The organism is Peribacillus sp. 05N428, from assembly GCF_056397085.1.
This window is the reverse complement of sequence record NZ_JBFTMS010000022.1, coordinates 1-57,671: the sequence shown is the minus strand read 5'-3', so window position 1 is coordinate 57,671 and position 57,671 is coordinate 1. Positions and strand designations below refer to the sequence as shown.

The 57,671-nt window shown below is 41.3% G+C and carries 55 protein-coding genes and 2 pseudogenes (1 of these 57 running past the window's edge); 25 read left to right on the top strand and 32 right to left on the bottom strand.

Annotation, left to right across the window (positions count from 1 at the left end; all coding sequences use genetic code 11):
- A protein-coding gene (locus AC1DIV_RS19020; RefSeq protein WP_477577189.1) for a Crp/Fnr family transcriptional regulator crosses the window boundary here: on the top strand, positions 1–301 show its 3' end. Its footprint begins 389 nt before the window's first position; 301 of the gene's 690 nt are visible here — the last part of the coding sequence; the start codon falls outside the window, past its left edge; its stop codon occupies positions 299–301.
- A 240-nt stretch (positions 302–541) separates the two neighbouring features.
- Here AC1DIV_RS19020 and moaA read toward each other — a convergent pair whose 3' ends face one another.
- The 3 genes from moaA to AC1DIV_RS19005 all read right to left on the bottom strand — a co-directional run bounded on the left by moaA (position 542) and on the right by AC1DIV_RS19005 (position 2,848).
- Positions 542–1,555 (bottom strand): GTP 3',8-cyclase MoaA, encoded by a 1,014-nt coding sequence (moaA, locus tag AC1DIV_RS19015; protein ID WP_063596475.1) that lies wholly within the window; start codon positions 1,553–1,555, stop codon positions 542–544.
- A 107-nt stretch (positions 1,556–1,662) separates the two neighbouring features.
- Complete coding sequence (locus AC1DIV_RS19010; RefSeq protein WP_034314562.1) at positions 1,663–1,971, bottom strand: metal-sulfur cluster assembly factor; 309 nt, start codon at positions 1,969–1,971, stop codon at positions 1,663–1,665.
- An 88-nt stretch (positions 1,972–2,059) separates the two neighbouring features.
- Positions 2,060–2,848, bottom strand: coding sequence for an alpha/beta fold hydrolase (locus tag AC1DIV_RS19005; RefSeq protein ID WP_340875254.1), 789 nt, complete (start codon positions 2,846–2,848; stop codon positions 2,060–2,062).
- A 215-nt stretch (positions 2,849–3,063) separates the two neighbouring features.
- On the opposite strand from AC1DIV_RS19005, the gene AC1DIV_RS19000 reads away from it, so the two are divergent.
- From AC1DIV_RS19000 to AC1DIV_RS18990, 3 genes are all read left to right on the top strand, one after another.
- Positions 3,064–3,879 (top strand): Cof-type HAD-IIB family hydrolase, encoded by an 816-nt coding sequence (locus tag AC1DIV_RS19000; RefSeq protein ID WP_323597948.1) that lies wholly within the window; start codon positions 3,064–3,066, stop codon positions 3,877–3,879.
- A gap of 103 nt (positions 3,880–3,982) precedes the next feature.
- On the top strand, positions 3,983–4,135 hold the full coding sequence (locus AC1DIV_RS18995; protein ID WP_164468789.1) for a hypothetical protein: 153 nt from the start codon (positions 3,983–3,985) through the stop codon (positions 4,133–4,135).
- Entirely contained in the window at positions 4,135–4,326 is a 192-nt protein-coding gene (locus AC1DIV_RS18990) for a DUF3813 domain-containing protein (RefSeq protein ID WP_034314570.1), read from the top strand. The genes AC1DIV_RS18995 and AC1DIV_RS18990 overlap by 1 nt, the downstream gene beginning before the upstream one ends.
- Positions 4,327–4,375: 49 nt before the next feature.
- Here AC1DIV_RS18990 and AC1DIV_RS18985 read toward each other — a convergent pair.
- A pseudogene (locus AC1DIV_RS18985) lies at positions 4,376–4,624 on the bottom strand (KGG domain-containing protein); the annotation flags it as partial.
- 135 nt (positions 4,625–4,759) lie between these two features.
- Positions 4,760–5,602 (bottom strand): YitT family protein, encoded by an 843-nt coding sequence (locus tag AC1DIV_RS18980; RefSeq protein ID WP_048686881.1) that lies wholly within the window; start codon positions 5,600–5,602, stop codon positions 4,760–4,762.
- A gap of 156 nt (positions 5,603–5,758) precedes the next feature.
- Here AC1DIV_RS18980 and AC1DIV_RS18975 point away from each other — a divergent pair, with 156 nt between their 5' ends.
- The 5 genes from AC1DIV_RS18975 (at position 5,759) to AC1DIV_RS18955 (ending at position 9,443) form a co-directional block, all read left to right on the top strand.
- Positions 5,759–6,625 carry a DegV family protein gene (locus AC1DIV_RS18975; protein WP_340875251.1) on the top strand — a complete coding sequence of 289 codons (867 nt, stop codon included), beginning with the start codon at positions 5,759–5,761 and terminating at the stop codon, positions 6,623–6,625.
- A gap of 68 nt (positions 6,626–6,693) precedes the next feature.
- A complete protein-coding gene (locus AC1DIV_RS18970; RefSeq protein WP_072272565.1) occupies positions 6,694–6,825 on the top strand; it encodes a DUF3941 domain-containing protein in 132 nt (43 codons plus the stop codon).
- 103 nt (positions 6,826–6,928) lie between these two features.
- Complete coding sequence (locus AC1DIV_RS18965) at positions 6,929–7,420, top strand: YajQ family cyclic di-GMP-binding protein (protein WP_057275837.1); 492 nt, start codon at positions 6,929–6,931, stop codon at positions 7,418–7,420.
- 237 nt (positions 7,421–7,657) lie between these two features.
- Positions 7,658–8,533 (top strand): SDR family oxidoreductase, encoded by an 876-nt coding sequence (locus AC1DIV_RS18960; protein WP_048686877.1) that lies wholly within the window; start codon positions 7,658–7,660, stop codon positions 8,531–8,533.
- A 130-nt stretch (positions 8,534–8,663) separates the two neighbouring features.
- Positions 8,664–9,443: an MBL fold metallo-hydrolase gene (locus AC1DIV_RS18955; protein ID WP_340878466.1), complete on the top strand. Its 780-nt coding sequence runs from the start codon at positions 8,664–8,666 to the stop codon at positions 9,441–9,443.
- Positions 9,444–9,480: 37 nt separating this feature from the next.
- On the opposite strand, the gene AC1DIV_RS18950 is transcribed toward AC1DIV_RS18955, so the two are convergent.
- The 4 genes from AC1DIV_RS18950 to AC1DIV_RS18935 form a co-directional block, all read right to left on the bottom strand.
- On the bottom strand, positions 9,481–10,524 hold the full coding sequence (locus AC1DIV_RS18950) for a LacI family DNA-binding transcriptional regulator (RefSeq protein WP_034314582.1): 1,044 nt from the start codon (positions 10,522–10,524) through the stop codon (positions 9,481–9,483).
- Positions 10,525–10,853: 329 nt separating this feature from the next.
- Positions 10,854–12,503 carry a glycoside hydrolase family 13 protein gene (locus tag AC1DIV_RS18945; protein ID WP_127777117.1) on the bottom strand — a complete coding sequence of 550 codons (1,650 nt, stop codon included), beginning with the start codon at positions 12,501–12,503 and terminating at the stop codon, positions 10,854–10,856.
- Positions 12,504–12,582: 79 nt separating this feature from the next.
- A complete protein-coding gene (locus AC1DIV_RS18940) occupies positions 12,583–14,118 on the bottom strand; it encodes an alpha-amylase family glycosyl hydrolase (RefSeq protein WP_477577187.1) in 1,536 nt (511 codons plus the stop codon).
- A 150-nt stretch (positions 14,119–14,268) separates the two neighbouring features.
- Positions 14,269–15,528, bottom strand: coding sequence for an extracellular solute-binding protein (locus tag AC1DIV_RS18935; RefSeq protein ID WP_477577185.1), 1,260 nt, complete (start codon positions 15,526–15,528; stop codon positions 14,269–14,271).
- A 355-nt stretch (positions 15,529–15,883) separates the two neighbouring features.
- On the opposite strand from AC1DIV_RS18935, the gene AC1DIV_RS18930 reads away from it, so the two are divergent.
- A complete protein-coding gene (locus AC1DIV_RS18930; RefSeq protein WP_340875240.1) occupies positions 15,884–17,635 on the top strand; it encodes a glycoside hydrolase family 13 protein in 1,752 nt (583 codons plus the stop codon).
- A gap of 44 nt (positions 17,636–17,679) precedes the next feature.
- Here AC1DIV_RS18930 and asnB read toward each other — a convergent pair whose 3' ends face one another.
- A complete protein-coding gene (gene asnB, locus AC1DIV_RS18925; protein WP_477577183.1) occupies positions 17,680–19,527 on the bottom strand; it encodes an asparagine synthase (glutamine-hydrolyzing) in 1,848 nt (615 codons plus the stop codon).
- 282 nt (positions 19,528–19,809) lie between these two features.
- On the opposite strand from asnB, the gene AC1DIV_RS18920 reads away from it, so the two are divergent.
- A complete protein-coding gene (locus AC1DIV_RS18920) occupies positions 19,810–20,376 on the top strand; it encodes a DUF2777 domain-containing protein (RefSeq protein ID WP_020018810.1) in 567 nt (188 codons plus the stop codon).
- A gap of 57 nt (positions 20,377–20,433) precedes the next feature.
- On the opposite strand, the gene AC1DIV_RS18915 is transcribed toward AC1DIV_RS18920, so the two are convergent.
- From AC1DIV_RS18915 to AC1DIV_RS18900, 4 genes are all read right to left on the bottom strand, one after another.
- Positions 20,434–20,775 (bottom strand): YisL family protein, encoded by a 342-nt coding sequence (locus AC1DIV_RS18915; RefSeq protein WP_048686864.1) that lies wholly within the window; start codon positions 20,773–20,775, stop codon positions 20,434–20,436.
- A gap of 133 nt (positions 20,776–20,908) precedes the next feature.
- Positions 20,909–22,090, bottom strand: a complete 1,182-nt coding sequence (locus AC1DIV_RS18910) for a DUF418 domain-containing protein (protein ID WP_340875236.1) — start codon at positions 22,088–22,090, stop codon at positions 20,909–20,911.
- Positions 22,091–22,130: 40 nt separating this feature from the next.
- Positions 22,131–23,405, bottom strand: coding sequence for an MFS transporter (locus AC1DIV_RS18905; RefSeq protein WP_340875235.1), 1,275 nt, complete (start codon positions 23,403–23,405; stop codon positions 22,131–22,133).
- 279 nt (positions 23,406–23,684) lie between these two features.
- A complete protein-coding gene (locus AC1DIV_RS18900; protein ID WP_323597940.1) occupies positions 23,685–25,277 on the bottom strand; it encodes a long-chain-fatty-acid--CoA ligase in 1,593 nt (530 codons plus the stop codon).
- 222 nt (positions 25,278–25,499) lie between these two features.
- Here AC1DIV_RS18900 and AC1DIV_RS18895 point away from each other — a divergent pair, with 222 nt between their 5' ends.
- From AC1DIV_RS18895 to AC1DIV_RS18870, 6 genes are all read left to right on the top strand, one after another.
- Positions 25,500–25,721, top strand: coding sequence for a spore germination protein (locus AC1DIV_RS18895; RefSeq protein WP_034315507.1), 222 nt, complete (start codon positions 25,500–25,502; stop codon positions 25,719–25,721).
- Positions 25,722–25,742: 21 nt separating this feature from the next.
- Positions 25,743–25,949 (top strand): spore germination protein GerPB, encoded by a 207-nt coding sequence (locus tag AC1DIV_RS18890; protein ID WP_034314608.1) that lies wholly within the window; start codon positions 25,743–25,745, stop codon positions 25,947–25,949.
- A gap of 82 nt (positions 25,950–26,031) precedes the next feature.
- Positions 26,032–26,643, top strand: coding sequence for a spore germination protein GerPC (gerPC, locus tag AC1DIV_RS18885; RefSeq protein ID WP_048686854.1), 612 nt, complete (start codon positions 26,032–26,034; stop codon positions 26,641–26,643).
- Complete coding sequence (locus AC1DIV_RS18880) at positions 26,633–26,812, top strand: hypothetical protein (protein ID WP_034314611.1); 180 nt, start codon at positions 26,633–26,635, stop codon at positions 26,810–26,812. The genes gerPC and AC1DIV_RS18880 overlap by 11 nt, the downstream gene beginning before the upstream one ends.
- A gap of 5 nt (positions 26,813–26,817) precedes the next feature.
- Positions 26,818–27,225, top strand: a complete 408-nt coding sequence (locus tag AC1DIV_RS18875; RefSeq protein WP_072272561.1) for a spore germination protein GerPE — start codon at positions 26,818–26,820, stop codon at positions 27,223–27,225.
- Positions 27,226–27,246: 21 nt separating this feature from the next.
- Positions 27,247–27,465, top strand: a complete 219-nt coding sequence (locus AC1DIV_RS18870) for a spore germination protein (RefSeq protein WP_063596493.1) — start codon at positions 27,247–27,249, stop codon at positions 27,463–27,465.
- A gap of 45 nt (positions 27,466–27,510) precedes the next feature.
- Here the strand turns inward: AC1DIV_RS18870 and trpB are convergent, their stop codons facing one another.
- The 5 genes from trpB to AC1DIV_RS18845 all read right to left on the bottom strand — a co-directional run bounded on the left by trpB (position 27,511) and on the right by AC1DIV_RS18845 (position 37,427).
- Entirely contained in the window at positions 27,511–28,674 is a 1,164-nt protein-coding gene (trpB, locus tag AC1DIV_RS18865; protein ID WP_048680038.1) for a tryptophan synthase subunit beta, read from the bottom strand.
- Between the two features lie 129 nt (positions 28,675–28,803).
- On the bottom strand, positions 28,804–32,538 hold the full coding sequence (gene addA, locus AC1DIV_RS18860; protein WP_477577181.1) for a helicase-exonuclease AddAB subunit AddA: 3,735 nt from the start codon (positions 32,536–32,538) through the stop codon (positions 28,804–28,806).
- On the bottom strand, positions 32,531–36,028 hold the full coding sequence (addB, locus tag AC1DIV_RS18855) for a helicase-exonuclease AddAB subunit AddB (protein ID WP_340875223.1): 3,498 nt from the start codon (positions 36,026–36,028) through the stop codon (positions 32,531–32,533). The genes addA and addB overlap by 8 nt, the downstream gene beginning before the upstream one ends.
- Before the next feature lie 187 nt (positions 36,029–36,215).
- On the bottom strand, positions 36,216–36,779 hold the full coding sequence (gene lepB / locus AC1DIV_RS18850; RefSeq protein WP_034314624.1) for a signal peptidase I: 564 nt from the start codon (positions 36,777–36,779) through the stop codon (positions 36,216–36,218).
- Positions 36,780–36,812: 33 nt separating this feature from the next.
- Positions 36,813–37,427, bottom strand: coding sequence for a TVP38/TMEM64 family protein (locus AC1DIV_RS18845; RefSeq protein WP_048680052.1), 615 nt, complete (start codon positions 37,425–37,427; stop codon positions 36,813–36,815).
- A 288-nt stretch (positions 37,428–37,715) separates the two neighbouring features.
- On the opposite strand from AC1DIV_RS18845, the gene AC1DIV_RS18840 reads away from it, so the two are divergent.
- From AC1DIV_RS18840 to AC1DIV_RS18830, 3 genes are all read left to right on the top strand, one after another.
- Positions 37,716–38,084: a YhjD family protein gene (locus tag AC1DIV_RS18840; RefSeq protein WP_034314629.1), complete on the top strand. Its 369-nt coding sequence runs from the start codon at positions 37,716–37,718 to the stop codon at positions 38,082–38,084.
- A gap of 1,692 nt (positions 38,085–39,776) precedes the next feature.
- Entirely contained in the window at positions 39,777–40,616 is an 840-nt protein-coding gene (locus tag AC1DIV_RS18835; RefSeq protein ID WP_477577179.1) for a ComEC/Rec2 family competence protein, read from the top strand.
- Positions 40,617–40,835, top strand: a complete 219-nt coding sequence (locus AC1DIV_RS18830; RefSeq protein WP_057275817.1) for a DUF3006 domain-containing protein — start codon at positions 40,617–40,619, stop codon at positions 40,833–40,835. It abuts the gene before it with no gap.
- Positions 40,836–40,925: 90 nt separating this feature from the next.
- Here AC1DIV_RS18830 and AC1DIV_RS18825 read toward each other — a convergent pair whose 3' ends face one another.
- Positions 40,926–41,489, bottom strand: coding sequence for a competence protein ComK (locus AC1DIV_RS18825; RefSeq protein ID WP_323597936.1), 564 nt, complete (start codon positions 41,487–41,489; stop codon positions 40,926–40,928).
- Positions 41,490–41,804: 315 nt separating this feature from the next.
- Between AC1DIV_RS18825 and AC1DIV_RS18820 the strand changes: the two genes are divergently transcribed.
- The gene (locus tag AC1DIV_RS18820; protein ID WP_323597935.1) at positions 41,805–42,041 is read left to right on the top strand and encodes an IDEAL domain-containing protein; all 237 of its coding nucleotides are present in this window, start codon (positions 41,805–41,807) and stop codon (positions 42,039–42,041) included.
- Between the two features lie 53 nt (positions 42,042–42,094).
- Here the strand turns inward: AC1DIV_RS18820 and AC1DIV_RS18815 are convergent, their stop codons facing one another.
- From AC1DIV_RS18815 to AC1DIV_RS18785, 7 genes are all read right to left on the bottom strand, one after another.
- Positions 42,095–42,904: a YitT family protein gene (locus tag AC1DIV_RS18815; protein ID WP_048677994.1), complete on the bottom strand. Its 810-nt coding sequence runs from the start codon at positions 42,902–42,904 to the stop codon at positions 42,095–42,097.
- A 142-nt stretch (positions 42,905–43,046) separates the two neighbouring features.
- Positions 43,047–44,312: a M48 family metallopeptidase gene (locus tag AC1DIV_RS18810; protein ID WP_340875215.1), complete on the bottom strand. Its 1,266-nt coding sequence runs from the start codon at positions 44,310–44,312 to the stop codon at positions 43,047–43,049.
- A 366-nt stretch (positions 44,313–44,678) separates the two neighbouring features.
- Positions 44,679–45,344 (bottom strand): LuxR C-terminal-related transcriptional regulator, encoded by a 666-nt coding sequence (locus tag AC1DIV_RS18805; RefSeq protein ID WP_340875213.1) that lies wholly within the window; start codon positions 45,342–45,344, stop codon positions 44,679–44,681.
- Positions 45,345–45,531: 187 nt separating this feature from the next.
- Entirely contained in the window at positions 45,532–46,059 is a 528-nt protein-coding gene (locus tag AC1DIV_RS18800; protein ID WP_048677997.1) for an HD domain-containing protein, read from the bottom strand.
- 176 nt (positions 46,060–46,235) lie between these two features.
- Positions 46,236–47,780: a fatty acid--CoA ligase family protein gene (locus AC1DIV_RS18795; RefSeq protein ID WP_340875210.1), complete on the bottom strand. Its 1,545-nt coding sequence runs from the start codon at positions 47,778–47,780 to the stop codon at positions 46,236–46,238.
- Between the two features lie 178 nt (positions 47,781–47,958).
- On the bottom strand, positions 47,959–48,948 hold the full coding sequence (locus tag AC1DIV_RS18790; RefSeq protein ID WP_340875208.1) for a lipoate--protein ligase: 990 nt from the start codon (positions 48,946–48,948) through the stop codon (positions 47,959–47,961).
- A gap of 41 nt (positions 48,949–48,989) precedes the next feature.
- Positions 48,990–49,724, bottom strand: a complete 735-nt coding sequence (locus tag AC1DIV_RS18785) for an MBL fold metallo-hydrolase (protein ID WP_048678000.1) — start codon at positions 49,722–49,724, stop codon at positions 48,990–48,992.
- A gap of 173 nt (positions 49,725–49,897) precedes the next feature.
- On the opposite strand from AC1DIV_RS18785, the gene yhfH reads away from it, so the two are divergent.
- Positions 49,898–50,026 (top strand): protein YhfH, encoded by a 129-nt coding sequence (gene yhfH / locus AC1DIV_RS18780; protein WP_065310849.1) that lies wholly within the window; start codon positions 49,898–49,900, stop codon positions 50,024–50,026.
- Positions 50,027–50,186: 160 nt separating this feature from the next.
- Here the strand turns inward: yhfH and AC1DIV_RS18775 are convergent, their stop codons facing one another.
- The 3 genes from AC1DIV_RS18775 to hemE all read right to left on the bottom strand — a co-directional run bounded on the left by AC1DIV_RS18775 (position 50,187) and on the right by hemE (position 53,092).
- Positions 50,187–50,762 (bottom strand): TetR/AcrR family transcriptional regulator, encoded by a 576-nt coding sequence (locus AC1DIV_RS18775; RefSeq protein ID WP_048678001.1) that lies wholly within the window; start codon positions 50,760–50,762, stop codon positions 50,187–50,189.
- Positions 50,763–51,034: 272 nt separating this feature from the next.
- Entirely contained in the window at positions 51,035–51,970 is a 936-nt protein-coding gene (gene hemH, locus AC1DIV_RS18770) for a ferrochelatase (protein ID WP_340875202.1), read from the bottom strand.
- 78 nt (positions 51,971–52,048) lie between these two features.
- Positions 52,049–53,092, bottom strand: coding sequence for a uroporphyrinogen decarboxylase (hemE, locus tag AC1DIV_RS18765; protein ID WP_048678002.1), 1,044 nt, complete (start codon positions 53,090–53,092; stop codon positions 52,049–52,051).
- 252 nt (positions 53,093–53,344) lie between these two features.
- Here hemE and AC1DIV_RS18760 point away from each other — a divergent pair, with 252 nt between their 5' ends.
- Both AC1DIV_RS18760 and AC1DIV_RS18755 read left to right on the top strand, forming a co-directional pair.
- Entirely contained in the window at positions 53,345–53,860 is a 516-nt protein-coding gene (locus AC1DIV_RS18760) for an antibiotic biosynthesis monooxygenase family protein (protein ID WP_340875200.1), read from the top strand.
- 317 nt (positions 53,861–54,177) lie between these two features.
- Positions 54,178–54,299 (top strand): annotated as a pseudogene (locus AC1DIV_RS18755) (transposase); the annotation flags it as partial.
- Between the two features lie 89 nt (positions 54,300–54,388).
- Here the strand turns inward: AC1DIV_RS18755 and AC1DIV_RS18750 are convergent.
- On the bottom strand, positions 54,389–55,012 hold the full coding sequence (locus AC1DIV_RS18750) for a phosphatase PAP2 family protein (protein WP_340875199.1): 624 nt from the start codon (positions 55,010–55,012) through the stop codon (positions 54,389–54,391).
- A gap of 94 nt (positions 55,013–55,106) precedes the next feature.
- On the opposite strand from AC1DIV_RS18750, the gene AC1DIV_RS18745 reads away from it, so the two are divergent.
- On the top strand, positions 55,107–56,318 hold the full coding sequence (locus tag AC1DIV_RS18745) for a M20 family metallopeptidase (protein ID WP_477577177.1): 1,212 nt from the start codon (positions 55,107–55,109) through the stop codon (positions 56,316–56,318).
- 28 nt (positions 56,319–56,346) lie between these two features.
- Here AC1DIV_RS18745 and AC1DIV_RS18740 read toward each other — a convergent pair whose 3' ends face one another.
- Entirely contained in the window at positions 56,347–57,054 is a 708-nt protein-coding gene (locus tag AC1DIV_RS18740) for an EcsC family protein (RefSeq protein ID WP_340875195.1), read from the bottom strand.
- Positions 57,055–57,671 lie beyond the last annotated feature (617 nt).

Genomic DNA, 57,671 nt, shown 5'->3' with positions numbered 1-57,671 from the left:
ATTCCGCGATATGCTCCTGCACGGTAAGAAAGGTGCATTTTACTCCACCCTCATCCGTTTATCAAATAGCTATGGCACTGAAGCGGAAGACGGCAAAGTTATCAATCTTCCCTTTACAAACCAAGAACTCGCCAATTTTTGCGGCACATCCCGCGAAGTAGTCAATCGAATGCTCGCTCAATTAAGGAAAAACAATGTCATCTCCATTAAAAAGGGCCGCATTACGATTCTTGACTTTRACTATTTGAAACAGGAAATCGACTGTGAAAACTGTCCAATAGAAATCTGTACAATCGATTGAATCCTTTCCCATAAAAAGCAGCAATACATAAAGCCTTAATGATCTTAATAATGAATGGAATTTATTTCAGACTAATCCATCCTTAGGACCATTGAATTATTTTCATTACCTTGTATCCTAAATAAAAATGCATAAAAAAAGTATAAACATGGATTTCGCCATTGACCGGCATCATGTCCTGACAACTATACAAAAAAGGGATGGCATAGCTGCCATCCCTTAATTTTTCATTCGGACGGATTATCCGCCAATGAATGACATTTCGATTTTTTCCTGTTTCTTCACCGTTCCCGCTGCCCGCTCATCCGAATAGCGGTCGTCCCTACGGTTCCAAAGTGAAATGATGAACCCTGTCAATTCTTCATCGGTCATGTCGGAACGGAGCAATGACTTCAAGTCATGTCCCTTTCCATTAAACAGGCATGTATATAAACTTCCATTAGCAGAAAGACGTGCACGTGTACAACTTGAACAAAAAGACTCGGAAACCGAGGTAATGAAGCCTACTTCTGCAGTAGTGCCCTTATAGCGGAAGCGTTTTGCGACCTCTCCAAAATAATCTTCTTCAACTGGTTCTAGGTCGAATTCGGTTTGGAGCATTGCAAGCAGTTCTTTTTTCGTAATGACATTCTTTAACTGCCAGCCATTTGTATGCCCGACATCCATGAATTCTATATAGCGTAATTGAAGGCCCTCATCTTTACAAAATCGGGCCATCGGCAGGATTTGAGATTCATTGGTTTCTTTTTTGACTACCATATTCACTTTAACGCCAAGCCCTGCTTCTTTAGCAGCAGCGATGCCTTCAATAACGGGCTTTATGCCGATATCCCTGCCGTTCATCTTCTTGAAAAGATCGTCATCGAGGCTGTCCAAGCTGATATTCACCCTCTGCAAACCAGCTTCCTTCAAATTTACGGCATGTTTTTTCAAGAAGACCCCATTCGTGGTCAGTCCAATATCTTCAATACCTTCAATTTTAACGAGATTTGAAATCAAAGTGGTAAGATCTCTTCGGAGTAATGGTTCCCCGCCAGTCAACCTTAGTTTTTTTACCCCTAAGCCTGCGAAGATTTTAGAAAGCCTTACAATTTCCTCATAAGATAATAGCTCACTTTTAGGCAGGAACTGAAAATTCTCGTGAAAAATTTCAGCAGGCATGCAATACTGGCAGCGAAAGTTACAGCGATCTATGACTGAAATCCTTAAATCCCTTAGTGGCCTGTCCAATGAATCTTTAATTTGACTGTTCAATTAACCACTCCTAGCCGAAAGTATTAGAAAAAAACCAGAGCATAAAAAGTGGCTCCTTGAATGGGTTCACTTTTTTTGACTGGCTTTTCATTTCTATTACAGAGTTATTATTTGATACCTAATGCAATTTTAGCATATCTGGACATTTTGTCTTTCGTCCATGGCGGACTCCAGACTATCTTCACGTCCGTTTCCTTGACCTCGGGGATATCTTCCAGAACCAATTTAACTTGATCGACAATCGTCCCAGCCATCGGACAGCCCATTGCTGTCAATGTCATCGTAACGGTGGTCAGACCTTCCTCATCCATATCCACATCATATACCAAGCCTAAATTAACGATATCTATACCAAGCTCAGGGTCAATGACCTGCTCCAAAGCTCCAAGAATAATGTCTTTTGTATCTTGATCCACTTCAATCACTCCTTTTATGGAAAATCTCTAGTTTGTCGCTTTCATCATTATGTCCATATAAGCATCATAACAGATTTTGAGTGAGTACTTAAGCATTTTGCACAGCAGACAGTAAATGTTTCGCGAACCAGTCCGCTGTCTTAAGCACTCCTTCTCTGCTGACCTTATGCCCAGCCTTAGGGTCAAGGATAAAATCAATTTTTTCATCTGCCTTGTCATACCCTGCTTTGACCCCTTCATAAAAACGGTATGCATGCTGATAAGGTACAACCGGATCTTTGGCACCATGCCAAAAAAGAAGCGGTCGGTCGCAAAGCTTATCCTGATTAAGACTCAAATCAAATGGCTTAAGCTGTTCAATCACCTTCGCAACTTCCTCATCAGTAGCTGGGAAATCAACTTTCCTTTTCTTAATCTCCTCCATTTGGAGCTCTGCATACGCGACATATGATGGGTTCCCCATTAAACTGACTCCGGCGGAAATCCATTCATAAGCAGCAAGGGCCCCATTAGTAACTATTCCCCCCATTGAAGTACCTGCCACGCCAATTCTGTCGGGATCAATCAATTTTCGGGATAATAAATCATCCTTCAGCAAAGATAAATCCTGGATTGTTTGTAAAACCATTTCCCAAAAACGGGGCATCATTTGAGAATCACTTAAACCGGCTCCCCTTTCCCCATGATGAATCACATCGGGTAGAAGCACACGAAACCCCTTTTCAGCCAATAAATAAGCATAGTGCAGATTATGTTCTTTTGCACTTTGAAAACCATGTATAAAAATAATAAGCGGCAATTCCTGATTGAAAGTGGTTTGTTCCCCTAAGTGCAAGACAGGAATTTGTCCAATTCGTTCTTTTTCAATTATTATCAAGTTAACCCCTCCGATAATTTGTTCCGGTCTTTTCAATCCATTATCAAAATGGAATTCATTACCTTTAAATCTGAGCTTCGCTTTAATTATCATAATCCTGGATATAGTAATATCATACAGGAATGCATAAAGAATGAAAAAGATTTACATTTACTTTAAAATAGGCTTAACAATATTTGCATATAATGAAATCAAAAAGAACAGAAGGTGTGTACATGACTGAGAAACATTTAATCGTATTGGATCTTGATGGTACTTTACTTACAGATAACAAAACAATTTCTTCAAGGACTAAAAAAACACTCCTAAAACTTAAAGAAGATGGACACGAGGTTATGATCGCCACCGGGCGCCCCTTTCGCTCAAGTGAACTTTATTACCGGGAACTGGGGCTGACTACACCAATCGTTAATTTCAATGGCGCTTTCGTCCATCACCCATTACATACAAGCTGGGGGGTATACCACTCTCCACTGGATATAAATGTTGCGAAAGAAATTGTCGAAGCGTGTGATGAGTTTACATATCATAACATCATCGCTGAAGTCCGGGATGAAGTTTATGTCCATTATCATGATGAAAAGTTGATGAACATGTTCAATCTAGGAAATCCGATCATGAAGACAGGTGATTTACGCAATTACCTTCAGGATTCCCCAACTTCGATGCTGATTCACACAGATAGTGAATTCGTAGGGCAGATTCGCCAGCATCTATCCGATGTCCATGCAGAATTGGTCGATCACCGCCGCTGGGCAGAGCCTTTTCATATCATCGAAATAATAAAAAGCGGGTTAAGTAAAGCAGTAGGGCTAAAACGCGTATCCAACTATCTGGAAATTCCTCAAAACAGGATAATCGCTTTCGGTGATGAAGATAATGATTTGGAAATGCTCGAATATGCGGGAACCGGGGTGGCCATGGGAAATGCGATCTCACCAGTAAAAACGGTAGCAAATACGACGACATTGACGAATGAAGAAGATGGTATAGCCGTCTTCCTCGAAGAAAAATTCAATATGAAAGCCTAATTCGTCATTTTTTACCTTCATAATATTCAACTTTCAAGCCAAACTAATATGGACAACAGATTTATTCCGTTGTCGACAACGCTCAGAATCGGAGGAGATAAGAATGGGTAAAAGCAGTAAATCTAAACGATTTGTACAGCAGGGCAAAGAAAGTGTTGCCAGGCATGCCGAAAAAATCCCTTATCACACTACGTTTGAAGAGGCAGAAAAAGACAGGTTAAGAATTATGTCTGAACAAAGCTATGGTGGCTTCTAATGGGAAACAAATTATTCCAAAAGGCTAGGGAATTTGTTGAAGAAGCTCTCCACTCTGAGCATGACGGTGACCAGCATAAGACAGAGGAAATCGCTAAAAACGCTCTTTCATCAGCCTTTGCCAATACGAACGAGGCTGAAAAAGAACAATTGCGAGAACTCCAGCAAGAGCTGGAAAATCACTCTAAATAATGTGAAAGCCTCCAGGGATTCCTGGAGGCTTTCGCTTTGTTTTTCATCAATTGTTATTTCGTGCCTTACCGCCTTTTTCACCGATCTCCTTATAAAAATCTTTACCATGGGAATCAGCAGTGGCTTCCCCGCCCTTTTGTCCAATTTCCTGATAGAATTCCTTATCATGATTATCCGAAGTGGCTTCTCCGCCCTTTTGCCCAATTTCCCGGTAAAAATCCTTGTCGTGATTTTTAGAAGTGGCTTCCCCGCCTTTACGGCCTGCTTCCTGCCTGCTCATTTTTTCGTCGTTAGCCATTTTAATCACTCCTTCATAAGATTTTAAATTGGCGCTACAGTATTAGAATTAGCCGTTTTGTACAGGCAATAAACTTAAAACGCCGAAATACCTCCTTTTGTAATAGAAGTGTAATGGCCTTGATTTTTATTAATATCATTCCCTGCGGAAAGTCCCAACAATTCCTGACGTTTCTATGATGTTTGTGAATGCGTGTGGATCAACTTCCTTGATGATCTTTTCAAGGTCATACAGTTCATACCTTGTAATGACAATCAATAACATTTCCTTAGTTTCGTTAGTGAATGCACCTTTTGCGGGAACTCTTGTAATTCCGCGAACTAATTTAGCATGGATTGCCTGTTTAAGCTCTTCGCTTTTCTTTGTAATGATCATGGCCGTAAGCTTTTCATGACGTGTATGTATCGCGTCCACGACACGGGTCGATGTATAAAGGGTAACAAGTGTATACAAAGCTTTTTCCGGTCCATAAACAGCACCTGCCGTTACAATGATCACGCCATTCAGCAGAAATAAATAAGTCCCTACAGGTTTATCCTTCTTCCGTGAAAGAAGCATGGCGATAATATCCATTCCGCCAGTCGATGCTCCGTATTTCAAGGTGATCCCTACACCAACTGCAGCTATGACTCCGCCAAATACCGCATTCAATAATATGTCAGGTGACCAGCGTGTAATCGGGATGATTTCCATAAAAAAGGACATCAAGGCAACGCTGAGGAAACTATAAAAGGTGAAAGACTTTCCTACCTTTCGCCAAGCAATGATCGTTACTGGAATGTTCAATAAAAGCAAGAGAATACCTGTCGATACATTAAAAGGAGCAAAAGATCCAATCATCCTTGATAGAAGCTGGGCCACTCCGGTAAATCCGCTTGCATATACGTTTGCCGGTATTAGAAAAAAGTTCATTGCGATGGCATTAAGCAATGCCCCGACCACAACTATGATAATTTTCTTCATTTCACCACTGTACATCCTAAAAACCTCCATTTCACCCTTATTCTATTATCTTTTTACCCTTAATTATTTATTCTATTTACGTAGAGATTGAATTTTTACCGTTACGTGCTACACTAAAAAGTAGAGTGACCACTCATTTTCTAAAATTTGTAAAAAGAAAGCAGGTGTATTATGGCTATCACAATTTTTGCAGATAGTGCATGTGATTTGCCGTTGTCTTTCTATAAGGAAAACAATGTTTCATTAATCCCTTTACAAGTCCATCTTGACGGGGAAACTTATGAAGATTTACTTACCATTAATTCTCACGAAGTCTATCAGGCGATGCTTGAAGGAAAAGCCCCGAAAACATCGCAAGCTTCTCCAGAATACTTTATAGAACTTTTCACACAGTTTGCCAAGGAGAAAAAACAAGGGATATATATAGCCTTTTCCTCTGAGTTATCAGGAACCTATCAAACGGCAGTCATGATTCTTAATCAGGTGAAGGAAGAGTACCCTGACGTTGACATTGATATCGTCAATACAAAATGCGCTTCCATGGGCGTCGGTTTAATTGTAAAGAAAGCAGCCGATCTGGCAGCAAACGGTGCCACTAAAGAAGAAATCCTGGCTGCCATAGAATTCCAAACCCGGCATATGGAGCATCTATTCACTGTAGACAACCTTGAATATCTGGCCCGTGGCGGCCGCATCTCCAAGACATCTGCCCTTGTTGGCGGTTTATTAAACATTAAACCGTTATTGCATGTTGAAGATGGGAAGCTTGTTCCGCTTGAAAAGATACGCGGCAAAAAGAAATTGATCAAACGTGTAATCGAATTAATGCACGAAAGAGGCAAAAACTTAACTACCCAAACGATTGCCATCAGTCATGGGGACGATGAAGCAACGGCCCTGGAATGGAAGGAAGCCATCCAAAATGAATTCGGGACAACCGACTTCATGATCCATACAATTGGCTCCGTCATCGGTGCGCATGCCGGCCCTGGCACAATTGCCCTCTTCTTCTTAAACGATACCCCTGAGAAATCATAAACATACATACTCCCTTCCATAATTGTGAACAATATATATTGATCAGATAATGGAAGGGAGTTTTCACTATGTCCAAAACAACCGATGACAATAAAAGGCCAAAAGATAACCAAGCGAGAAATGCTGAAAAAAATATCGCATATCAGGAAAACCTTGCTGCAGGTAAGCACTCCTATTCGAAGAAAACGGACCATAAATGAAGCGCGGGGCTTGTCCCCCCGCTTTTTTAATATCGTTTATATAGTTGTCTTCCTATCATACTTTCTCTATAATAAAGGAAATAAACCCTGCTGGAGGTAAGTGATGGCAAAGGAAAATTCATTTGATATTGTTTCGAAAGTAGACTTTTCAGAGGTAACGAATGCTGTTACCATGGCTATGAAGGAAATACAGACACGCTATGATTTTAAAGGGAGCATAAGCAGCATCACCATTGATAAAGAAGACTTGGTTTTAGTATCCGACGATGACTATAAGCTCGAACAGCTGAAGGATGTTCTCATCAGTAAACTCATAAAACGTGACGTACCCGTCAAGAACCTGGATTATGGCAAATTGGAAGGAGCTTCTGGCGGGACCGTTCGCCAACGGGCCAAGTTAATTCAAGGCATCGATAAGGAGCAAGCAAAAAAGATCAATACCATCATTAAAAATAGCGGCCTTAAAGTGAAAAGCCAGATCCAGGATGATCAAATCCGGGTTACAGGTAAGAACCGGGATGATTTACAAGGAATCATTTCCGCGATTCGGGGCGCTGATCTATCCATTGATGTACAATTCTTAAATTACCGCTAAGTATGAAGGCCTCACCTGCTTTGGGTGGGTCTTTTTTCATTTGTTTCAACTGCCTCCATCAGCGCTCATCCTCCTCTTTTTCTTATGAATCGCCTTCATGGAACATGGAAAGACTAGTCATGTTCCCTTCAGTTAAAACATAAACCAAAATCTTTATGGGTATTTTTTCCATGTTTTCTTTTTCCTAAAAGAAGGAATAGAAAAAGCGTAGATAATTAAATGGGAGGCGTTTATATCTTGACTACTCAAAACCAAAATCAGAACAAACAAGGATTTCCACCTCAACATCAGCAGCATCAACCTGGATTGGAAACAAAAATGGAACCGAATCCTGATTCAGTTAAAGCTGCCTACAAAGGAAGCGGCAAATTAAAAGGTAAAACGGCAATCATAACGGGAGGAGACAGCGGAATCGGAAAATCAGTTGCCATTTACTACGCTAAAGAAGGAGCGAATGTGACAGTTGCATACCTGGATGAACACGAGGATGCCAAAGCGACAAAAGAATTGATCGAAAAAGAAGGCCAGAAATGTTTACTCATTTCCGGTGATATCGGTGATGAAGCCTTCTGCCAGGAAGTCGTCAAAAAAACGGTTGATGAATTTGGCGGTTTGGACATCCTAGTCAACAACGCCGGAGAACAGCATGTGCAGACAAGTATCCTGGACATTTCAGCTGAACAATTGGAAAAAACGTTCCGCACGAATATTTTCTCGATGTTCCACTTAACTAAAGCTGCATTGAAGCACCTTAAAAAAGGAAGCAGCATCATTAATACAACCTCTATCACAGCCTATCAGGGCAACCCAAAACTAATCGATTACTCTTCAACAAAAGGTGCAATACTTGCATTTACAAGAGCCCTGTCGAACTCCATTTCAAAAGATGGCATCCGAGTGAACGGTGTGGCTCCAGGCCCGATCTGGACACCGCTGATTCCTGCCTCATTCGGCGAAGAGGATGTTGCCAAATTCGGACAGGATACTCCAATGGGCCGTGCAGGTCAGCCTGAGGAATTGGCACCAGCCTATGTATATTTGGCAAGTGATGATTCATCCTATGTCAGCGGACAAGTCATCCATGTAAACGGCGGAACCGTTGTAAACGGATAAGGCCTTGCCTTTTTTCCAAAAGCAGTGGATTTCACAAATTGAAATCCACTGCTTTTACTCTTTCAGAAAGGATATTTCCGGTTAACGCGGAATATATGAGTGGGAAGGAGTGGAGGCATTTTTGAAAAATATTGTAGATCCATGGTTCACCGTTCAGGGATTGGACACAAAAACGTTTGCAATCAGTGAATATGGTCATTGGGAGAAAGTTCATTCCTTTTTATTACTTGGTGAGACCCGGGCTGCGTTAATCGACACAGGGTTAGGCATCGATTCGATTAAGCGGATTACAGACCAGCTTACCGATCTTCCGATCATCGTCCTGACCACACACGTTCATGCGGATCATATTGGCGGTCACGGTGATTATGAAACGATTTATGTTCATGGTGATGATGCCAATTGGCTGATTAACGGCATTGAAGGTTTGTCCTTGGAACAAATAAGAAAGAACATGGCCCGGGATATCACATTACCCATACCCGAATCATTCAATCCTTCTACATACAAGCCATACCAGGGGTACCCTGATAGGCTCTTATCGGATGGCGATACGATCGATCTCGGGAACCGCCGTTTAAGCATTTATCATACCCCTGGTCATTCACCTGGCCACATTTCAATTTTGGATGATGAAACAGGTTATTTATTTACTGGCGACCTGCTTTATTCAGATACTCCCGTTTATGCATTTTATCCCTCGACAAGTCCTGAAGACCTTGTGAACTCGTTGGAAAAGATCACAAAGATCAAGGCAGTCTCCAAAATCTATGGCGGACACAACCAACTAGGCCTCGAACCAAAGATCCTTGATGAAGTCCTTGCAGCCATTCAATATCTTAAAGAGAATCATTTGGTCAAACACGGAACGGGAGTACATGCATTCAAAAGTTTCAGCGTACATTTCTAGATAAAAAAGGCATTGCTTTTACGCAATGCCCTCTCGTTCAATAAGTCATGGCCATTGCACCTTGCTTGATCGATCTGCAGGAATGCCTTTCCACAAAATGATGTGGAATGATGGTCCCGGCAGGAGCATCTCCAGTCTGCAGCATATGAATGATGCCCTTAGCGGCCTGATATCCCAAATCAAAAATATTAATATCTACGGAGGTCAGGGCTGGTAATGACAGTTCAGAGAAAAGAACGTTATTGAAGCTGACGATTGACATTTCTTCAGGAGTGCGCACGCCCATCTCGCGAAGTGAATGCACGATGCCAAGTGCCATGAGATCATCACTGACCACCAAAGCGGTAGGTGGTTCATCGATGGATAGTAACCTTTTTGCAGCGGCTTGTCCCCCTTCATGTAAAAAATCTTCATGCAGGGTATATTCCATCCTTCGATCGATTCCAGCCCTCTCCAATGCCCGTTCATATCCTGATAAGCGATCAATGGTCATCATAAGGGATTCATCACCTCCGATAAATCCAACCCTTTCATGTCCTAGCTTTATGAGGTAATCCGTTGCCTGTTCGGCAGCCAAGACATTATCGTTATCAACATATGTTATCTCCTCGATGTAATCATAGGGTTTCCCAATGATCACAAATGGAAAATCCCTTTCCCTCAAATAGGTCAGAATGTGATCGTTCATCCTTGAATACATCAGGATTATTCCATCCACCATCCCCCCCTGCACCATATTCACTACTCCTTCGTAGATTTCATCTTCTGTTTTTCCCGTGCTTAACAACAGGGAATAATGGTTTTCCTGAGCTCCCTCACTTAGACCCTGGAGGATCGTAGGAAAAAAGGGATTTTGATAATAATCATTTGACGAACTTGGCATTACCAAGCCAATGATCCTGGTCGATTGATTGGCAAGACTACGTGCAATGAAGTTTGGATGGTATCCTAATTTAGTCATCGCCTTACGTACCCGTACCTTTGTTTTTTCACTTATCCGAGGATTGTTTGCAATCACTCGAGAAACTGTTGAAGGAGCAACATTCGCTAGCTGTGCCACATCTTTTATTGTGATGGCCATGCATTTCCCCTCTCCCTTCTTAGCCTTTATTGACTTCATTTTAAAAAAGGTGAATACCAATAAACACTTCTCTAATATTCGTTTTATATTTATACATTTTGTATGTATTCATAATACACTCAGTTCAATAGTTATATCCATACTTTTTTTAATGTTTATTTAATTTTTCAGAAAATACTCACTTTTCCGTTTTTTTCATCTAAGATTAAAATCCAAAAAGAAGCTGATGGATAATCAGCTTCTTGAAAAACGACAGGTCTATTGGAAATTAAGAAGTCAGACGACTAACTACATAGGTTTTAGGCTAATTTCCAATCAAGTCCATAGAATCAATAACGATAAATCCTCGTTTCATATGGACGTAAATCAATAAGGGGCACCTCAGGACAATCCTCATAATTAGCAAGCAAAAGTTCCATTTTACCCCAATAAGAAAGGTCGATTTGATGGTGATTCATACTAAAGTTACATACTACCATAACTGAATTATCATTCATGTTTCTTGTATAAATATAAAGTTCGGGATGATCTTCCCATAATAACTCATATTCCCCATAAACAAGGACCTGATGTTTTTTTCGAAGTTCAATCATCTTTTTATAAAAATGATAAATGGATGACGGGTCATTTTTCTGCTGTTCTACATTAATGGCGCGATAATTTGGATTAACCCTCATCCAAGGGGTTCCATGAGTGAATCCGCCATTTTCAAGATCATTCCATTGCATCGGTGTTCGTGAATTATCACGGCCGCTATGCCATATAATGTTCATGATCTCATCATGAGGTCGACCTTTCGAGGTCTCTATCCTATAAAAGTTTTTCATTCCGACATCATCATAATCATCAATCGAATCAAATTGGACATTTGTCATGCCAATTTCCTGACCTTGATAAATAAAAGGTGTCCCTTGCATGAAAAAGTAAAGGGCCCCTATCATTTTTGCGCTTTCCAACCAATATTGATGATCATTTCCCCAGGTGGATACACTTCTCGGCTGGTCATGATTTTCAAAAAACAAAGCATTCCATCCTTTGTTTTTCAGCCCCTTTTGCCATTTGGTCATCGTTCGCTTTAGCCCTTGAACATCAACAGCGTGATTCTGTCCCCTATTCCAAAGACCAAGATGTTCAAATTGAAAGATCATATTGAACTTCCCATTCGATTCCCCGACCCATTCTTCCGCCTGCTCTATCCTGACGCCATTGGCCTCACCGACCGTCATGATATCATACTTAGAGAAAGTCTCTTCTTTCAACTCCTGAAGGTAATCCAGAATCCCGTCCTGATTGGTATGCATTTCAAACGCAGGTACATACTGATGCCAATAAGGATTGGGCATATCCGGAAGGCCTTCGCGCTTATGAATATGCGTGATCGCATCAATCCGGAAGCCATCGATTCCCTTATCGAGCCACCAATTGACCATTTCATATAATGCCTTTCGCACATCAGTGTTTTTCCAGTTTAAGTCTGGCTGCTTTTCGGCAAATAGATGTAAATAGTATTGATTGGTCCTTTCATCGAATTTCCAGGCACTTCCGGAAAAGATGCTTTCCCAATTATTAGGCTCACGGCCGTCCTGCCCATCCCTCCAAATATACCAATCCCGTTTCGGATTATCGCGGGAAGAACGTGACTCGACGAACCAAGGGTGCTCATCACTTGTATGATTCAAAACAAGGTCGAGTATCACCTTCATCCCACGCCCGTGAACATCTTTCAATAACAGATCAATATCTTCGATTGAACCGAATTCATCGGAAACTGCTTGATAATCACTAATATCATAGCCATTATCCGCATTGGGCGATTTATAAAAAGGACAAATCCAAATGACATCTATCCCTAATTCCTGCAGATAGTCGAGCTTTGAAATCAAACCTTTTATGTCTCCGACTCCATCACCATTACTATCCATGAAACTGCGCGGGTAAATTTGATAGCAAACCGCTTCTTTCCACCAGGTCTTATTCATGCTGTAACCTCCCGATCCTGTTTTCCACAAAGCCTTAGGGACAATGTTTGGCGGCTACCGACAATCGAGAGGTATATGATTATTTTGGTTGATTCCGTTTTGAACGTTTAATAACCAAAGCAATGAATATACCAAAAATGAGAAGAACCAATCCTATGACTAACAGGTAAGGAATATTAATAATCGACTTAGGTGACAGCGTATAGACTTCTGTCGTCTCCCTGTCGATTACGATAGAGTAGCTGTTGTCCTTACTGCGGACCAGATCCCCATTCAGCATACCTCTCAACTCTTTATTGCTTTCAAGTTCCTTATCAGTAAGGTTTATCGTTTGAGTTTCAGTCGTATTGTTCATGGCGACGACAATCGTTTCTTCACCATATACACGCTTGAATACCGAAGCTCCACCTTTTTCATATAAAAGCTCCATATCCCCTTTTACCAATGCTGGGTACATGTCTCTAAGATCAGAAAGCTTCGTTATATATTCCACCAATTCCTGTTCTGTCTTAAAATTCATCAACTTATGATTATCCGGGGCAATATCGCCGTTCAAGGCAATTTCCGATCCATAAAATACGATTGGCACCCCTGGCATCGTATATAGATACGACAGGGCCATTCTCCATCTGGAACCTGGATTTTCGTTATGGTCGGCTGCATCCTTTGTAAACCGGGGCATTCCCTCTGTATCCATGAACAAAGCCTGATGGGCATTGCCCCCTAATTTATCTTCGCTTTTCGCAAACGCATTAAAAACAGGTTTCAATTCCTTATCGGGCGCAGCAAATGCTTCACGTAGCTCAGCATTCTGCGGATAAGCCATAAAAGCATCGATACCCGTCTCCTTGTAGCTTGAGATCAATTTCGCATCACCTTGAACATCGCCGATTGTATAGAAATTTGATTTTTCAGATTTGACTGCATCCACAAATTCCTTCCAAAAATCTTTTGCTACGTATTGGACTTTATTTATACGGTATCCATCAATATCGGTTTCCGTTATCCACCATTTGGCAGCATCAAGTAAATATTTCCTTGTTTCCTCATTATCTTGATTCAAATCGGGAAGACCATCAACCCACCCTGTTTCCAAATCCGTTTGGCTACCATCCTTGGAAATCTTTTTTTCTTCATGGAACCATTCTTGTTTTTTTGGATCGTTAAGCCACGCGGAATCAGGGCCCACATTATTTGCTTGAAAATCAATGATCACCTTCATATCGCGTTTATGTGCCTCGTTCACGAGTTTTTTAAACTCTTCCATTGTCCCATAGTGTTTATCCGTTTTATAAAAATCGGCCACCCAATCGCCATGATAGCCATTTGCATCATTAGCGAATATCGGTGAAAGGATAATAGCGGTATAACCCATATCTTTTAAATAATTCAGTTTCTTCGTGACACCTTCGAAATCCCCACCATTAAACGTGGAAGGATCATTAACGTTCGCATCTCCATTATTTTGGGTATCCCCATCGAAAAATCTGTCGACCAATAATGAATATACGATTTCATCCTTCCAAGTTCGTTGTTCTTTTTCAGCTGCTCCTACTGGAATGGCGTAAAAAAGAAGCAACGGAATTAAAGCGAGTGATAACGCTCTTTTTCTCATATCCGTTCTCCTCCTAGCTATCTCTTTACGCCTTTAAGATTAGCCTTTTGACCCCTTAACGTCAAATCCAATTTATAAAAAACTTTACACTTAAGGGACAAACTGGGGATACTGGTTATGGTTACTGAATTGGAAAAGAGCCGAACACGGTTAACGCTCTTTTTTTATCTTCTTGACCGCTTTATCCAAAGCCCTTTTTGGTTTTGCTTTTTGAGTGGTCATTTCATCCATGGCTGAATTCATCGGTCCCCATACTTTATTCATTTCCGGAATATTCGGCACTGGTTCAGCGTATTGTAATTGTATGCTTAAGGCTTGTGCCCTTTCATTTTCTTTGATTGCGGCACTGTGTTTAATTGATTTATTAGGTGGAAATTCCCCTGTTAAATCAAAACGCTTCATTGCATTATCATCATTAGTCAAATATTCAACTAACTTCGTAGACCAATAAGGGTGTTTTGTGAATGCTGTTACATGCCAGCCTTTGATTTCCATGAACGTTTTCATTGGCTGACCATTGGGCAATTCTGGCATGGGGGCAATTCCTGTATCCTTTCGCTCGGTAAATGAGTTCGCGTCACTCATGATAGAAGCCAATTTCCCTTGTAAAAACAACTTCTCGATTCCTGCCTTGTCGCCTTTAGGAATCAAACCCGCCCTATACCATTTTTGGATGTACGCTGCCCCTTTTATGGAACCCTTATTATTCAAACCAATGTCGGAAGGGTCTAACTTTCCATTCTTATCTTTAAATATATAACCTCCCATTCCAGCCATTACTCCATACGAATCATGGAAATCATTCCACTTGCCATAGTAACCATGCACGTTACGCTTTCTTAATTCCTTCGCCATTTTATAAAGGTCATTCATCGTCTCAGGAGCTTTAGCCATCAATTTTTTATTATAAATGAAGACGGAGGTGGTTACGGACTTTGGCAATCCAAAAACCTTATCTTGATACATCTCCCCCCTAATTGAAGGTTCAATGAAGGCATTCAATACCTCATCTTTCACCTTCACTTCCTGAATTAAGCCTTCCTTCACGATTTGCCCGACTTTTTCATGGGAAAAAGTTACGACATCCGGTGCCTTTCCATTTCCGATTGGCCCATCTCGACGAAGTCGCTCATACATCCCGGTAGCCATTTCAAGCTCTTCATGCTCAACTTTGATTCCATATTCTTTTTCAAAGGCTTCAATCACCGGCTTTAGGGCCTCCGCTTTACCTTCTTCCTCCCAAATGATCAATTTTTCCGGCTTCGCTTCATTGCTGGCTTCGTCTTTTTTCTTATCTTCTTTCACTGCTTTATTTTTATTTTCTAAATCTGAACTGGATCCGCAAGCACTTACACTAACAATCAATAATATGGACATGAACAAATGAAAAATCAGCTTCTTCACTTTCATTCTCCTTTTTGCAATGTTTATTCTATCATGTCCAAAAGCACCAAATAATACTGTTTTTCAGTTCAGTACTTCAAATAAAGCCAATTGATGAAAGCGATGCCAAAGCTATTGTTATCATTATATGAACGGCTTTGATTTTTACAACATTTTCCTTGGCGTATTTATTTCCTTGTAGTGATGAACAATTTTTGTTATTTTTTAGTTAATAAGTGCTTCTTTCAATTGAAATTGGGTATATAACCATAATGAAAAAGCACTTAACCTGGCTTAGTACCACTTCATAGAGACCCTCCTCGTAACAGCCGGAAGTTTCCTTTTTCACAGCCCCAAAACTTATAGAATCGGAGTGGTTTTCATGGAATTTTCATCCATACACCATAGACCTAATGACAATTACGGCTATCCAATCAACACTGAAACCCTACATATCCGCCTACGTACGAAAAAACAAGATATCTCCTCAGTTGGATTGATTTTTGGGGATCCTTACATTTCAAATAATGGTCAATGGCAGTACGAGGAACTTCCCATGAGTCTGTCGGGCAGCGATACCCGTTATGATTATTGGCATATCTATGTGAAGCCTCCCTACCGAAGAATTCGATATGGGTTCAAGGTATCGTCAGAAGATGAATGCTCCATTTACACGGAAAAGGGCTTCTTCAAAGAGCCTCCCCGAGATCCCGGATGCTATTTCGCGATTCCCTATCTCCATCAAAATGAAGTTTTCGGGGCACCGGATTGGGTCAAAGATACAATTTGGTACCAAATTTTCCCTGAACGATTTGCGAACGGAAACCCCGCCAATGACCCCGAAGGTGTGAAACCATGGGGAAGTGAAGAACCGGCGGTGGATAATTTTTTTGGCGGGGACTTCGAAGGAATCCTTGAACATTTGGATTACCTGGAGAATCTCGGCATCAACGGAATTTATTTCACGCCTATCTTCCATGCCTACTCCAATCATAAATACGATACGATTGATTATCGGAGTATCGATCCGCAATTCGGAACGAAGGAAACATTGAAAACACTAATAGCCGAATGCCATAGACGGAATATAAGGGTCATGCTGGATGCCGTTTTTAACCATAGCGGCTACTATTTCCCCCCTTTCCAGGATTTACTCGAAAAAGGGGAGAAATCGAAATATAAGGATTGGTTCCACCCACACAGCTTCCCTCTTAAGGGAGGGGAAAGGCCCAATTATGAAACATTCGGTTTTTTTGAATCGATGCCAAAATTGAATACGGCAAATCCGGAGGTGAAAGAGTATCTGCTCGAAGTCTCGGCCTATTGGATCAAGGAGTTCGATATAGACGCCTGGCGGCTCGATGTGGCAAATGAAGTCGATCAGCCATTCTGGCGTGAATTTCGAACAACGGTGAAAAATATAAAGCCTGACCTTTATATTCTTGGGGAAATTTGGCATGACTCCATGCCATGGCTTCGCGGCGATCAGTTCGATGCCGTCATGAATTACCCTTTCACCAACCAGGTCTTTCGCCTGGTCGCCTCACAAACCATCAATGCACGCGAGTTCACTGAAGAAATGACAGCCATCTATCACAGTTATCCAACCAATGTTTTTGACGTGACATTCAACCTTCTTGGAAGCCATGATACACCGCGGATTTTCACGGATTGCGGGGAAGATCTAGCAAGAGCCAAGCTCATTCACGCAATCCTGCTGACATTCAATGGCAGCCCTTGTATTTATTATGGAGATGAAATCGGCTTAACAGGCGGCATGGATCCAGGATGCCGAAAATGCATGGTCTGGGAAGAAGAAAAACAAAACACCGAGCTACTCAATGAAATTAAGGCATTGATCCACTTGCGAAAAGAAGAACGGTTACTTGCCAATGACGGGGAGTTCAAATTCCTTGATACAGCCGGAAACGAAAATATCGTGGCCTACCAAAAGTATAATGAAAAACGTTCTGTCGTGATCCTCATCAATCCGACCGATGCCAAGCAATCCTTTACCCTTCCTGCTGAATTGAAAGGACGTACACTAACGGATTTAAGAACGAAGGAAACCACACAAGTTGGCAAATTTGAATTGGGTGGTTATCAATATAAAATTCTCGCAATCAATCATTGAGGCAAATGAAAACGGGGCGTTGATAATCATCCGCCCCGTTTTTTTCACTCGATTATTTGGATATCATATTCTTTGAACCATACATGGGTCTGTGCCAAATGCGCGAGCAATTGTGGCCCTGACATCAATTGGCCGAACCATGGCACTTTAAAAGCTGCACCCTTTGAATCTACTATATCGGTTAGCTTCTGTTTATCGAAAAATTCATGCAGGATCGAATTTTTATCCGTCAGTAAGTCTTTCAACCACGCCTGCACACGGTCTGTATATATAGGGTTATGGGTTTTTGGATATGGACTTTTTTTACGATACAATACTTCATCCGGTAATAGCCCCTCCAAAGCCTTCCTAAGAATACCCTTTTCACGGTTGCCTTCCATTTTCATTTCCCAAGGAATGTTCCATGCATATTCAACAAGGCGATGATCGGCAAATGGCACGCGCACCTCTAGACTTGCCCCCATACTCATCCGGTCCTTCCGGTCAAGGAGCGTCGTCATGAACCATAATAAATTCACATAGAAAAGCTCTCTCCGTTTTGCCGCTATACCGCTTTCCCCTTCCAATTTAGGCGTTTCGGCAAGGGTGGCCAAATAAGCTTCCTGGGCATATTCCTCCAGCTTCAATTTCTCGCGCCATCCCGTTTTCAATAAAGATACCCGCTCATCCGTAGATCTCATCCATGGAAAACCAGCACGATTCAAATCATCCTCACGGTGAAACCAAGGATAACCTCCAAAAATTTCGTCCGCACATTCGCCGGAGAGGCCTACGACAAAATCCCGCTTGATTTCCTTACAAAACCAAAGTAAAGAAGAATCGACATCCGCCATGCCTGGGAGGTCCCTTACAAGGACAGCTTCCGTTAAATAATTTGTCAACTGCTCTTGAGAGATGACCGATGAATGGTGAACCGTGTTAAAACTATCCGACATCTTTTTAATCCAATACCCATCGGAGTTTGGCTGGAAATCATTTGCCTTGAAATAACGCTCATTATCCTCATAATCAATGGAATACGTATGAAGCTGGCCTTTCCCTTCTTTTTGATAGGCATTTGCAGCAATGGCCGTGATTGCGCTTGAGTCAAGCCCTCCTGATAAGAAGGTACAAAGCGGAACATCGGATACAAGTTGCCGCGTCACTGCATCTTCGACAAGGAAGCGAACCTTCTCGGCCGTCTCATCAAGAGTATCCCGATGTTCTTCGCTTTTCACATTCCAATATCTCCAAATCCGGAGGCCTTTCCTTGATAAAGTTAGCGCATGGGCAGGCCTTAATTCCTGGATATTATGAAATACGCCTGAACCTGGCTTCCGGGATGGACCAACACCAAAAACTTCAGACAACCCTTCGCGGTCAATCTCCGTTTTAACATCCGGATGGGCCAGAATCGCCTTCAGCTCCGATCCGAAAATGAACCCGCCGTCTCTTTCCGCATAAAAGAATGGTTTTACCCCCATGCGATCTCTTCCGACGAATAATTTCTGTTCCTTTTCATCCCAAATCGCAAACGCAAAAATCCCATTGAACAAGTCAATGCATTTTTCTTTCCATTCTATATAAGAAGTTAGCAAAACTTCTGTATCAGAATGACCGTTAAAGGAATATCCTTTTAATAATAGCTGTTTACGAATATCCTCGGTGTTATATAGCTCACCATTATAACAAAGCGTATATCTGCCGTTATCTTGATTTTTCGTCATCGGCTGTTTTCCGCCTTCCGCATCCACAACCGTTAACCGTTTATGACCAAAGGCAACATGGGCTTCGCTCCAAACATTATCTTCGTCAGGCCCCCGCTTTGCCAACGTTTTTGTCATGTTTTCCAGCGTTTTCGTTTTTGTCCGTAAATCTTTTTGAAAATGCACCCAGCCTGTTATCCCACACATTTTACACTTCATCCTTTCTATCCGGACTATCAAAAATATTGGCTCCCTGTCTTAAAAAGATTTACAGTCCCTAAGTATCGCTCAGCATCATTCCGTAGGGCCACCTGCCAACAACGCCCGGCGTCGTTAATGAATTGTTGAGCAAAGCATCCCGTGTTAAACATAGCCTATGCAAAGACGGAAAGATGGTTATTTGTCCATAATATTTTAAAATATACAGTTATATTTTCATTGGATTTTGACTAAAAAGTAGGTGAGGATTCCACTATTGGAGGTATATGTATGAGTCAGCAACAACGAACTAAGTTAATGAATAGGCAAACAAGAGCTTTTACCGAAGGAACAGTGGAAAATATCAATCAACAATGGATTTTTTTCGATGATGAAACAGATGAGGCCTGCTCCATTGAAGACCACGTTGACAGCATCATCGAAGTGTACAGGGGTGGGCGCTGGCAGCAAGGAGTAATTGAAGAAGAGGGAAAGATCCTGCTTCATCGGGAAATCACCTTCTTAAGGGAAAATGAGCCCATTCGGATACGCAAAAAACTGCTCTACTCTTTTGAACGTTTATTGGAAGAATTGAACGATGATTCCTTTTTCCAATTTGTAACGACATTGAATTCACTTGATTTTTCTATTTATGATTGTATATATAGCTATAACCAGCTCACTTTTTTAAGGGCCGTCCCAAACCAGTCCGGCGTGAATTTCTTCACCTTTGATAACGAGAGCCAAATTTGTCTCGTTCAGCACCATTTTTCATACGGGAAAAAGGATCATGATCGTTTTGAATTCACCCTGAACACCGGAAAAAGGATCGTCATTGAGAAAGTGAATTCACAATAACGGATAAAAGAAAACGGGTAAATGAGATTTCCTCATTTACCCGTCTTTAATTCTGTATTAAAAAAAGTCCATTCCTTGTGGCAGTGAAAGTCCTAAATAAAGGACGAATACAAGCGCTACGATGAACAATATCCACATGGCACCTGTGCTTTTTCTTTTTTTCGTACGGACCAGCACCATTTCCATCGCCGCAATCACGATGATACCAACAATCATTTTTACTGCATAGGCACCAAAATCAGTGATCAGCATGCCGCCAGTAAGGAAAATCAATAAATAGAACAACCGTGTTATCATATGTAGCATTTTCGCTTTCGGGTTTGCACCTTTAAGCATCGAATATGTGACAAAGAAAAGAATGATTCCGATAACCCAAGCTGTAATATGCATATGTGTCATTTTTTTGCCCCCTCGTTCAGTTTCCATTTCATCATATCATAGGCTTTTACAAAAAAACAAAACTAAGTATCCACCTGAATGGGTAAAACCAACAATTTAATGAACATCATTTACATTTCTTCTTAACTGGTCCCTACCTGCGCATGACCGGCTTTTTACCATACGTAAAAAAACGCCATATATATTCAACCGGTCCGTATTTATACAGGCCCATCCACAATAAGGAAAGCAGGATTTGCAGGCAAAACAGGGCTATTAGAAAAACAAATCCTGTAGTATATGAGACTGATCCATATAAACCAAGGCCATATGAATAAAAAATGCCCGTACATACCATCGATTGGAACAAGTAATTGCTCATCGACATCCTTCCGATATACGAAAGCGGATGTAACAGGCGGGAAGCCCCTGCCCGTTCCGCCAAAATCGTGATTGCCGTGATATAAAAAATCGTAAGTAACGGTCCTCCCAAATAATCCTGGACGAATATCGTTCCAAAATGGTATACCGTCACATATGGCAGCATCTTAATTGACATGCCCAATAGCAAGCTTACGATCGATATCGCTTTCAATTGTCGTTTATATTGGGTTGGATTTTGGAGAAAGCCCTGTTTTGCCACGCCTGCTCCCATTAAAAAAAACGGAAAAATCGATAAAAAAAGGATAATGGCATTAAAAGGGTTGTTCACCATATACCAATCCAACGCCCTTTGATTCATCAGTTCCGTAAATGTACCAGATTGATAAACTTCCAAAGACTGTTTCATCATCGCCGAATCAGTCGTGATCGCCATCCCTTCACTATCAAAAATGCCCATTATAAGAAATAGAGAACCCAATATCGCAAAAGGCAGGACATAACAAACCGAGCCAAGCAGAATTAAATTCCGGCCCTTCATCTTATAAAAAAACAAAAGTGCAAACCCAAATACAGCATAATTAATGAGGATGTCCCCATGCCAGATGAAGAAAGCATGAATGCAGCCAAGTATCAGCAGGAAACTTAGCCTTTTCATATATAGTAACGGAAATGATATACCCTTTTCTTCACTCCTTACTGCCAAAATGATTGCCCCGAAACCGAACAGAAAGGCAAATAACGGATAAAAGCTGGCCTGTGCGACTATATCACTGAATCTGTACAATATCCCATCCCATCCTCCTGCCCACCGCTTTGCACCATCTATGTACAAGAGCGGGGAGTGGAAAGATGGCATATTCACTAAAAAAATCCCTAAAATGGCTAATCCACGTAAAATATCGATGCTTACGATCCGTTTACTTTCCTGCAATGGTACCATCGCGCCCTTCATAGGTACACCCTCTTTCATTCATACAGATTTAACATCTTTTCTATATCTCCATTACATCACTTTTAACTTTCGTGACCGCTTTTTGCTTTTTTATCAGTATGACAAACAAGCTGCCCAATAAGCAAAAGATTCCAGCAAGGAAGAATGCCCATGTATAGGAGTTGAATATTTTGAAGATAAGCCCTCCACCGTACGCCGCCACTGCTGCACCCACCTGATGGGCCGCGAATATCCACCCGTATACGATCCCGCTTTTCTCCAAGCCAAATACTTGCCTTGAAATGCTTATGGTCGGAGGAACGGTCGCTATCCAATCCAAGCCATAGAAAACGGAAAAGATAATCAATAGACCGATAGAACCTTCATTTAATGCAAAAGGAAGTAATACGAGGGAAGCACCCCTTAGAGCGTAATACCAAAACAACAGCCAACGGTTATCAAAACGATCTGATAGCCATCCGGATACAGTCGTACCAATCAAATCAAAGATTCCCATGAAAGATAGCAGTGATGCTGCCGTCACAACCGGTAAACCAAAACTAATGCAGTAAGAAATGAAATGTGTCCCGATCAACCCGCTCGTTGAAAGTCCGCATATAAAAAAGCTACCTGCCAATAACCAGAATTCCTTCACTTTCACTGCTTCAATCAACGACTGAAAAGCCATGACGATGGGGTTCTTATTTTGGACTGTAACAGCCTCCTGCTTTTCCTCTTCCAATCCATACGGAAGAGTGCCCACTTCCTTCGGATTGTTTTTCATGAATAAAAAGATGATTGCCAGCATGATCAAGCTAAGGATCAAAATTAATCCAATCGCCCATCTCCACGAATAACTCTCAATGATGATGGCTAAAACCGGAAGTAAAATGAGCTGGCCCGTGGCCGTACTTGCCGTAAGTATCCCGACCGCCAGTCCCCGCCTCTTCTCGAACCAACGATTTGCCACATATGGGCTCAATACCGTTAAAAACACTCCAGAACCCAATCCAATGATAATTCCCCAAATTAAAATGAGCTGCCACTCATGCTGCATGAAAAAAGTGAGGAGAATCCCTGCCAATAAAGTGGACATGGCCGCTACCATCATTTTCTTCAATCCAAGCACTTCAATTAGGGCGGCCATGAATGGACCCGATAATCCATAAAGAAAAAGACTTATGGCAAAGGCTAAAGAAATGACGGACCGGTCCCACCCGAACTCATTTTCAAATGGTACGATGAATACTCCCGATGATGACCTAACGATACCGGCTACAATAATCGAGAAGAATGTTATGATTAAAATAACCCAGCTATAATGAATACGTTTCAATGCTCTCCCCCACAATCCAAAACTGTTAAAATCAACATAATGAAAAAAGAAAAATTATAATAATTTGAAATATTTAATAATAGTAACACTTTATCTTTAAACAGGAAGCTTTTTATCGAAACAAATTCCAATGTTCCTGAATGACCTTCCCTTATCCAACAATGGCATGAGTTACTTCGGCTATTTACGAATGGAAACATATCAGTGTCCACCTCAGGAAACCGTTTTAAACGGCAACAGAAAAAAACGCTGATCATTTCTGAACAGCGTTAGCGAGCTTCAATTAACGAATCTGCCTGTTTTCCCCTTAGATTCCCAATAATCATTACGAAGATGGATTTTTTGTATTTTCCCCGATGCCGTTTTTGGAAGCTCATCGACGAACGACACACTGGTAACTGATTTGAAATGAGCTAATTTTTCCCGTGTGAAGGCCTTTATATCATCCTCCGTTAATTCCACGCCCATTTTTGGCACAATGAATGCATGCGGTGTCTCTCCCCACTTTTCATGCGGAACGGCAATGACTGCCGCTTCAAGAATGTCCGGATGTTCGTAGAGTATTCCTTCCACTTCTATGGAAGAGATATTTTCTCCGCCACTAATGATTATATCCTTTTTGCGGTCAACGATATCCACATTCCCGTTTTCATCGATTGTGGCCATATCCCCTGTATGCAGCCATCCATTTATCAGTGTCTGGCTGGTCGCTTCTTCATTTTTCCAATAACCTAACATCACTCCATGGCTGCGGACGATAAGCTCGCCGATATCCACGCCATCTTGGGCAACTTCCTCACCATTGTCATGGATAACCTTTACCTCACTGCCTATGATGGGATATCCGGCTTTCGCCTTCATTCTGTATTTTTCTTTTTCCGGAAGATCATCGAATTCAGAACGAATCAGCGATATCAGACTGACCGGTGTTGATTCAGTCATTCCGTAAATTTGAATGAATTCCCAGCCTAACTCTTTTTCCACCCTTGTAACGAATGCAGGAGGCGGAGCGGAACCCGCAACAACGATTCGGATATCCTGCTCGATTTTCGGAACATTCCGTTCATAATATTGGAACAGTGAATTCAGAACCGTCGGTGCCATATGCATGATGGAAACCTTATGCTTTTGCAGTGCATCAAATATCATTTCTGGGCTGGTTTTCCTCAAACAAACTTGAGTGGCACCATTTGCCGTATAATAAAATGGCGCCCCCCACCCATTCACGTGGAACATCGGCAGTACGTGCAAATATGTATCGCGGTCATTGACCCTGAAATGATGCATCGCACCCAGGGCATGTAAATAGTTGTTGCGGTGAGTCAGCATCACCCCTTTGGGATTTCCTGTGGTCCCGCTAGTATAAAGAAGGCTCGAAACATCATTTTCATCCACTGACTCCCGGTTAAAGCACTTGTTATCATAACGTTCCAGCCAATGGTTGTAATCGGTTTCATTTATCTCTTCATCTTTATAATGAACGATTATGTGCTCCACCGATTCAAGTTCGTCCTTGACAGGGGAAATAAGATGATACAATTCCTGATCTACGAAAAGGACCTTGGACTCGCTATGGTTCAAAATGAAAACATAATCTGCAGACTTCAAACGGATATTCAAGGGAACGATTACTGCCCCAATTTGAAATACCCCATAAAAGCCTTCAAGCATTTCAATTGAGTTAGGTGCCAAATATGCCACCTTGTCACCCTTTTTGACACCGAGATCCCTTAAACCATTTGAAAGCTGGTTTACACGGCCGTTCAATTCTGCGTAGGTTAATACCTTGTCATCTCCAATGATGGCTTTCTTATCGCCATATAGTAAGGCTGCTCGATCTAAGAAATGCGATAATACTAATGGTACATTCATTTCCTCACCTCTAGTTTTATTTGAAAATTCTGAATTAGCATTATATTACCATATCTGTTTACAACATTCCAATAATATCAGCCGTTGTTATATAACATATATTAATAGGCAGATGAATCACATCAATCATGAGTCAACATACAATACATTGAAACTCCCTTCAGTGATAGGCTCATGGCCTTAAATTCAGGGGAAAACCAGAATAAAAAAAGGGTGATTTTCTTGCCGGCCATCGTAGGAATCGTTCAAGTCATCAACGTCGGTAGCAGTGGAATTGTCCATATTGGTGACGTCTTTAAAATTAGTCCCTATTCCACCTCAAAAACGTTTGCAGGTGCTGGCTCGTTTAATACGGGTGAATCCATATCCCTTTATAATGCCTATAGCACCACGAATACAAATGATACTGATGGTGTTGATCAGCCACTGGTCCTAAATCTCTAGTGTTTTAAGAAAGGAGTCAGCATGATCTTCAATATTCACCAGACCATACAAATTAATATGATAAAAATTGAAAGCATCGCCAATTCATCCGTTTTTCAAATAGGTAGTGCAGGGGTGATTAAACCATATTCCACATTGGCCAATACCGGTGGATTCACTGAGCCTGCTCCCGAAATTGAAGCCGATGTAACCCCATTAGCCAGTTTCGTCCCATTTACGCCCTCCTAGTTCATAGGCATTCACCTACATCCTACTTTTTCATATACTGTCTTATATGAAATCAACTTATTGTGAAGGTGGGTGTTGAATCGTGAATCAGGATCTCTATTCATATTCCATACAAATGCAGCGTTTTCTTGAAGCCCAGGATAAACGGATCATGAAACTTGAACACGAACTCAAACGCCTGACAGATGAAATTGCCGAGCTGAAAAATAAACCGCCAATCCATGTAGATAAAATTGAATATAAATTCGATCAGTTAAAAGTCGAATCTTTAGATGGAACATTGAATATCGGTTTAAATCCAACTGACCTTAACAACATTGATGAATTTGCCGTCAACAACCAACCCGTTCAACCTGCACCTAACCTATTTCCAGGAAGGGAAATCGTCGTCCAGGAAATTCACAATGATATACTTTCAGACTTGGAAAATATGATTCACGATGCGGAAACCCAGCTGAAAATATCCTTGGAAGCATCTTATCATGACTTCATTAAACAGGACGTCGAACGCCAGCTTCATCAACGCATCAATATGTATTTCGATAATCTTTCTTACGCGGAACGTGCACCGCAGCAACGGGATAATGTCAAGGAAAAGATCAGGGAGAAGGTGAAATCCGATATTCAAACTGCATTATTCCAATTCATTACCCATTCACAAGCCGAGACAGGAGGAAATCCAAATGGAGTTTAATGTAACCAATCACCAGCTTTGTGTAGGAGATATTAAAATTACCGGTGTAGCAAGCTCTGCTTTATTTCTCATAGGGGATGTACAAACGGTCCAACTATCCTCAGCATTCGATACCCCGCCGGAATCCCTTATCATAGGGCCATTCGTGCCGCTTTCTCCAGAAGGATAAAAAATATGTTTTCAAGAATATCAAAAGTAAAATCTATAGTATCAGACACGGTATCGTTCAGCTCCGCCATGCAAATCGGGGATACCTCATATATTGACGGGAATTCCCTGGCTTTAGCCGTTCAAAAGAAAAGTGAAACTTTCCACTCAGTCGATATTCATTTCGCAGACTATGACATCTTTAAGAAACCATTTTATATCCCAAGATTGAATGAACCAGTCATATCAAGTTTTTCAAATCCGAATCCCTTCATACGGGTCGGCAATATCAATATAATCGGGATATCTTCCTCATCTGTGGTTGGTGTGGGGAACGTAGGCCATGCACGTATGGAGTCAAGAGTGAAACATATTCGGGAGGTTCCTAAAAAACCTGAAGAGACGCCAATCGAGGATTCAACCAACAACACTTAAACTTTTAAAGGAGGGGTTCATATGCCTGCCATTATCGGCCCGGTTCAAGTATTTAATGTCGCGCAAGGAAACCTGTTATTCGGTGATTGTGCCGTCATTTCCCCTAAGTCTTCCTCCAAATCGGTTTTCGGATCCGGCTCAGGGAACACAGCTGCAATCACTTTCACGGCCAATGGCCTGAATGGAAGCAATGTCCTTGATATCAATGGAGTTGACCAGCCCATTACAGGGAATAATTAGTCATAGAAAAAGCCTCCCATTTCCAGGGAGGCTTTTACATTCGGACTATTTTTCTAACATGTTAAATACTTGCTCAACATCTTTGTCTCCCCTGCCTGATAAATTAACGATCAGTATATCTTCCCTTGTTAACTCTTTAGCTAGCTTCATGGCGTGAGCCAGGGCATGTGAGCTTTCGAGAGCTGGAATGATTCCCTCTGTTTTGGATAATACCTGAAAAGCCTCCAGCGCTTCTTCCCCTTTTACCGTCACATACTCCGCTCGTCCGCTATCTTTCAAAAAACTATGCTCGGGTCCCACGCTTGGGTAATCCAAACCGGCGGCTATGGAAAATGTCGGTTTTGGTTCCCCTTGCTCATCCACTAACGTCAAACTTTTGAATCCGTGCAATACTGCCGGGACACCTTGCGAAATACTTGGGGCTTCAATTGGCTCTACACCAATTAAACGGACATTTTCTTCATCGAGATAATGAGCAAAAGCACCGATCGCATTACTTCCCCCTCCTGCACAGGCAATGATGGCTGTGGGCAGTTTCCCTTCCTTTTCAAGGATCTGGCGCTTCGATTCTTCACTTATGATTGATTGGAAATGCTTAACGATCGTTGGATATGGGTGTGGCCCCACTGCTGAACCAAGTAAGTAAAAAGTATTTTCATAGTTTTGCACCAAGTCATTCAATGCCTCATCAACAGCATCCTTCAATCGACCCTGTCCCTTTTCGACCGCTACGACTTTTGCCCCCAGCAATTCCATCCGAAAGACATTCAATGCCTGCCTCTCCGTATCCAGCTTACCCATATAGATCACACACTCCATGCCAAACATCGCACATGCTGTCGCAGTCGCCACACCATGCTGTCCTGCTCCTGTTTCTGCGATGATGCGTTTAGCACCCCTTCGTTTAGCAAGCAGGATTTGTCCAATCGCATTATTAATTTTATGAGCACCTGTATGATTCAGATCTTCACGCTTCAAGTATATTTTTGCCCCGCCAACCTTTTCCGTTAAATTCTTTGCAAGTGTTAACGGGTTTTCGCGTCCGACATATTCTTTCAGATAATATCGGAATTCCTCAATGAATTCCGGGTCATCCTTATATTTCAGGAATTCCGTTTCTAAAATATCCATAACTTCCTGAAGTTCACCCGGTATAAAGCTTCCACCGAACTCACCAAAGTATCCCTTGCTCTTGATCTCACTCGTCATACTCTTCTCTACTCCTTTAAAAAGGTATTTTTCTCCACTAGTATATAGTAAGCATTTACACTTTTTCAAACTATTCTGTTTATTCAACCAAAAAGAAGCGTCCCACATCAATGGGACACTCCTTCTCTCTTATATTTCCAATAAATGCGAGCCGTCAAAGAAAAACAAGTAACGGCCGGTTACCTTCTTATTCATTATCCCTTCAACAGCCCTCGTATAAAGCTGAAGCTGCATCTGGTATCGATCGGCAAGAATCCCTTTAGCCCCTTCGTACCCGTTTGCAAAACGGCCGGTGATCGTATCCGTTTTATAGTCGAGAAGCACAAGACCTTGTTCATCCTCAAAGATACAATCAATCACACCTTGGATAAGGACTTCTTCATCTCCAGCTGTCCAATCGCTGTAAGCTTCCTTTGCAGGCAGCGACATCGTAAATGGCACTTCACGGCGAATGCTTTTGGCCCTCTGCATTCTTTGCCCGATTTCACTATCGAAGAAATCGACGATCGTCTCCGGATCCACAGCTTCTTTCTGTTCCTCCGTCAACAGCTCACGTTGAATCAGATCAATGATCAGTTGCTGAATCGATTGAATGGTAATGTCTTTAGATAGATCAATATGCTGCATGACTAAATGTGTAATCGTACCCCTTTCAGCAGGAGTCAGTGACTTTTCTTGCATGAAAGTCGGCCGCTTCGTGATAGGCCGCTTAAATTTACGCAACAGCTCTGTGGAGCTTTGTTCGTCCTTGAGTTCATATTGACGTTTTAATTCAGAAACGGATTGCTTGGAACGATACACCGTCGCCTCATGCTCGGGGTACTCCCATTCCAGCTGTTCCTTGATATCATCATAAAACTCGGAAACGATGCCGACCTTCTCCGATTTCTGGACATGTTCAAGCATTTGCTCTTGAACCAGTGCCTCTTCCTCATCCAGAACAGCAAGCTCTTCACTCGGAATGACGGAAATGGACCAATTCGATGGATGCGACTCCATTTCCAAGCCAAGACCTGCAGCACCAAGAGAATCCCGATGTCGGACAAGGGATGGACCAATCCAATCAAGATAACTTTTTGCACCTGCCCGTACATAGTCCTTCAATAGCCAATCTCCATGTGCCGCATTACTTTCCCAGTTCTGCTGCGTTTTTTCTGCATCATTGATACTGGCAATCAAATAAAGCTTTTCCTTAGCCCTTGTTAGCGCCACGTAGAGGACACGCATCTCCTCGGCAATTAATTCAAGCTGCTTTTTTTTCTTAAAAGCCAATTGAGGGAGGGATGGATAAGTTATCCGTAATTCGGAATTCACATACTTTGCCGCAAAGCCATAATCTTTATCCAGTAAATAGGACTTTCGTAAATCCATCATATTGAATTGCTTGGAAAGACCGGCAATGAACACGATCGAGAACTCAAGCCCCTTTGACGAGTGAATCGTCATCAGCCGGACTACATCTTCCTGTTCCCCTAAAGCCCGAGCTGCCCCTAAATCATCTCCACGTTCTTGCATCCTTTCTATGAACCGCAAGAAACGGAACAGACCGCGGAAAGAACTTGCTTCATATTGCCTTGCCCTGTCATACAGCGCTCGTAAATTGGCCTGACGCTGTTTCCCGCCCGGCATCCCACCTGCAAAATCATAAAACTGCGTTTCGCGGTATAGGAGCCAGATCAGATCTGATAATGCCTCCTGCCTGGCAATCTTCCGCCACTTCACTAGATTTTTATAAAATGCAGAGGCTTTTTCATAAAGCCCCGGATGTTCCTCAGGGTCACTCTTTCTGTAAAAATCAGCTAGTGCTTCGTAATAGCTTCCTGTATGGAATAAACGCACCTTTGACATCTCTTCTTCATCCAACCCGACGATAGGTGAACGGAGAACGGAAGCCAATGGGATATCCTGTTGCGGATTATCAATCACCTTCAATAAGGAAATCATGATGGCCACTTCGGTCGCTTCAAAATACCCTGTGGACAAATTGGCATAGACTGGAATTCCCTGCTTTTTAAATTCCTCCATGATTTGCGGTGCCCATGGCATCGAACGAAGTAGAATGACCATGTCCCGATAAGTGGCAGATCGGTACCTTTTGGTTTTCGTATCATATATCCGATACTTTTCGCTTATAGCCTTTTTAATGAGCTTGGCCATCTGCCTTGCTTCGAGCTGCGCTTTTTCAAGCTCCTCGGCCTCAAATCCGCCATCATACCCTTCCACTTCCAAATGAGCTTCAGGATCGGCTGCTCCATCAATTAAATGAAGTTCGATCGGGTTTGGATCGTCTTCGGGATATGGGGCACCTTTTTTCAATTGGGCATCTTCATCATAATCAATCTCACCGACTGTAATGCCCATCAACTGTTGAAACAAGAAATTGGTCCCATCAAGAACTTCCTTTCGGCTCCGGAAATTGCGGTTTAAATCAATTTTCAGTCCGGAATCAACACCGTCATGGGTAAATCGTGTGTATTTTCCAAGGAAGAGATTCGGTTCTGCAAGCCTGAACCGGTAAATGGACTGCTTGACATCGCCTACCATGAAAAGATTCCCATCATATTCTCCATCAGCCGTCACCAGTTTTAAGATCGATTCCTGAACCAGGTTCGTGTCCTGGTATTCATCCACTAGTACCTCTTTGAACTGGTTCCTGTATTCAATGGCTGCCGCTGAAGGTTTTCGTTCACCATCCACCGTTTCCCCTGTCAAAATTTGAAGACAATAATGTTCCAAATCGGCGAAATCCACCAAGTTCTTTTCTGCTTTTGCAGCAAAGAATCTTTCGTCAAACCGTTTAACAAGCATTACAAGTGTATCGACATAACCCTTAAGCTCCCTTATATCCCGCAGGTAGCTTTCCGGTTTCCGGGAAAATAACTCTTCCTGTAACGATTTGATGATCTTCTTGGCCTTATCCCGGTACTTGGTAGCCTCATCAGCAACTTCCTTGATAAAATCTGCACCGGTAAGGCGTTTTGCCGTCCCGAATTTCACGTTTTGGATTTCCTCATAAAGTGCATTCCAGGATTGGTCCTTCACTTCCGAAAGTTTAGCAACCAGTGCAAGATCGGCTATATAGTTCTCAGCCCTTGGAGCCGGCCCCCCAGGGGTTTTTGTCAACGCAAGCGAGCGTTCCAATAAATCCCTGGCCGTGTCCAATTGTAAACCAATATCGAACTTCAATGAATCGATAAACGAAAGATCATCGATCCCATCATCATCTGCCAGCTCATACATGCTGGCGGCACCATCGAGCCATCGGTCCGGGTTTGGATTCGATTGCGAAAAATCATGCAGCGACCGAACGATATTCTGAAGTGCATCATCATTTCGATCACTTGTGAAAGCATCGACCAAATTAAAGAACTCTTCGTTATCACTTTGGCCATACTGCTCCTCGAAAAGCTCTTCCATCACTTCATCACGGAGCAGCTGGATCTCCGTTGAATCTGCAATCCGGAAGCCCGGGTCGATATCCGTAAGATAATAATACTTCCTGATCACCTCTAGACAAAACGAATGGAGTGTGGAAATCGAAGCACGATTAATCAAGCTCAACTGCTTACGTAAATGCTGTGAATGCGGATTATCATTAATCGCTTTTTCTAATGCCTCACTTACCCGATGGCGCATTTCGGCAGCCGAGGCATTGGTGAATGTAACCACGAGCAGTTCATCAACATCGATTGGATCTTCTTCTGAAATGACTTTTTGAATGATCCGATTGACCAGTACCGCTGTTTTCCCTGAACCCGCAGCGGCCGCAACCAGGATGTCCTGATCTTTAGCCCATATTGCCTTCCATTGATCTTCCGTCCAAGTCACGTCTCCTGGCAGAGCAGGAATTTTCGTTTTACTCATCGCTCTCCCCCTCTCCCCTTAATAGCTCAAGAACGTCATTTTGTTTCTTCTGTGCCAAATTCCTGAATTGGTTCTCCTCCAGTGACTGGTCGAATTGGCATACAGATTTAAAGGAACAGAAGGTACACGGCGTTTTTTCCTTTAATTTGTATGGAGTAATATCCACATCACCATCGACCATTCGATCACCAGCTTCCTGATAAATACGGCGCACATGATGATTCAGAAGCGAAAACTCTTCCCTGCTGGCAACTTTGGAAGCCGCCAGGAGCGATCCGTCCTTTTTAAATCCAGCTGGAATGATATCCGACTTACCCGAATTTTCAATATCAAGAGAGGTATCCATCAACTGAATGACATTTGAATGGTCCAGTACAAGTCCATTCATTTTAAAGCTTTTATAAATTTCTTCTTCAATTTTATCCAAACTGAGCATACCCTTTGATTTGACAACGGGATTATGCACATGAAAATACAAAACTCCGGCTGGAATCGCTTCTTTTCCAATCAGCGACTTGGAATGGGTGACGACGATATCTAGGTATGTCAACATTTGCAGCGCGAGTCCATAATATACTTCACTCATGTTCAGTTCCTTTTCACTCGACTTATAATCGAGCACACGCAAATAGACACCCTCATCTTCTTCCGCTTTATCCACTCGGTCGATCCGCCCGATCAATTCCATCTTCGTACCGTTTTTCAATGTAAAAGAAAGTGGCGGCAGCTCGCCATTTTTTCCGAATCCAAGTTCTAATCCGATCGGAGCAAAACCGCTCGCCTTTGCATGTTCACTTAATACGATCGAGGCACGTCCTATCACGTTTTCGAGTTTCCTGCGTAAATAGTGATGGCGGTTCGTACTTAACAAAATCTGATTTTGGAGTTTAGGAGCAAGTCTCTCCACAGCAATTCTGGCCAGCTCCAAGCATTGTTCCGGGGTCAATGTAGACCAAGGAATATCATGTTCCTTCAAGTAATCGGAGATCATTTTCAACGCTCCATGGAACATCTCGCCTATATCCGGGGCATCCAAACGGAAAATCTGCCTTTCCCTCAATTTCAAGCCATGAGCCGCATAATGGGAAAACGGGCAGCTATTGAACATTTCCATCCTGGATACACTCGTAAGAATGCTCTCACCGTATAATTGCTTACTTGTTTCCTCAGTTAATTTCTTTGTCCTATTTTGATAAAAAAGGCTCGATAAAACCTTAGTTGCTGAAGGACCGGCCATTTCATCATCAATAATGGCATTATATACATCCCACCATAGTGAATGGATTGGATAGTTCCTTTTCTTCAGCTGCAATTGGGCAGCCAGGTACGAAAGGGCCACATCATGATTCGCTGCATATTTCACCTGTTCCTCTGCAGGCAGATCGGACGGATCGTTCATATAATACACATCGGAAACGTTAGGCAATACGTCCCTTACCCGTTTCAAATAGGATGAAGGTAAAAGCGCCTTCCCTTCCTCATCGGCAAGCGGATATGATAAATAAAGGGCCTCGGCAGGCGTAGTGAATGCTTTGTACGCTGTGAACTCCTCATCCAGCAGGCGCACTTTCGAACTTGGGGCAACATCAAGTCCACCAGCCAGCAGCACATCACGATCACTATCTGAAAATATCCCGTCAGATACAGCTTTTCCCGGCAGAACCCCTTCGTTCAAACCGATAACAAAAGCTGTCTTCACATCATCCAGGCGGGATAAATCTAGATTAGCGACTAATACTTGGTCAATTGCCGGCGGTACCAAAGAAAATTCAAGAGACTCCAGACCAGCTTCAATGATTACCGCAAACTGTTTCATGGAAAGCTCTTCCCCGCTCAGCAGTTCAACGAATTGGTCCAATAGGTCGACAACCGCATTCCATGTTTGCTCATGCTCTCTTGCCGATACCAAATCACCTGCTTCTTCTGCCTCCAGTTTCAGCTTTTCCAATTTTTCCGGTATATGCAATTCTTCAAGATATAGATAAAGGGCTTCACACAATTCCCTGCCATTAGCAGCCTTTTTAGCCCGTTTTGATAGCTTCAAGATGGGCTCGGTAAATAATTGCTTCATTTCATTCAACTCTTGCTCAAGCATCATTTCCTTATCCGTTTGGTTCCGGTCCTCGAGTTCCAGACCGCGGAATCGCCGGTAGGTCCAACGATCTTTGGACGTCCACCCGCTTCCTTTAATGCCGCGTGCCAGCACATAGTTTTCCAGCTTATCTACCTGTTCACGCATCCGATCGTGGTTTTTTTGCAGCGGAAATAGAAGCTCTGTCTTGATTGCACGAAATACCGGTTCATAACGCCAATAGCCATTGATGATCTCCAAAGTCGAACGAATCAGTTCAATCAGAGGATGATTCAGCATCGTCCGCTTGGAATCGACGAACAAGGGAATTTGATAATCCCGAAAAACGGTTTGTAAAATATCTGCGTATGCTTCCCCGTTACGGACTAAAATCGCAATATCACGGAAACGGTGCTGTCTCTGTCTGACCAGCGACAAGATATCCCGGGCAACTCCTTCAATCTCAGCTCTGCGGTTAACTGCCTGGGCGATCGTTACATCAGGTGACTGCTCAAACGTTCGTGCAGGACGAATGGAAAAATAAGTTTCCAGATGATTCAGCCCCGGACTCTTTCCAAACCTTTCCGATCTTTTTAAGATTCGATCTTCTGAAATCGGTATGCCATTCCTCAATCCAGCCTGATATAGGTGATGATAAAGGTTTCCCGTTTGCCTGAACAATTGCAAATCATCCGGAGCATATTGCCTGTAGGGCTGATCTAACGTCAGCGAGATCGTTACACTCCTGCACAGCTTCATCATTTCTTCAACAATCAATAATTCCTGTGGAGTCAAGCTATAAAAACCATCGATATATATATCCGCATTCCTTATATATGAAGACTCTGACATTTTTTCGATCAGCAAAGTGAAATAATCTTCGGAGTCTAAATATTTATTGACCATTTCATCCTCAAAAGCCTGATAGACCAATTCAAGATCATGCAGTTTATCCTGAATGCCGCTGCCGGCCTGTGAGGTTTCAGCCAAATAGTTTTGAATGTCATCAGGTTGGATGCAATACTGCTTGAACTCAGCCAGCATTAGCTCCATCTGTGCAATGAACCCCTGCTTATCAGCAGATCGACTGAACATCTTTAACTCTTCCTTTTTATCATCCATGATCTTCCGTATCAGCATATTAACGCCAACACTGTCCAGATGCAGCCGGCTCATCCCCCCGGTTTCCTGAAGAACGCGCCAAGCAAGCCTGCTAAAACTGAAAACCTGTGTCCGGATCATTCCGGCAAGGCCTGGTGTTTTAATTAATTTATATTCAGATAGAAACGTCATCTGATCAGGAACGAGGTAGATAATTGGATTTCCTTCGGGATCTTCTGCCAATTTAGAGCGGATTTCGTCCAATATATTCGAAGTTTTCCCTGTACCCGATCTTCCCAGTAAAAAACGGAGTGACATCTCTTTTCCCCCTTACAACATAATATCTAGATCCATCATACCAGAAATACTTTCGTCTTTATGACTAGGTTTCTGTTTCCAATTAGATTTACCTTCTATTATTTTACCGTTTCCCTTAAAAAAACACCAACCGTACGTTCGCGTTTTCCCCAAAAGAAAAAGCCCGCATCATACTCGGGCTTCACAATCACTCACCTGTAAACTTAAAATTGAAATCATTGACCGGCCAATATCGAACATCCACTTTACCGACAACATTTTCTACCGGTATATAACCAAAGTGACGGCTGTCAGCACTTTCAAGACGATTATCACCCATGACAAAAAGCTTGCCCTCCGGAACTTTGGTCATATCCGTCAATTCTTTTAATGTAAAATCACCTGTAAAATCCTGTCCTGGGAAACCTTCCTTGAATTTCTCAAGATAAGGCTCATCCACTTTCTCACCATTTACGTATAGCCAATCATCTTTATAACGAATACGGTCACCTGCAACCCCTATAACCCGCTTAACATAATCTTCTTGTGAATTCGCATGAAAAACAATAATGTCAAAACGGTTGATATCATGAATCTGGTAATTGATTTTATTCACGACAAGTTTATTTCCATCTTCAAGGGTCGGCTGCATCGACTTTCCTTCAACATCATAGCTTGAAAAGAGAAATGTACGGATTAAGATGTAAATAACAAAAGCTATCATCGCTGGTTTTATCCAATCGGATAAAGAATTCTTGTTTGTTTTTTCCATCTAGTTCAACCCCTACTGCATTTATATATTAATTTATTGCCCTTCTTCTCTCTTCATGCTTTTATTTAACCGGACTTCCAGTCTTTTCCCCACATACCATAGGATAAAGATGACGATTCCGATAATGATCGTTCGCACAGGTTTATGAATCAATGATACTAAATCGTAACCTACGAAACTGATCGTAAAAATCATCACCGCCTTCCCTCCAACTACTGCAAGTCCATATTGCAGGGTACTGACTTTTGATAGCCCTGCAACGATATTAACGATAGCCGAAGGTGTAAAAGGGAAGCAGAGCAATATGAACAAAGGCCCGAATCCATGGCTCTCAACCCAAACCATCAACCTCTGCACCTGTTTATGCTTTTGCAAAAATCGGAAAAACCTCATTTGACCATATCTTCTAATAATCCAAAAGATCAAAAAGGACCCCGCTACCGCACCAATCCAAGAAAATAAAAACCCCCACCAGAGACCAAATGCCGTTGCATTGGCAAGCACGAACACCACTAAGGGCAAAAAAGGCAAAAAAGCTTCCAGCATCGGCAGTAAGATCCCGGGAATTGGACCGAATGAGCGATATTGCTGAATAAGTGCCGATATATGATCAAGTGTAAACCACTCACGTATAGTATCCAAATCCATAATTATCTCCCTCGACATGCTGCCATCAAAGCAGCATAAACTTATTAAAAACCGTTTATTTTAGATATATCACTTTCCCCCGAAATTGCAAGAATTATTATCCATATATCTTCATACTTTCCCTATCTCCGGAAAACATAATCTTATTAACGAATATTTCTAGATTTATCAAAACTGCTTGCATAACCACTGAAAATACATTAGGATAAAAACGGAACAAATGTTCTTATTTTTACGGAAGATACATATTAGTATTAAAAACGCGCTATTTAGAAAGGGGCGGTCATGATGACCCGCATTCCAGAAGGTGACCGAAATATGATTGAAAAAGCCATCTACCTCCCTATGGTTATTACAGTCTTAAACCGGGATCTCAAGGTCATCGAAATTAGTCCGTTTAAATTAAAAAGGCCCTATTCGGAGCTAGTCGAACATATTTTAAAAGTGGTTCAAGACGAACTTGCCGAGGTACGGCGCTATTTGCGCAAAGAGAATATTAAGGTTAGTGAAATCAAACGCGATGAATCCTTCACGATGTATTGTTTTTTATATAAAGGATACGAGGAACATCATAATTATTTCAATCCCCGCCTTCGCAACAAAACCGAAGACTTGTTATGTTATTACTTTTTCGAAAAAAAACCCTCAAGGGATTAACGGGTTACAACGGAGCCTTCCGGAAGGATACAAATTCCCTTGGACGTAAAAAGGATGACCATAAAAAAGCACCGCATCTCTCCTGGCATAAAGGTAAGGGAGTCTTTCATGATCAAGATCGATTAGACTCACTTACCTCCATTCCCCTGTTTGAATATTCCATAACATCATAATTTAATTGGCTAGTTCAAACCATGGAGTCATCTCCGTGAAAGATTACTTTTCGATCAAGGCATAACCTATGTAATCAAGTGCATACTGAATATCCTAACAATTTTAGTTTTAAGATTCCTTAAATGAAAGTTAATTACATGCTCCATGACAAAGGTTGGAGTGGCACCCGTTATGATCGACTCATCATATTGAAGAAAAGGATAGGAAAACAGTCAGCTTCGACAAATCGATGTAAAAGTAACCAATATCATGATCCGCCGCAGAATGTAACACGTATCCCATGATTTGCCCTGATCGATTGCCATCAACCAATCCCTGCATCGAATGAATGGAAATTCCTTTAGGACGATGGGACGCTTAAAAAGCCCATGCTATTGGATCAAGCTCTATCATGTCGGATGAAATGTCTGCCATGGATTTCAGATTTCAGATAGATAATATCTTCTTCTGAAAATACCTTTTACATTTAACTGCGTTACTTCAAGTTCCCTAGTTATGGCATCCTTCATTAAAAGTTTGCTGTATGCATAGCATCGCCTTCGTTCTTGATGATTAAACGGCAGAAAGTCGAAGCTGCCTGGTATGGTATACTATCCTCTTCCCTATTATAGGAACCGAGGACTGCCATAGCCGCTTCTCCTCTTCTTGTTACACAAGCCGTTTGCACTTACTGCTTACTGAATTAAGGCAACAGTTTCGACGAAAATGTCCTTAACGATTAAAAGGCTGGCCCGTTTGTTCATTATTAAGCGACATTTTAATTTCCATTCATCTATTATAACTATACGTCTAAACTATCATTTTAGTGTCAGTACAACGTTATTGAGAAAGATGTTAATTGCATATCCATAACTAGTATTATCTACTAGTAACACCCCCTTTATATTAAACGTATAAAGCAAAAAGAACTTCCAGAAAAACAAAACCATTTGTGAAATACTGAACAAAAGATACATCATCGGTGTCTTTCATATTATGTATTAAGGAGCCAATCATTAAGGAAACTTATACCCATCCCTAATTTCTTATGATAACCATGCAATGTTTTATTTGCATGGTTTAATTTGTAGCCAAAAGGGTTCCTATCTAAATTTTAAAACAAAGTTGGTTGGAACAAAAGGTGCAAACGCGCCGAGGAGGCTCTCGGACCGCCCGCGGAAAGCGAGTGCCTGGGGGGGGTAATCAACGTTTAAATTGTACAAATCCTAAAAAAACAGTAACAATCTCTTTAACAAAATATTTTGTTGGTAATACTAACTTTCTACGCAGCCTGCTCCTTTAATATATGCCAACTTCACACTCTTTTCTGAGAGGAATAGATTTTTTAGTGATTGACTCTTTAAAATAATGGTTTTCATTTTAATTCAAGAGATTAATCATAAATACCCAGGATCATTTTCCCTAAACATAAGCCTAGACGATATTTCCCTTTTTTTACCACAAATAAAAATCGTGTCCATATTCCCATATTCCCATTTTTCCGGTTACACATGGTAAATTATTAACCGGAGGGGAAAAATGAAGAAAATAAATATTCTACTGGTGGCTGTTCTTGTTTTATCTTTATTCACTGGACTTAAAACAACTGAGGCAGCCTCAAATGTAAAGGTACATTTTATCAACGTTGGACAAGGAGATTCAATCCTGATACAAACCGGTAATGAAAACGTTTTAATCGATGGCGGCGGTAAAGGAAAGGGCGACGAGGTTGTTGCCTACCTAAAAAAACAAAAGGTAAAAACACTTACTGCATTAGTTTCCACTCACCCAGATGCGGATCATGTTGGCGGTCTTGCTCATGTGATTAAATCGATTAATGTAAAATCTGTGTATGCCCCTAAAGTTTCACATACTACCCAGGCATACAAAGACTTTTTAACGACTGTTAAGAAGAAGACGCTTACAATAAAAAAAGCGAAGACGGGAGTGGAAATCAACACTAAAGCAAAGGATAATTCCCTTAAATTCATTGCACCTGTTAAGGACTATGCTAAGTCTGACTTAAATAATTGGAGTGCTGTCCTGTTGCTTAAACACGGCAAAAAAACATTCTTGTTTACAGGTGATGCCGAAGAAAAAGCAGAGAAAGATATGCTGGTTAAAAAACTGGTACCAAGTGTGGATTTACTTAAAGTAGGCCATCATGGTGCAAAAACATCGACAAGTTCAGCTTTCATTAACAAAACAAAACCGAAATATGCTGTAATCAGTGTAGGGAAAAATGGCTATGGGCACCCTACTTCCACTGTTATAAAACGGTTGAATTCAGTGAAAGCCAAAACTTATCGCACAGATAAATCAGGTAACATTATTTTTACTTCTACAGGTCAGAAAATTACTGTAAAGACGGTGAAATAATTGGTACAAGGAATTATTGATCGCTTCGAAGGAAAGATCGCTGTCGTTGAAATCGATGGTGGTGACATGAAGGATTTCCCTAAAAGTGCTCTTCCCAAGGGAGCAAAAGTAGGAGATATGCTGATTATCGATGGTGATACCATCACCATTTCCAAAGAAGGAACTGAAAAATTAAGAAAAGAAATTGACGATTTAATGGATGAATTATTCGAAGATTGATTCCAGGGCCCTTCTTTAATAAGAAGGGCTTGCTTTAAATTTGAATATTCCCGTTTGCATTCTCCTCTGATTTTTCCCCTGAACCCCCTCTTATCGCGGTATATACTTTGAGATTACCTCTGAAGCCTTGACTCCATTAGCATCAGTGAACAGATAAAAGGATTTCCTCTTTGTTTCCTCAATCCTCTGGATCAATTTCGTTTTTAAAAAAGAGGTCCGGTGCAGCTGGTTTTCGAAAGAGCTGCATGACACTGCTATATCGATGGTTTGTCTATTCCTGAATGTGATGGTTGTATGTTTGGAATCCAGGCGCTTATAGGATACCACATGCTCATGTGATAACCAGATGCATTGAGGACGTAACGGAGATGTAGTTGGAAAGAAGAATATCGAACTGGTCGGATCAATCGCGATCGGTGCTTTATGTGTGATGTTTATGAGCTGTTTCGTGCCTTGCTTGCGTCCTTCATAACTTGATCCGAAGAACTCGCAGCTTTTCTTTATTATTTCCATAGGTTTAAACGGGGAGATGAACTCGTCCTCCATTTCAACGATACGGGCATATATTTTACTGCCGTAATTAATTGGCGCAACCATTAGTGTATGTGGCGTGATTTCATATTCCTCGATGATTCCCTGATTGTTTTCCTTCATTTTTAATCCACCTCTTCCTCATTGCTAAACATCGCTATCACTTTCCAAAGCTTATATTCTTAATTGCTTGTACCCTTCCATTCCTGTCCAAGAAAAGTGAAGGGGGATAGTAAATGTATGTTAAATTACTCACTATAATAGCATAACCCTTAAACATAAAAAGCAAGTTCACAAAAAATTTAAAATTCTTTTATTTAGTGGCTTTTTCGTCACCTAAACGACACATTCTCTATCATAATTTAAATTTTTTAAATTTTCAGTTGATTTTATCCGCTCAAATCCATATAATAATAAAAAGGGTCAGGGGTGGTAACTTTGAAAAATGAAAAATCTTATTCAGAGTCAGTGAAGTCCTTATCAATGAGCGAAATGAAAAACGATGCCGTGGTTCAGGAAATGTTAATTGATATGATTATTCAGGAAGCCGTCCTTACTACCAAAAAGAATCTCCTTGCAAAACAGATCGATGATGCCTTGGATATAAAAAACAAACCTTTATTCTTAAAACTAAGTTCTGAAATGAACGTTTTACTAAAACAATTTGGAAATTAACATTCATGATCAAAAAAGCCTCCCATAATGTCGGGAGGCTTTTCTTATTATCATCACTCTTTATGAAACATACCCATGACCTCGGCAGTTTCGGTTATATTAACAAAAGCATTCGGATCCACTTCTTTTATCATCGTTTTTACATCTGTTAACTGATAACGTGTAATGACTGTCATCATTACTTTGCTCTTTTCTCCTGAATATGCACCTTCACCATCCATGACTGTAATTCCACGATATAGGTTGGTCAGGAGCTTCGTTTTCATTTCGTCACTCTTTTTGGTAACGATCATCAATGTTAATTTAATGTGATTGGAATGGATCGTATCGATCACCTTTCCTGCTGCATAAATGGAAATCAGCGTATATAATGCGGCATCCCAACCGAAGATGAAGCCTGAGATTACCACCACAACAGCATTCATCACCGAAAGCAATGTACCAAGCGGAAAGTCGCTCTTCTTAGCCAATAGCATGGCAATGATATCAAAGCCGCCCGAAGACCCCGAAGCGCGAAAGACGATGCCTATACCGATTCCCGATATGATCCCGCCAAATAAAGAAGACAAAATCGGTTCAGTGGAAATACCGTGAACTGGAATGAGGTATAAACTGATGGAAATCACGACAACTGATAATATCGTATAGGTGATAAAGCGTCTCCCTAATTTCAGGTAACCAAGAATCAGCAATGGCAGGTTCATCAGAAAATTCAATATCCCTGTGTTGACTGGGGTGATGATTCCGAACATGATCGCAAGTCCACTAAGTCCGCTGCTTAAAATTAAATGTGGTATCAAAAATAAGTTGTAGGCTACTGCCACAAGCACTGAGCCTACAGTGATGAAAAGTACATTATACATATCCGATCTCCTTAAAAAGAACTGGGAATTTAATTTATTATAGTAGAGAACCTAAGATTTTTAAAAATAATAGTTTTTTCTGAAAACGACCACAAACTTCCACTTTCCGAAGAAAAAAAGCCAGCTGGTTTTCAGCTGGCTTTCAATCACCCTTTGTATCTGCATTTTCAACCGTTGAAATCCGTTCGAGCATGGTCGGATGGGAATACCGCAGCCATTTAACCAGGAATGGCGGGTTGACCTGACTCAAACCCGACCTCGTGAGTTCCTGGAAAGTCGTGATTGCTGATTCTTTGTCCCCGGTCATTTCAATGGCATAACGGTCAGCCCTTGTTTCTTGATATCTGGAAACATAATTGGACAGCGGACTCGAAGCAAAGAGCAGCACAGACGTTATCAAGAGAAATAACGGAAGAGATGATATGCTGTCAACCGAACGGACCTTTAACTGATGGCCCCAGCGACCAATGATAAAATTCATGATTTTCGAAGTCAGCCACAAACCGATTAATGTCAGTCCTAAATAGCCTGCAATCCCTATATAAATGTGCTTTTCCACATAATGAGCCATTTCATGTGCCATGATAAAAAGGATTTCATCTTCCTTCAGTTTGTTCAGGGTCGTATCCCAAAGAACTATTCTTGAGTTGGAACCTATGCCGGTCACATATGCATTCAAGGCATTTGTCTTTTCCGCCATATTTACTTCATACACGTGTTCAGCCGGGATCTCAGCCTGTGAGGCTAGTGCCAATATTTCCGTTTCCAGCTCTTTATTTTTGAGAGGATAGAATTCATTGTACAGCGGATCAATCAATACAGGCTGAACGAACATCAGGAACAAGGAAAAAGGAATGGACAACATCCAAGCATAGAGCCACCACTTCTTCACACTTTTCTTCATTAACCAATATAAAATGCAAACGATGATGAACATCATCCCAAAATTCACCCAGAATTCGATGACTCCATCCTTCATCCACGAGGTGAAACTTTGTGTACTTATGTGGTAACTCTTGCTCATCCGATATCCAATGAAACTGATTGGAAATAGAGCCAGGTATGAAATAACGGAAAGCCAGAATAAGTAAATGCCCGTTCTGATCGCTTTCCGTCTCGAGACTGCCATTGACGATTTTTCAAATGCCTTTGAAAAACCGAATAACAATATGAAGAAATACAGAAGCCATTCATATGGTGTCGATACGAAAAAAATAAAATTCCGCAGTCCTGAATACTCTTCACTAAGCTTTAGTTCCCTTGCATTCAGGAACGTTGCAGGATCTGCTGCCGTTCCACGCAAAGCTTCGGGAATGGTCGTATCCGCTCCATAAAAAATATACCAATACATCGCTGCTGCATAAAGGATATATAATATAATCGCTCTTCCAGCCCATTTTCTAACCATGATGCCCCTCCTTAAAACGAATCTCCCTCTTAATAGTTTAATCCAAAATGGACAGGTTAGAACCGCATTTCCCTTCAATATTATTCTTCCTTACAATTCCCATCATTTTGTTGATTTTTCATTGTTCATTATCAACCTTTAGATTTCCCAGAATAATCCATAAGCCAAACATGCACTTCCGGGAAGGGAGGCAGAATGATTCGTATGCAGAGACACTAAAAAAACGGAGGGATGAGAGGTTTAAGGCAACGAGGAATTTATTCCTTTGCCTAATTGCTAAGATGAAATCGTTTCATCAAAGGATTTCAAATGTGAATTTGATTTATAATGAATGAGACCGATTAACGGAACGGCAGGCATGATCGGTCATCCCTTCATCCCGCTATTTTGAAAACCATACAAAAGTGCCATAAGCTCCGGTCGATTATTAACATTCAGTTTTCTGTAAATACGGCTTATATAGTTTTTTACCGTGCCGATCGATAGAAAAAGTTTTTTTGAAATTTGCTGATTCGTTTCGCCTTGGGTTAGCAGGATAAGCAGTTCATGCTCGCGTTTAGAAAAAGCCCCCAATTTTTCGATTGCCTTTTCCAAAGTTACTGGTGATCTTTCAACATCCCGCTCCAGCTTTTTCATTAAAATTGATTTGAATGAGGCAGGATAAACGATCTGACCGTTGGCACATTGACGGATTGCCGACATCAACTGTTTCATTCCGCCATCCTGTAACACATAACCTGCTGCACCATGGCCTATTGCTTCAATAAGATAATGATTTTCTGAATAGGCAGTAAAAATGACGAAAGGAGTGGATGGGTGTTTTTCCTTCAGGATTTGCATGACTTCCTGTCCATACTTCCCTGATGAGCGGGCATCAATAAGAATGACATCTGGAATGACTGATGTATGATCAGAATCAAGAAGGTCCATTTTATTTCCAGTCATCCCCATGACCTTAATGTCACCTTCTTGTTCGATGATTCCCTCAATTCCTCCCTGACCACCATATATCACTAGCTTAATCGACTTCATAACCTCACCTGTTACTTTCTTTATTTGTTATTAATCCGATAGTTTTTTATAACTGTTAGCCGTGGAATAGTTCTAATGGTCTATATTTTACATCATTAATTCACCTGTTAACAAATTTAAACTATAAAAATACTTTTAATAATTGTGTTCCTCCTGACAATAAAAAAGGCTATCAACCCGTTTGATTTCAGGATGATAGCCTTTTTCTTTGTTCCTCATCTATGAGCGTATCAAGTTTCATGATGCTTTCCTTTGCCCGCGGAAAATCAATTTTGCGATAATGGTGTTTTCCGCCTTCTTCTTCATCTTTTTCGTCGGCCCATTTGACGACTTGCTGAAGCGGTGTACGAATAATATCATTCGAAGGTAAGAACGAATCGGTATGAAATAAAATGGCGAGGGAAATGGTCTTTGCCTTGATCGGGTTTTCTCCCAAGCGGATTAACAGTTTATGTGCTCGTTCGGCACCTTTGATGGGGTGAATATCATTTTGTTTATAAAGATCATAATCCCATTTACCATTGCGATACCAGGTGAAATGACCCATATCATGCAATAGCCCGGCTTTAGCGGCAATATCAGGGTCGACATTATATTCATTTGCTAAGTGAAACGCATGGTATGCTACCGCAATCGCATGCGCCAGACCTGAACGGTTCAAGTATTTTTGAGCAATGGGATGTGCAAAAATATCCAAAAGCTTTACATCTCTCATCTAACCCCTCCTTACAATTTTGTGGAAATTTTTAATGACAATCATAACTCTTTTCGAAACAAGAATCAAGGTTTTAAGATTCTTCAAAATATTTTATGCAGCCTCATACACTTTGGTTGTACAAAAAAAGGAGCATTGCCGGTTATAGGCAATGATCTCCTCATGATCAATGTAATTCAGTTTTGCAGTACATGGTTTTTCAAGGAACGCCGTAAAATTTTACCAGTCGCGTTTTTTGGAAGTTCATCCAAAAACTCAATTTTTGCCGGCACCTTATATTTGGCCAAGTGTTCCATGCAATGGGCAAGCAGCTCTTCCTCAGTCAATGCATTGTTTTTCTTTACCACAAAGCATTTAACCACTTCCCCCTGATTGGGATCGGGAACGCCAATGGCTGCTGCCTCAACTACTTCAGGATGGGCATACAAAACCTCCTCCACTTCACGTGGATAGACATTATAGCCACCGACGATGATAAGCTCCTTTTTACGATCTACAATGAAAAAGTAGCCTTCATCATCCATCCTGGCTAAATCGCCTGTATATAACCAGCCATTTTTCAAGACAGCGGCTGATTCTTCAGGCATTTTATAATAACCTTTCATTACATTCGGACCCCTGACAATCAATTCTCCTACACCATTGATCGGCACTTCTTCTCCAAGCTCATTGACCACTTTGTTTTCCACCCTAAGGATGGATGTTCCGATGGAACCCGCCTTCCTTGGACGGTCCAAAGGATTGAAGCAGGTAACAGGGGAAGCTTCGGATAAGCCATATCCTTCTGAAACCCTAACATTAAATTTCCGCTCGAATGATTCAAGCAGGGACACTGGCATGGCGGATCCGCCAGATATGCATATCCGCAAAGACTTCAAAGCATCCTCTTTCGCATCTGGATATTGAAAAAGAAAGTTATACATCGTAGGCACGCCAGCAAAAACGGTTGCATCATATTTTTTGATTTGCCTGAATAATTCCTTTGGACTGAATTGCGGGACAATTAAAAGCGTACCTCCGCTTATCAACGGGGCATTCACAACTACCGTTAAACTGAAAACATGGAACATTGGCAATGTCGTAATGACACGGTCACTTTCCGTGATATTTAAATATTCACCAATATCATGTGCATTGGAGTAGATATTGGTATGTGTGAGCATGGCCCCCTTTGGTTTCCCCGTTGTCCCGGAAGTATAAAGTATGATTGCCGTATCTTCAGGATCCAGTTCAGGACCTTTAAAGCCTTCATCCCCCGATTCGACCATTTTTGTAAACGATTTCATTTTATTGCAGATGTTAAATTCGCTACTATCCCCATTATCCGGCTGCATTTCACAAATTACATATTGTTCTACGCTTGAAAGGATAGGGTTCATTTTCTCCAGTAAGGGTAAAAGCTTATCTAATGCCACAACAACCTTTACATCGCCATTATTCAGGATATAACCAATCTCGTCAGGTGTGTATATTGGATTGACGGGAATTACGGTCGCCCCTGCTCGCATAGCTCCATACAATGAAATGATGAAATGTGGAGAGTTGCCTAATAACAGCGCAATGTTATCACCTTTTGAAACACCAAGCCTATGTAATTCGTCTGCGAACTTCGTAACGGCTTTATCCAATTCCCCATATGAAGTGGATTGATCCAAAAAGTAATATGCTGGCTTATCCGCCTTTTTTAAAGCCATTTGATGAAGCTGTTCAGATAAATTCATCTTTCTCCCTCCCCTGCAAATAGCATGAATGAATGGTCATTCATTTTTATGGTGAACTAAATACATTTTTATTATATTAAAAGAATGCGATCACAGCAACCATTTTATCCATATTCAAGCAATTACTGTCATTATTAGTCACAAAAGCCGTCCTATTAAGTCGGGACGGCTTTCAGGCTTAATATATTAAAGCCAATATTTCTTCTTTTGTTACATTGCCAAAATAATGACGAACATCGATCTCATCCAGTGCTCTGCTGATTGCTTCCTTTTCATAGCGTATTCCAGTAAGCTTTCGTTCAATATCCGCAACCTCTCCGACCCCGAAGAAATCACCGTAGATCTTGCAGTTCTCAATGATTCCCCTGTTCACTTCAAGGCGGATATCAACAGATCCCACAGGAAATCTATGTGAGTTTTGCAAGTTGAATTTAGGTGATTTTCCGTAATTCCACTCCCAATTTTGATACCTATCTTCCGAGATTTCGTGAATTTTCTCCCAATCCGTTTCTGTTAAAACATACTCTGTAACCTTTCCGTTATCTTTGAAAATATTTTGCAGAAGGAATGAACGGAATTCTTCAACAGACATCGGTTCTTTTAGGAAATCGGCGATATTTCCAACACGGCTTCTTATCGATTTAATCCCTTTGGACTCGATTTTATCTTTTTTCACTTTTAAAGCGGATACAATGTGATCCATTTCTGATTGAAACAGCAATGTCCCATGACTGAACATTCTGCCCTTCGTTGAAAACATCGCGTTTCCCGAAATTTTCTTTCCTTCAGCCAGAATATCGTTACGACCGCTCAATTCAGCATGTATTCCTAGTTTCTCGAGCGTTTCCACGACAGGCTGGGTGAATTTCTTAAAGTTATGGAAACTATCCCCATCATCTTTCGTAATGAAACTGAAATTGAGATTCCCTAGGTCATGATAAACCGCTCCACCCCCGGAAAGGCGGCGAACAACTGTAATGCCCTTTTTATCTACATAATCAGAATTGATTTCTTCAATCGTATTTTGATTTCTGCCTATGATGATTGAAGGTCGATTAATGTAAAATAAAAGATAGGTTTCATCTATGTTTAAATGTTTAAGCGCAAATTCTTCGATGGCCAGGTTAATTCTTGGATCTGTAATTCCCTTATTATCAATAAAAAGCACAGTTGTTCCTCCTTGTAGACTTCATATCACTGATGTTTCATTTATAGTTGGAACTCGAGATTGGTTTTGGCTACAGCTATTTCCCTTTTGAATACCTCGGATGCTTCTTTTTTCAGTTGATCGAGATTCCCATAATGAGGGAGGTGAGTTAACAGCAAAAGCTGGACGTCAGCCTTTTCTGCCAGCAGGCCCGCTTCCCTTGCCGTCATATGCCCCGCCTTTGAACCATCCATATCACTGTAAAAGTTACTTTCACATAATAAAACATTTGCGTCTTTAGCGAAATCTGCAAGCTCATCCATATATGAACTGTCACCTGTGTAAACTATCGAATGATTTTCAGCTTCAATCCTCATTGCAAAACAAGGTACTGGATGTTTTGTTTTCATGAACGTAAATTTACACGGTCCAATGGTTAATGGCTGATCAGCAGAGATGGCTATCCCCTTTGTCACGTCTTTATAAGTTAACTTACCAAATTCGACTTCGTCCAAATCATGACCATATATAGGAATCGTCCTTTTTTCGCTGCCCAATATCTGCTGTATGAACGCAGCGTGCTGCAGGACACCAATATCCGCTACATGATCAGGATGATAGTGGGATAATACAACTGCACCAAGATCCTCCGGCTTCATATGGTTTTGAAGCTGTGATAGAACACCGCTGCCACAATCAAGCAGAATGCGAAAATCTTCATATTCAAGCAAATAGCCGGAACTTGCCTCATTTTTAGCTGGATAACCGCCCCAGCAGCCAATTACGGTGATTTTCATGCTTAGGCACTCCTTTTTTTCTCTCAATGACTTCCCCATTAATATAAACTATTCTTGCCCTTATTTCACCTTTTTTACTTATGTTATAAAACATTCATTGACATTCTAAATCTGTTATAATACAATAAAACCATAGAAAAGCGAATAATAAAAAAATTCAGGAGATGATGTTCATGATTCAAAGTAGCGTTGAGTTCTTTAAAAATCTGCCACCGAAACAATGCACGGAATGCGGAAAAAAAATTGAAGAACAGCACGAATGTTATGGAAACCACTGTGATCATTGCCTTTCTGGAGAGTAGTAGTCTTTGTGTTTCACCATCCTCTTCCCAAATAGCAGGATGAATTCATAGATGTTTCGGTTTCGCAGCTGAAAAAAACCCCAATAAAAGAAGAGATACCGATGATCGGTATCTCTTCTTTTATTGGGGTTCATTGCCTTTCAGCAAAAAAATAGAATGATCACGTAACGGATAATCCTTTGAACAAATATATTTTAAATAGTTCAGCAATTTCCTCTTTCTCTAATGGGGCATGATTCCTTTCCCAATCAAAGATCAGGGCAAGGTACATTTTTAGCATCAGGAAAGCTGTTATCTCTGGATCGCAAGGTTGTATATAGCCCTTATCAATCGCTATTTTTAGTTTTTCCTTAATATAGGATACGATGGCTTCTTCCATTTCATTAACCATTTCCTGAACGGCCGGCGTACCAATTTCCCGCTCTTCCTGAAGAAGTTTTAATGATAATTGATGTTCCTGCCTGAACTCCAGAATTCGATAAACGGCCCGATGCAGGTTTTCAAAAAAGGAGAGTTGGTCATCCAAAGATTGTTCCGCCTCATATTTCATTTCCTCTATCATCCGCTGAACGATTTCTTTAAACAGCTCTTCTTTATTTTTATAAAAGGTATAAATGGTCCCTTTTCCCACATTGGCAATTTTAGCGACTTGATCCATCGTCGTTGCCTTATAGCCAAAAAGTGAAAACGACTTGGTCGCAGCTTCCAAAATTAATTTTTTACGATCAACAGACATTTCCCACCCCAATCCTGACCAGACGGACAAAACAGTCATTATGTTCAACGATATCATACCAAAAATTTTCAGTTTTTTCAATTATATTTTCAATTTCCAAGAGAAACAATGGCCATCCTCGTTACTGGACAGCCACTTTTCGAAAATACATATTTATTTAATTCTGCAAGGCCAAAGGTAGCGTCGCTTTTCCGGTGAATAACATAACTTCAAATAAAAATATGCAGAGCACATGGCAAGCATGGTTAAACTGATTTTCTTCTATTGACTGATCACTTTTCCTGTAATCTGTTTAAAATGATCGTGGCCAAAGCATCGATGAATTCAGGTTTAACATTGGGCATATCCGGCCTATAGTAGCCTGCGCCAATCTCTTCCGTCACAACCTTACATTCATAATCGTTATCATAAAGGACTTCAAGGTGCTCGGCAACAAAGCCAACAGGAATATAAATGAAAGCTTTATAACCTTTTGCTTGATGAAGATCTCTGGTTAAATCCTGTACATCGGGTCCCAACCATGGTTCAGGAGTTTGTCCAGCGCTTTGCCAGCCTACTGAATAATTGGTAACCCCTGCGCCTTCGGCAATCATGTCTGCCGTTTCTTTCAGTTGATTTGGATACGGATCACCCGATTGCAAGATTTTTTCCGGGAGGCTATGTGCCGACACAATCAAAGCGAAATTATCGCGTTCTTCCGAGGTCATTTTCCCGATTACTTCTTTTACTTGGTCTACCCAATATTGGATGAATTTTGGTTCATCATACCAGCTTTCAACGGAAGTGATGGTCAGGTCCCCCAATTTAGCGGCTTCATCCTGGGCACGTCCATTATAAGACTTCACGCTGAATGTTGAAAAATGCGGTGCCAATACGATACTGACCGCCTCTTTGATTCCATCTTCATGCATTTGTTTCACTGCGTCTTCAACAAAAGGTTCAATATGTTTCAGTCCAAGATATGCCTTGAATTCAACTTCCTCCTGGACGGAATTCAATTTCTTTTCAAGCGCTTCAGCTTGCCCTGCCGTTATTTTTGCAAGCGGGGATAATCCACCGATCGCTTCATATCTGCCTTTAAGGTCGGCAATCAATTCGTCGCTTGGCCGTCTCCCATGTCGAATATGTGTATAATACCTTTCAATATCCTCTTCAGTGTATGGAGTACCATAAGCCATGACTAAAAGGCCCATTTTTTTTCTTGACATGAAATTACACCTCTTTTAAAGATTTCGTTCTTTTATTGTGCATCCAATTAAGGAGTTTTAGCAAATGGTTCGCTCACCTTACTTCATTTTTGATGAATATTCGTGAATGAAGGCGGTCAGCCTCTTCAGTGTTTCCGGATTTACGGATGGGAAAACTCCATGACCAAGATTAAAGATGTAGCCGTCCTGTTCCATGCCCTGATCCAAGATTCTTTTCGTCCGTTCTTCTATAACATCCCATGATGATAATAGCAGGGCAGGATCAAGATTACCTTGTACCGTTTTCTGGATTCCCATTTGTCTTGCTTCTGTAATTGGCAATCTCCAATCAAGCCCGACTACATCAATCGGAAGATCATTCCACTCAAGTGCCAAGTGACTTGCGCCGACCCCGAACATGATTAGCGGTACATTTTCTTCTCTCAATGAAGAAAAGATACGAGTCATGATCGGCTTGATGAACACGCGGTAATCTTCAACATTCAAAGCACCCACCCATGAATCAAAGATTTGGACGGCTTTAACGCCGGCTTTAATTTGTGACTTGACATAGATGATGATCATATCCGCTAGCTTATCCATTAATGCAAACCAGGCCTTTGGCTCGGAATACATGAAAGCTTTCGTCTTATTGTAGTTTTTGGAGGGGCCGCCTTCAATCATGTATGAAGCAATGGTGAATGGAGCCCCGGAGAAACCGATCAAAGGAACGGACAATTGCTCCGTGGTCAATAATTTAATCGTGTCCAACACATATGGGATGTCTTTCTCTGGGTTCAATTCACCTAATTTTTCAACATCTGTCACCGATTGGATTGGATTGGCTATGACTGGACCGATTCCGGACTTAATCTCAACATCGACACCAATGGCTGGTAGCGGTGTCATTATATCTTTATATAAAATCGCAGCATCTACATCATATTGCTCAACTGGCAATCTAGTTACATAAGCGCATAATTCCGGCTGATGAGTAATTTCAAAAAGTGAGTACTTCTCTTTTAATTTACGGTATTCCGGCTGTGAACGGCCAGCCTGACGCATATACCAAACAGGCACATGATCCGTTTTCTCTCCTCTTGCAGCTTTTAAAAATGTATCATTCGTAATTTCCTTAGACATTAATATCCACCTTTCAAGCAATCACGTTTCTATTTTTATTCATTACCTACATAGAATATCAGAAGGATGTTGAATTTCAAATCGAATCTCCTTAAACTATAGCTTTTTCTATAATATATTTGTCAAAAAATCGACTTTTATATATGTATCTTACCGGTTTACCAGCTTTATGGTTAGTGTGGAAATGGTAAAAGCACTATTCATTGGGTAAAATGGGTATACAGGCACTATATAGTAATTGGAGGGGAAATTATGAATGTATTCATCACATCAGGCACTTACGATTTTTTGAAAATCAAAAAAGATAAGCACCCGAATGAAAAAATATTACTTATGCAAAACCCTGACACTGCAGTACTTTTACATGAAACTACAGGTAAAACGATCTTCAGCTCTCCACGTAAGTATGAAGTAGTTAATGGGAAAGGAACCCTTCAGGATCATGGGTATGTAGTCATGAACAATATCCCTGTAAGTGAAGAAGGAAGGCCGGTATTCGAACATCGTTTTAAAAACAGGGCTGGATTGATTGAAAATGAACCAGGTTTCGTCGCACTTCGTGTACTGCGGCCAATCAACTCTGAAACTTATGTTATTCTAACGATTTGGGAGAAACAAGCTGATTTCCTGAACTGGAAGAATTCCAGTTCCTTTAAAATGGCACATAACAGCGACTCCAAAGCTCCCGTTACGAATTCCAGCCAGAAGATGTTTTCAGGTGAAGCCTATGTAACACAATATACATTGGTGAAGGATTCCGAAGAATAATCCATTCTTGCTCAATAAGAGGCGCATCCTAAAGGATGGGCCTCTTAAACTTAGACAAACTCGTCTCATTTTTTTTGCTTGTACAAATTTGGTAGTTGATTGGAACTTAGGCACTCGCTTTCCGCGGGCGGTCCGCCCTAGGCGCACTTTGCGCCTGGTGTCTACCTTGGACTGTTATTCCCGCAGGAGTCCGTACACCCGCTTCAATCACTATGTTTAAAAATTTGGAAATAACTCCTTTTGCCTACTGTCTTTTTTGTTTTAAAATAGATCCATTAAAACTTGAGGAGATGAGGATGCTTTCGTAACATCAATCTATTCAACGGGATCAACTGGTTCCGGCGAAGCATTTGGTTCGTAAAATGGAGGCTTACATTGACTTCTGTTTCATTATGACTTGGTGAAAGATATGTATTCAGAGGTAGGACGCCCCAAAATCATATAAACCTATAACAATCCGACAAATTCCTTCTTTATTTCCGGGGAAATGCAACCGATATTTACATATATTTCATCAGAATCCTTTAATCAAAGCACTCTAGACCCCAGGAATTTATACAATTTAAACAAGATTAAACTATATGCCGCCCCTAATGCAAAACCTGCCAAGATATCAGTTGGAAAGTGAACTTTCATAACGATCCTGCTGACACCGATCAGCAGGACCAGACAAACGAAACCAATTCCCATTGCCCATTTCAATGAGTTTCCTTTAATTTCATTCATGATTAAATAAGCTACCATACTGAAGAAAATAATGCCCACCATTGCGTGGCCACTTGGAAAACTGAAGCCGTCGATGTCCATCAAATGATTTTCAGGTCGCACTCTTTTAACATGATTTTTTATCCACCCGTTTAATACATCCCCGCCGGCAATCCCGATAGAAAAGACGGCCATGGTCCAATAATCCTTCTTTATTATCCACAAATATAGAACACATAGTAAGCTGCCAAAACCAATGAACATGGATTTCCCAAGATAGGTAAGGGACTTGAAGAAAGTGAACGAAAAAGTATTTTTATCTACGGAAAAGAGTTCCGCAATATATGTATCGAATGCTAAAGATTTCTCACTCTGAATTTCATTCATCAAAAAAAAGAATAGCAACAAGCAAAGCGAAACCATAGAAATCCAGGAATATTTATTCATTCTCTCTCTCTCTCCTCAAGGTATTTAATTCTCTTTGGATCATTCAGAATATGATATACTATTTACAATTAATCCAATCATTGGGAGGTGCAAAATGATACAGCGATTACACGATCTTCTGGATGGCTCATATGAAGAGATGGTTTCCATCAGGCGTTACCTTCATCAACATCCCGAGCTATCTTTTCAAGAAACCCAAACGGCTGCCTTCATCGCTGAATATTATGAAAAACATGGAATTGAACACCGGACGAATGTAGGCGGCAATGGTGTTATTGCCAAGGTAACAGGCAATAAGCCCGGTAAAACCGTAGCATTGCGCGCTGATTTCGACGCCTTACCCATTCAAGATGAAAAAGAAGTTCCCTATAAATCTTCCATACCCGGGGTCATGCATGCGTGTGGACACGATGGCCATACAGCGACACTCCTTGTCCTTGCAAAAAATCTGAATGAACTGAAGGATGAGCTCGAAGGTGAATATATATTTATCCACCAGCATGCTGAAGAGTATGCTCCAGGAGGTGCCAAACCGATGATTGAGGCTGGCTGCCTTGATGGGGTGGATGTAATTTTCGGCACCCATTTATGGGCCACGGCCCCTACCGGAACAGTCCAATACGCTTTAGGACCCCTTATGGCCGCTGCTGACCGTTTTGAAATCACCATTCAAGGGCAGGGCGGACATGGAGCCCAGCCGCATAAAACCCGTGATGCAATCGTAGTCGGCTCTCAGCTAGTCATGGCCCTGCAGCAAATCGTAAGCCGCCGGCTTAACCCAATAGATTCTGCAGTCATTACCGTCGGTTCCTTTGTAGCAGATAATGCCTTTAACGTCATTGCAGATAAGGCTAAAATAATCGGGACCGTCCGCACATTCAAGGAAGATGTCCGTTCATTCATTAGCGAAGAAATGGAACGGATTGTTAAAGGAACCTGCCTAGCTGCGGACTGCACCTATGAATATCAATACTTTCAAGGCTATCCGGCTGTTATTCCGCATGTTGAGGAAACTAAATTCCTCATCGAAAGCACTGAGTCCGTCAAGGAAGTTTTGATTACAGAGGAAATTGCCCCGGATATGACAGGTGAAGATTTTTCTTATTATTTACAAAATGTAAAAGGTACATTCTTCTTTACGGGAGCCAGGCCAAAAAATGAACATACATATCCACATCATCATCCTTTGTTTGACATTGATGAAAAAGCGATGCTCATTGCAGCCAAAATATTAGGCACTGCAGCGGTGACCTATCACAATAAGAAACAATCATCTAAAAAAGTGAATGAATCTTTATTACGATAATGGTAAAGGGACGGGTTTTCCCCGTCCCTTACTGTTTAAGAAGTCTGATTCGGTAACAATGGACAGCCGTCTTCCCAAGATGTTCCAACAAATGATAGTTGGCATATCCACCGACAGCTGCCCCAAAACCTGGAACGAGCTGAAACATTTTGATGACATCGATGTGATCGCGATATTCCTGCTGAAATTCCTGCCAGTCTATTTCCGGACATTTCCCTGAATCCCATTCCTCTATTACCCGTAATGTTTCCAATTTCTTCTCCTCGCTTGAAAATGCCATCTGGAAGATATGAAGGATGAACAATCGTTCCTCATATTTTTTTGGATCGAAACCGTATATACGGGATATTTCGAATAATAATTTCATCTTGATGCTAAGCAGTAATGGGAAATCAACCAATCCAATTAAAAGCCCTGCCGCTCCGGTACCCACACCTTCTATAACGGCCGTTTTCCTATATGCGGTTACAGTTTCCGCAACCCACTCTTCCTTTTGCTGCAAGGATAATAGCACTACATTTTTTTCTTTAGACATATATTTAGAACCTGATAATACAGCCTCTATCATCCCTTTAATACTATCAGTAATCACTTTGTGCACTCGGTCTGGAATATAACTATTCAATTTGATTTGCGCCTTTTTGGACATCCGCTCAAACCTGCCGGATTTCTTGGCTACTTTCTTTTTCCATGATATTAGTTCAGATAATGCCTTTTGTTCATATTCATCCATCATTTAACACCTCCGTTAAATATGTATATACCCCCTATAAGGCTTTTATTTTCAATTTTCATTTCTTAAAAATTAACTGAAACGTTTTTTTTGAGGGTTTGTAAAATTCGAACGTTGTTTTCCACTCCAGGCACTCGCTTTCCGCGGGCGGTCCGGGAGCCACCTCGGCGCTCTTTGCGCCTGTGGGGTCTCCCTTGGACGCGTTTTCCCCGCAGGAGTCTCGTACCTTACGTTCCAATCAACTGGAACGTTTTTTAAAATAAAAACTGCAGGCTGGTCTATTCCGAACCAAGTTTTAGACTAGGTTATCCTTGATGTTTTCTTACTGTATTCCTTAATGGATGGAAGAAATTTGCGACACACTCCTGCCGAAAAACTGGCTAGCCGAGACCCCACAGACGCTTGCGTCGAGGAGGCTTGGCAGACAGTCGGCGAAAAGGGAGCGAATTTCTGAAATCAACTTTAACATTAATAATCGAGTAGAGGGAAAATAAATGTATTATTTTCGCCCCTCTCACAACACCGTACGTACGGTTCGCGTATACGGCGTTTCAATTTATATTACAGTGTGTACTTTTAGATAATGCTCTAAAGCAGAGGGGACTCCCCTCTGCTTTAGT

Bases quoted from the DNA above. Each gene is read 5' to 3' on its own strand.
- AC1DIV_RS19000 (WP_323597948.1), top strand. From the start codon at position 3,064: ATGACTGAGAAACATTTAATCGTATTGGATCTTGATGGTACTTTACTT.
- AC1DIV_RS18995 (WP_164468789.1), top strand. From the start codon at position 3,983: ATGGGTAAAAGCAGTAAATCTAAACGATTTGTACAGCAGGGCAAAGAA.
- AC1DIV_RS18990 (WP_034314570.1), top strand. From the start codon at position 4,135: ATGGGAAACAAATTATTCCAAAAGGCTAGGGAATTTGTTGAAGAAGCT.
- AC1DIV_RS18980 (WP_048686881.1), bottom strand. From the start codon at position 5,602: ATGTACAGTGGTGAAATGAAGAAAATTATCATAGTTGTGGTCGGGGCA.
- AC1DIV_RS18975 (WP_340875251.1), top strand. From the start codon at position 5,759: ATGGCTATCACAATTTTTGCAGATAGTGCATGTGATTTGCCGTTGTCT.
- AC1DIV_RS18970 (WP_072272565.1), top strand. From the start codon at position 6,694: ATGTCCAAAACAACCGATGACAATAAAAGGCCAAAAGATAACCAAGCG.
- AC1DIV_RS18965 (WP_057275837.1), top strand. From the start codon at position 6,929: ATGGCAAAGGAAAATTCATTTGATATTGTTTCGAAAGTAGACTTTTCA.
- AC1DIV_RS18950 (WP_034314582.1), bottom strand. From the start codon at position 10,524: ATGGCCATCACAATAAAAGATGTGGCACAGCTAGCGAATGTTGCTCCT.
- AC1DIV_RS18945 (WP_127777117.1), bottom strand. From the start codon at position 12,503: ATGAATAAGACCTGGTGGAAAGAAGCGGTTTGCTATCAAATTTACCCG.
- AC1DIV_RS18940 (WP_477577187.1), bottom strand. From the start codon at position 14,118: ATGAGAAAAAGAGCGTTATCACTCGCTTTAATTCCGTTGCTTCTTTTT.
- AC1DIV_RS18935 (WP_477577185.1), bottom strand. From the start codon at position 15,528: ATGAAAGTGAAGAAGCTGATTTTTCATTTGTTCATGTCCATATTATTG.
- AC1DIV_RS18930 (WP_340875240.1), top strand. From the start codon at position 15,884: ATGGAATTTTCATCCATACACCATAGACCTAATGACAATTACGGCTAT.
- asnB (WP_477577183.1), bottom strand. From the start codon at position 19,527: ATGTGTGGGATAACAGGCTGGGTGCATTTTCAAAAAGATTTACGGACA.
- AC1DIV_RS18920 (WP_020018810.1), top strand. From the start codon at position 19,810: ATGAGTCAGCAACAACGAACTAAGTTAATGAATAGGCAAACAAGAGCT.
- AC1DIV_RS18915 (WP_048686864.1), bottom strand. From the start codon at position 20,775: ATGACACATATGCATATTACAGCTTGGGTTATCGGAATCATTCTTTTC.
- AC1DIV_RS18910 (WP_340875236.1), bottom strand. From the start codon at position 22,090: ATGAAGGGCGCGATGGTACCATTGCAGGAAAGTAAACGGATCGTAAGC.
- AC1DIV_RS18900 (WP_323597940.1), bottom strand. From the start codon at position 25,277: ATGAATGTACCATTAGTATTATCGCATTTCTTAGATCGAGCAGCCTTA.
- AC1DIV_RS18890 (WP_034314608.1), top strand. From the start codon at position 25,743: ATGATCTTCAATATTCACCAGACCATACAAATTAATATGATAAAAATT.
- AC1DIV_RS18880 (WP_034314611.1), top strand. From the start codon at position 26,633: ATGGAGTTTAATGTAACCAATCACCAGCTTTGTGTAGGAGATATTAAA.
- AC1DIV_RS18875 (WP_072272561.1), top strand. From the start codon at position 26,818: ATGTTTTCAAGAATATCAAAAGTAAAATCTATAGTATCAGACACGGTA.
- AC1DIV_RS18870 (WP_063596493.1), top strand. From the start codon at position 27,247: ATGCCTGCCATTATCGGCCCGGTTCAAGTATTTAATGTCGCGCAAGGA.
- trpB (WP_048680038.1), bottom strand. From the start codon at position 28,674: ATGACGAGTGAGATCAAGAGCAAGGGATACTTTGGTGAGTTCGGTGGA.
- addA (WP_477577181.1), bottom strand. From the start codon at position 32,538: ATGAGTAAAACGAAAATTCCTGCTCTGCCAGGAGACGTGACTTGGACG.
- addB (WP_340875223.1), bottom strand. From the start codon at position 36,028: ATGTCACTCCGTTTTTTACTGGGAAGATCGGGTACAGGGAAAACTTCG.
- lepB (WP_034314624.1), bottom strand. From the start codon at position 36,779: ATGGAAAAAACAAACAAGAATTCTTTATCCGATTGGATAAAACCAGCG.
- AC1DIV_RS18845 (WP_048680052.1), bottom strand. From the start codon at position 37,427: ATGGATTTGGATACTATACGTGAGTGGTTTACACTTGATCATATATCG.
- AC1DIV_RS18840 (WP_034314629.1), top strand. From the start codon at position 37,716: ATGACCCGCATTCCAGAAGGTGACCGAAATATGATTGAAAAAGCCATC.
- AC1DIV_RS18835 (WP_477577179.1), top strand. From the start codon at position 39,777: ATGAAGAAAATAAATATTCTACTGGTGGCTGTTCTTGTTTTATCTTTA.
- AC1DIV_RS18825 (WP_323597936.1), bottom strand. From the start codon at position 41,489: ATGAAGGAAAACAATCAGGGAATCATCGAGGAATATGAAATCACGCCA.
- AC1DIV_RS18815 (WP_048677994.1), bottom strand. From the start codon at position 42,904: ATGTATAATGTACTTTTCATCACTGTAGGCTCAGTGCTTGTGGCAGTA.
- AC1DIV_RS18810 (WP_340875215.1), bottom strand. From the start codon at position 44,312: ATGGTTAGAAAATGGGCTGGAAGAGCGATTATATTATATATCCTTTAT.
- AC1DIV_RS18805 (WP_340875213.1), bottom strand. From the start codon at position 45,344: ATGAAGTCGATTAAGCTAGTGATATATGGTGGTCAGGGAGGAATTGAG.
- AC1DIV_RS18800 (WP_048677997.1), bottom strand. From the start codon at position 46,059: ATGAGAGATGTAAAGCTTTTGGATATTTTTGCACATCCCATTGCTCAA.
- AC1DIV_RS18795 (WP_340875210.1), bottom strand. From the start codon at position 47,780: ATGAATTTATCTGAACAGCTTCATCAAATGGCTTTAAAAAAGGCGGAT.
- AC1DIV_RS18785 (WP_048678000.1), bottom strand. From the start codon at position 49,724: ATGAAAATCACCGTAATTGGCTGCTGGGGCGGTTATCCAGCTAAAAAT.
- yhfH (WP_065310849.1), top strand. From the start codon at position 49,898: ATGATTCAAAGTAGCGTTGAGTTCTTTAAAAATCTGCCACCGAAACAA.
- AC1DIV_RS18775 (WP_048678001.1), bottom strand. From the start codon at position 50,762: ATGTCTGTTGATCGTAAAAAATTAATTTTGGAAGCTGCGACCAAGTCG.
- hemH (WP_340875202.1), bottom strand. From the start codon at position 51,970: ATGTCAAGAAAAAAAATGGGCCTTTTAGTCATGGCTTATGGTACTCCA.
- hemE (WP_048678002.1), bottom strand. From the start codon at position 53,092: ATGTCTAAGGAAATTACGAATGATACATTTTTAAAAGCTGCAAGAGGA.
- AC1DIV_RS18760 (WP_340875200.1), top strand. From the start codon at position 53,345: ATGAATGTATTCATCACATCAGGCACTTACGATTTTTTGAAAATCAAA.
- AC1DIV_RS18750 (WP_340875199.1), bottom strand. From the start codon at position 55,012: ATGAATAAATATTCCTGGATTTCTATGGTTTCGCTTTGCTTGTTGCTA.
- AC1DIV_RS18745 (WP_477577177.1), top strand. From the start codon at position 55,107: ATGATACAGCGATTACACGATCTTCTGGATGGCTCATATGAAGAGATG.
- AC1DIV_RS18740 (WP_340875195.1), bottom strand. From the start codon at position 57,054: ATGATGGATGAATATGAACAAAAGGCATTATCTGAACTAATATCATGG.